The following is a 56,761-nucleotide window of genomic DNA, read 5'->3' as shown; positions in this document are numbered from 1 at the left end:
GGAGCAGGAGGACCTCGCGCTGCCTCGGCGTGAGGAATTCGATTGTGCGATGGCCCCGTTCGTCCTGGGTTCCCCGGATGACCTGAGAGACCTCTGCTTCCTCGGAAGAGGAAGGCCGACCCGCTATGGACGGGGGTACGTAAACAGCGCCGTTGAGGATCGAGCCAATTGCTTCGGCCAGTTCGCTCGCGCCGAGGCCCTTTGGCACATAGCCATTTATGCCCGCAGTGAGGGCAGACAGAATGTCCGTCCGGCGCGACGATGCCGAGACGACGACGACCTTTAGATCCGGGTGGATGTCACGCACGGCGGCAAGGCTGGCAGCACTTTGCATGCCCGGCATCGCCAAATCAAACAAGGCGAGCGAAATGTCCTCGCGCTCGCTGAGCCTTTCAATAGCTTCATCGAGCGACCCGCTTTCGAGAATCTCGGTGAACCGCAATTTGCTCTTCAAGATGAAGCCAAGCGCGATCCGGAAGAATTCATCATCATCGGCTATCAGTGCGACGCGTGAGGTATTCATTACGCTTTCCTCGCCGGTTGTCTGGCGCTTGCGGGCCATCAATTCGGCTCGCAGACCGGTCTGCAACTAACGATCGTCTCAGCGAATGCGTTCCCGTCATTACCAATCAATGCGCGGTAGTATCAAGATTGTGCCACACACGCCTGGAGACGTGTAGGGCTAAATGCTGCAGCTAGCTCTGGGGGCCGTTCGCAAGGTAAACACATGGTGCATCGCCGGTTTCGAGAGGGCAGTCGATCAATTTGGAGATTTCCGATGGAGGCACGGGACGCGAGAATATGTAACCCTGAACCTCATGAAATCCCTCCGCGTTCACGGCGGCCAACTGATCCTCCGTCTCAACCCCCTCGATCGTCGTCGTCATGCCCAGGCTGTGACCAAGACCCGCGACGGCTTTGACGATCGCGAGCGACTCTTTGCCGTGCGGAAGATCGCGGACGAAGGCTTGATCCACCTTGATTTTGTCGAAAGGGAAACTTCTCAGGTAACCGAGCGACGAATAGCCCGTCCCGAAGTCGTCCATCGCTATTTTCACACCGAGGCCGCGCAGCTCCTGGAGCAGTTGAATATTGTGTTCGCTCTCGTCCAGCAGGACCGATTCCGTGATCTCCAATTGCAAGCGCGCGGGGGTGAGGCGAGAAGCCGAGAGGGCATCGGCCACTGCCTTGACGAGGGTACGGTGCTTGAACTGGACCGGAGAGAGGTTGATGGCAATGCTGACATGCTCCGGCCATTGTGCGGCCTGGCGACAGGCCTGATCGAGAATCCACTCGCCGATCGGTACGATCAGCCCGGTTTCTTCAGCAATGGGGATGAACTCCGAGGGCGCAACCATCCCTCTTTCGGGATTGCGCCACCGCAAGAGCGCTTCGCATCCTGTTACGCGGCGCGATCTCAAGCTTATCAGCGGCTGATAATGCAGCTCGAATTCGTTCCTTTCCAGCGCGCCTCTGAGCGCAATCTTTACCTGCTGGTGCGCCTGCAACTGCGCATGCATGGCTACATCGAAGCGCTTGTAAGTGCCGCGCCCGCTGGACTTGGCATTGTAGAGGGCGATGTCCGCGGCCTTGATTAATTCATCCGCGGAAGTCCCGTCGTCCGGCGCAAAAGCAATGCCGACGCTCGCTCCGATTGTGGCACTGACGCCCTCTACTGTGAACGGCTCGCAAAGCGTGTCGATAATCCGCTGAGCGAGACGAACGGCGTCGTCGTAAGTCCCTTCCAGTGAATGTATGATGGCAAATTCATCACCTCCGAGGCGTGCCACGACGTCGGTGGGTCTTGCAGACTGGACGAGCCGCGCAGAAACCTGGCGCAACAAGGCGTCGCCGGCGGGATGCCCAAGCGTATCGTTGATCGCCTTGAACCCGTCGAGATCGAGGCACAGCACAGCCATGCGGCCGGCGGCACCTTTCTCACTGAGTGCCCGATCGAAGCATTCCCGGAAGAACATCCTGTTTGCCAATCCGGTCAGCATATCGTGCCTTGCCAAGTGGGCCATCTGCTTCTGTGCGAGTAACTTGTCCTCCTCTGCCTGGCGATGCTCCGTTATGTCTCGGCAGAAAATGGAAATGCCTTCTTGCGTGGGAGAGGCATTTGCTTCGATCCAGCGGTCGAGAGACGGCAAGTAATCCTCGAAGAAGGAACGGACACGGCGGTTCATGACCTCCTGGCAGCGTTTGGCAAAGTTCCCCCTTCCTTCCTGTGGAAACAGTTTCCAGAAGACTTTTCCCAAGGACTCGTCCCCGATCCGCAGGAGCCTCTTCGCGTTCTCGTTCAAATAGCGGATGCGCCATCGGGGATCGAGGAGCATGACGCTGTCCATGGTACTCTCGAGTACCGAGGAAAGCTGATCAGCCGCCGCTTCGGCCGTCCTTTGCGCGCGGCTGATTTCCTCGTTGGCGCGCTTCGCATCGGTGATGTCGCGCCAGATCGAAAGCATTCTGACCGTGTTTCCTTCGCGCCCGCTGATGGGAGCCGCAATCACGTCCATGCATCTTTCTTCGTCTTTGGCATCCCGTACAGTAATCTCGAATCGAGCAGTCTCGCCGGCTCTGACCTTTGCCCAGCCCTCTAGAACCTTTTGTGCATCGGCGTCCTTGCCGATAGCGTCCCATGTGGTTTTTGTGAGCGGCGCCCCTTCCGCCAGGCCGAAGATACGCCGGCCAGCCTTGTTCATGAGCAACGGTCGCCCTTCGAGATCGAGTACGCGTACACAGTCGGGGCTGCTGTCGAAGATGCTTCTGATAAAGGCTTGCGATTCCTGTTGAGCGAGCTCGGCGGCACGGCGTTCGGTGATGTCGAGAACCGAGCCGACATATCCCAGGAACGCTCCGTCGTCGGAAAAGCGGGGCTGACCGACATCTATCACCCACGCCCAGCTTCCATCGGCCCGCCGCAGTCGGTATTCGCTTCGCACGGGTGCCTTGCCCGCCGTCGCGCTGAAAAACGCTTCCTGCACTTTCTCCCGGTCATCGGGGTGGATTACATCCACCCAACCGAAACCGAGTGCCTCGGCTTCCGATTGTCCCGTAGTCTCCAGCCACAAACGGCTGAAAAAGCTCGTGTCGCCCGATGGATCGGCTACCCAGATCATCACCGGTGCGTCATCGGCTATTGCCCGGAAGCGCGCTTTGCTTTCACGCAACGCTTCGGTAGCGCGGCGCCTTTCATCGACATCCTCCAAGACACCGTACCAACGCACGATTTCTCCAGCGATATCGCGCTTGGCAATTGCCCGAGCGCGGAACCAGCGGTAATGACCGGTTGCGGTCAAGAGGCGATATTCGATATTAAGCGGATCGCCACCCAGGAGAGAGCGTTGCCATTGCTGGCGGACCATAGCGGCGTCTTTCGGGTGCACGGCTTTTGCCCAACCACTTCCGAGTGTTTCTTCTTCGCTCAATCCGGTGAACTCGGACCAACGCGGGCCGACGTCCAATATCGCTCCCGTCGGGTCTGCGGTCCAGGGAACTTGCGGATGAAGGTCGATGAGCGCCCGGTAATGTTCTTCCCTGGCCCGAAGCGTTTCTTCGGCCCTGCGCAGTACCGTAATGTCTTCAATCACCGCGAGCAGGAACTTACCCTCGCTCCGCCCGGCCGGTATGCACATGCAGCGCTTCTTGATCAGGAGCGTCCGCGTGGCGCCGTCCGCGGTGGTGGTCTGCTCTTCGACACGGTGCTCCTCGCCTGTCGAAAGCACGGCGCGGTCAATTGAGACGACCCTGTCGGCCTCCGCCGTGGGCAGAAAGTCGTGATCCGTGCGCCCGAGAAGCTCATCGCAGCGTCGGCCGAGGAGCTCGCACCCCGCGCTGTTCACGAAAACAAACCGCAGACGATCGTCCTTGACGATCACCGGTTCGGTGATGCCGTCCATCAGACACTGGAAGAAGTCATGAGACTTCTTGGATGAACGTTCTGGAAGCGGAGCGTTCATGTGACCGACTCTTTACTGATTGCGACAGGCCATCCCGCTGTGGTGGAGTCCCCGCATGGTTGTGCAACCTTCGTTAACTATTCTCGATCGCAAGTGGTTCCCAGAAGGCTGTCGTTATAGTTAACGAATTATGTATTCGGTCTGGGCGGTTCGCGATGACCCGGGGTATTCGACGGGCGGGCCGGAAGAGGTGCGATTATCTCACGCGGCTATTTCTCTCCCATGGCGACTATAAGTCGATCCAGTCTCATTGCATCGGGTCGACTCAATGGCTCCGCCACTTGGTGCCGGTATACTTGCTTGTCGGGAATGCTCCGCTACATGGGTAGGCATGGACATTGAGGAGAGCGCAGTCTCAGCGAATGGGGTTGGCCCATCCACACCGATGCAGCTTCAGTCACAGGATCCCTCCATCATGGCTGAAGTTGCGCGCCTTCTCGCGGGTCGCACGCGTGATATCCGCCTCAAAGGTGAGCTTCGCCGCCTATTCCAAGAGCGCTCCTGGCCGCGAACGGCCAAGGTCATTCGTGCCTGGATGACATGGGTGGCCTTGTTGGATGTGCTGACGTTGGGCCTCAACGCTATCCTGCTTCCAAAGGTGATCGTCCTGCCGATGCTCGCGCCCGCCTGCATCCTCCCGCCCGCCGCTCTCGCCACCGCCTTCGTCTGGCGAAAACCGCGAGCGATCGGGCTCCAGAGGGCCTCGATCATCGCCGGCCTGTTTTTCATCCTCCTGTCGGTTGCTCTGGTGGGCGTGAGCGCGGGTGGCGAGTTCCACGAAAGACACTTGAACATCATGCTGTTCGTGGCCATTACGGCCATTATCATCTTCAGCATTCCGCTGACCTGGACCGTAACGGTCGCCGCTATGGCGCTCGGTCTCTACCTTTTCTTTCAGTTGCTGAACCCAAGCTTGGAGACGGGAAGTGCCGTAGCTGCGGCGTTATTTTTTGCCAGCGGCATCATTGCTACTGTCGTTGCGCGACGCACCATGACGATCTTAGCGCAAAAGGGTTTTCTTCTTGAGCTGCGAGACCGCAGCCGTGTCGCAGAACTTGCCGACGCCAATGCTCGGCTGGAGCGCCTCGCGAGAACCGATCCCCTCACTGGAATCGCCAACCGACGCTGGATGATGGAAACGCTCAATCATCTCTGGAGCGCCGGTATGGATAGCCGCGGCTGCGCCATGCTGATGTGTGATATCGACGAGTTCAAAAAGCTGAATGACCATCTCGGGCATGCGGAGGGCGACCGCTGCCTCGTGAAGGTTGCCGGCATAATTCAAAGCAGCGTGAAACGAGATCGCGATCATGTGGCCCGTTACGGCGGTGAAGAGTTCCTCATCGTTCTTCCGGGTGTCGACGAGGGAGAGGCCATCTGCATGGCCGAACGGATCCGCAGGAGCGTCGAAGCCGCCTCTCTTCCGAACCCGGCGTCCCGCATCTCGCCCTACGTCACCCTCAGCATCGGTGTGGCGACTCAGTCGTCAGATGAGAAGATCGTTTCGCCGGAGCAGCTTCAGAACCAGGCTGATGCGGCACTTTATCTTGCCAAGCAAGCGGGTCGAAATCGAGTGGTCCTACACAATCCAGATCGGATTCGTCAGTGACCCAATGTGGAAGGCTCAACCGAACGGACTCCCGCTCAGTGACGAATCCGCGACTTTATACCGGGCTTGACCTGCTCGATGAGGGAATCGGTCGGGCGTTGATAGATGTCCTTGATGTGCATCAGCCGTCTCCCCCTGGTTGACGGCTAGAGACAATAGCTGCTGGAGCTGATGCCCCCGAAGGGCCGGAACGGCCACGAGGTAGCGATGGCTCGCTCCGCCGCGCGCAGATCACCTCGACGATCGAGGGGGCGGCTGCCGCGGCTACCCGCGCCCTATTTGACACCGGAAAGGGCAAAGACTTCGATCGGCTCGTCCAGTCCCCTCAAGGCGTAGGAACCGAGATCCTCCAGTTGCGCCGCGCATCCGGCCTTTTCGACGAAGGCTCTTGAAAGGAGAACCGGGCGCTTGAGTTCCTTGGTCAGGCTTTCGAGGCGGGAGGCGATGTTGACGGCCGGGCCGATGACGGTGAAATCGAGGCGCTTGCGCGAGCCGATATTGCCGTACATCACGTCGCCGACATGGACGCCGATGCCGTAGCCGAGCGGATCGTGACCTTTGAGCAGGTTCGCCTCGTTGAGCCTGGAAAGCGCGGCCTGCGCTTCGTCGATGGCTGCGAGCAGTTGGCCGCAGGCGCAAGGGTCGGTGAGCGGGAAGATCGCCAGCAATCCATCGCCCATGAATTTCAGAATCTCCCCGCCATGCCGCTCGATCGGCTCGGACATCGCGTCGAAATACTCGTTTAGGAGCTCGATGACGTCGTCGCGCGGCCAGAGGTCCGACAATTTCGTGAAGTCGCGCAGATCGCAGATCAGTATCGCCGCACCCACCGTTACGCCGCTGCCGCGGGTCGTCGCCCCCGCCAGAATCTGTTCGCTCGCATGCGGTCCGACATAGGTTTCGAGGAGAGTGCGGGCGAGACGGTTCTTCAGCCTGATCTCGCTGACGAGCGCCAGCGCGGGCATAATATCCGAAAAGAACGCGATGTCGTCGGCGTCGAAGCCGCCCGGCCTGTCGCTTGCAAAAGTGATCGCGTGGCGCTTGCCCAGCGTATGGTGGAGCGGCCAGATCATGTAGTCGGTGAGACCGTCAGCTCGCAGCTGATCGTAAAGCGGGTAATCCGGACCGTCGGCTGTCGGGTCGTCCAGGTGCCGGCGCACCTCGTCCGCGCCATTGTTGAATTCGCGCAAGGGGCTGTTCAGATATCGGGAGCTGTCTTCTTCACCATATTCGTAAGTATCGATCTCCGCTTCTGCTAGTCCTTTCCGCCACAGGATCCGTGCGCCAATCCACTGCGGATGGTGGATCCTGAAATGGAGGGTCGCGCGGGCGACGGGCACTCCCGCCTCCGACAATCTCCGGCACAGCTCCACGAAGATGTTGTCGATGAAGCGCTCTTCTCGCGTCTCGTTGATGAGCCAGTCGAGAACTTTCCGCCTTTGGGCGGGCCATAGTCCGCCGCCCTCGCGAGGGGAATCCAACCGCGCCTCAGGTAAGGTCTGCATTGCTATCTCCCTTTGGCCGGGTTTCCTCTCGGCTACCGATCAAAATGCTAATGATTGCTGCGCCGGCTCCGCCGGACCGAGGTGAACGCCTTCCAATTCGAGCATGCGCAGCTTCGTCGAGGCGCCGCCCGGTGCGGAAAAACCGCCGACCTTGCCGCCGGCCGCCAGCACGCGGTGACACGGGATGATCAGCGCGACCGGATTCTTTGCCATTGCCTGGCCAACATCGCGCGCTGCCTCCGGCCCGGCGCCGAGCACCTTGGCCAGGACGCCATAGGTCGTGGTGCCTCCCCAGGGGATCATTCGCGTCGCCGTGTAGATCTGCTTGAACAAGGCGTCTTGCTCTTCGAGATCGAGCTCGAAATCGGAAAAATCCGTCTCCTCGCCCTCGAAATAGCGCTTCACCGCGGCGACGGCTTCCGCCACCGCGAGCGGCGGCTCCTGTGGTTCGGCACCGGGGACTCGTCGCAGCAGAAGGCGCTCGGTCGCCTCAGCACTTTTCGTAGGCAATTGCAAGCGTGCGATACCGCGCTCGGTCCAGGCGATGCCGCAGAAGCCGGCCGCAGTTTCGAAGATCAGATACTGGTGTGCTGTCTGGCCCATCGCCGCAGCCTCCGGAGATTCACGTTTCCATGAAAATCGTGCGGCCGGGCTGCGAATTCAACCCGTTTCTTGGGGTTTAGCTACGCGTGTGTTCGACAGCTATCCCAGCGCCTGGGCGACCAGGGCATAGATAATGGGCGTTTCGCCGCCAGTTTCTTCAACCAACCAGGGTCGCCCGAGCGACATACTGGTCACCGTGTCATAGACCGGAAGCCCCGCCTGCGCGACAAATTCGGCGAATGCGCCGCTCTTCTGGCGGGTGTCGAGACGGAGGAAGGTCCCCGCATGATCGACGACGTGCGGTCTCGTCACCGCAATCGCGTCATCGTCGTTGGCGGCGACGAGCGGACCGATCAAATGGCCGCGCCCGAAGCGGCGACATAGCGAAAAGGCAACGATCCGCTCGCCGCGGACAAGCGCCACGCCTTTCGACACTTCGAGCAGGCGCGCCAGCACATGGGAACGGTCGGCACGGTAGGCGGCGCGATCGAGAGCGGCGATCTCATCGAGGTCGTCGCTCGTCAGCGCGCGCAATCTGGCTCCCGGGGGCAGTAAACCCTGCGGCGGTGCGACCGCCTCGCCGTTACATTGATAGACGGTTCGCTCGGCGACGAAGCCGAGCGACGCATAGAGTCGCCGCGCCAAGCGGGTCGCATTGAGGCCAATTGCCCGCGAGCTGGTCTGTGCCAGCACGTGGTTCATCATCCATTGTCCGGCACCGAGCATCTGCAGGCGCGGAGAGGTGATGACCATGCCGATATTGGTAAAATCCGGGGCGTAGTTGAACCACATCGCAGAGCCGAGAACCCGGCCGATCGCATCGCGCGCGACGATACCTTTGCCAAGCTCGAGGACGATCTGCCAATCCTCCGCCCTATGCGGCCAGCCAACGGACATGGACAAGGCATGGAGCGCGTCGAGATCTGCTTCGGCAATATCGGCAATGGTCAGTTCGAAGGAATCCAACCGTTTCGAATTGGTTCTTTCCATGTTTGTCCTGCCCCTCGGAGGCACCGGCTCGACATCTGCAATACGGGAACTCGGGCCGTCAGGGCGAGGTCCCGCTTCAGTTGTAGCCGTTTACGCGCAACACAAAACGCTTCAGATCAGTCGCAATTCGGAACTTTCCACCGAAGGCTCAGGTCATTCGGCAAGCAGTTCACTGCCCCGGCCCTATCCTGATGCGAGAAAGCGCCACGGCTTCGGCATCGGTGGCCGGGAGGCGCGCAGCCGGCATGTTGTGAGTGAAAATGAAAACATCGGAAGAGATCCTCGCCCGCCTCGTATCTTTTCCCTCCGTGGTCGGAACGGCGAACCACGAGATCGTCGAGTGGATTCGCGCCTACCTCATGGAGTTCGGAGCCAGGGTGAGCGTGCTACCAGGCCCGGAAGGCGATCGCTCGAATCTCTTTGCCACCATCGGCCCAGCCGAACGGCCGGGCATCATCCTGTCAGGACATATGGACGTGGTGCCCGCCGCCGAGCCGACCTGGACGAGCGACCCGTTCATCCAGCGGCGCGAAGGCGAGCGGCTCTATGGCCGTGGAACGAGCGACATGAAAGGCTTTCTGGCATGCGCTCTCGCCGCGCTGCCAGCAATCGCCTCCTCACCGCTTTCCCGGCCTCTTCACCTTGCCTTCTCCTATGACGAGGAAGCCGGCTGCCGCGGCGTTCCGCACCTCATTTCACACCTGCCGGATCTCTGTGCCAAGCCGGAGGGCTGCATCGTCGGGGAGCCGAGCGGCCTGCGCGCCATTCGTGCCCACAAGGGTAAAGCCGCTGCCCGAATCGAGCTCATCGGCCGCGCCGGCCACTCCTCGCGGCCCGACCTCGGGCTGAATGCCATCCATGCCATGGCGGAGATCGTTGCCGAGGCAGTTCGTTCGGCCGAAGCTTTGACCGAGGGCCCGTTCGACAACAATTTCGAGCCGCCCTACTCGTCGCTGCAGGTCGGCACCATTGCCGGTGGACAGGCGGTGAACATCATCCCCGACCGCTGCACGATCGAGCTCGAGGCGCGCGCCGTGGCCGGCGTCGATCCGGCCCGGCTTCTTGCCGGCATCGAGGCCAAACTCGAAGGTCTGACCGAACGGGGCTTCAAGATGCGCTGGGAAGTCTTGAGCGCCTATCCGGCGCTGTCTCTCAGGGACGATGCACCGCTTGCCGTTCTGTTGCGCGATCTGACCGGACAGGAGCCTCTCCCCGCCGTCAGCTACGGGACGGAAGCGGGTCTCTATCAGGCGGCCGGCATCGACGCGATCATCTGCGGCCCGGGGGACATCGCGCGTGCCCACAAGCCGGACGAGTATATCGAGATCGGCGAACTCGCGGCCTGCCGGAACATGATTGAGGCGCTCGGGCAAAGGCTGCGCGCCTAGCCACCGCTTATCCGGCAAGGCGGGAGCCGCCGATAAATCAGTGCCATATGCCGTGGCGCAGGCACGCTTCGGAGCATTCTACCGGCGCATCGAGACGACGATGGCCTTGAAACCAATGGGGAAGATTATGGCTTTTCTGTTCAATTCCGATGCCGAACGGGCAAAGATCTTTGGAGCCGAATTCGCCCGCGAGCTTCCCTCCCTTCCCTTCGTGGCAGACGCCGGCGGGGTCGATCCCGCCGCGGTCCGCTATCTGCTGACATGGACCGCGCCACCGGACCTCGAGCGCTACGTCAATCTCGAGGTTTTGTTTTCGATCGGCGCCGGCGTCGATCAGTTTGCCCTCGACCGCCTGCCGAAGAACGTCAAGCTCGTTCGGATGATCGAGGACGGCATCACCCGCATGATGCAGGAATATGTGACGCTCGCTGTCCTCGCACTGCATCGCGACCTTCCCGGCTATCTCGGCCAGCAGGGCGCCGGCGAATGGCGGATGCGGCCGGTCCGGCAGGCATCGGAGCGGCGGGTCGGTGTGCTCGGGCTCGGAAATCTCGGTCAGGCGGTATTGGACCGCCTCAGTCCCTTCGGCTTTCCGCTCTCGGGCTGGAGCCGGTCGCCGCGCGAGATCCCCGGGGTCGCCTGTCACCATGGCGAAGCCGCTCTCACCGACTTTCTTGCCACCCAGGACATCCTGATCTGCCTCTTGCCGCTCACTGTCGAGACGCGCGGCATTCTCAATGCTTCGCTCTTCTCGAAACTCCCGAGCGGCGCCGGCCTCGTGCATGTCGGGCGCGGACCGCAACTTGATACGGACGCGCTTGTCGCTGCACTGGACAACGACCAGCTTGTCGGCGCCGTCCTTGACGTCACCGATCCCGAACCGCTGCCGGCGGACCATCCTTTGTGGCGTCACCCTAAAGTGATCATCACTCCGCATATCGCCAGCGTCACTCAGCCGGAGACCGCGGCAAGAACCGTCATCGCCAATATTAGGCGCCATGAGGCCGGCCTCGACCTTATCGGCCTCGTCGACCGCGACCGAGGTTATTGAATCCATCACAACCCGAAAGCACAACCATGTCTCTTCTGAAGACCATCGACACTGACCCGCAATTCGAGCCGAAGCGGTCGAACCCGACGCCCGAGCGGCTGATTTCCGGCAATCCCTCGTTCAAGACCTGGGCCCAGGACGTCGCTCGCGACGGCATGATCAACACCGGAGTCTGGGAAGCAACACCGGGCGAGACCCGCTCGATCAAGGGCGGAACGTTCGAGTTCTGCCATATCCTCGAAGGCGTGGTCGAATTGACTGAAGAGGGCGGCGTCGCACCCGTCACCTATCGCGCCGGCGACAGCTTCGTGATGAAGCCCGGCTTCAAGGGTGTTTGGCGGACAATCGAGACCGTCCGCAAGATCTACTTGACCGTCGGCTGATGGTGACACTTCGGGATCTCCCGGTCTACGAGATGGAGCGGGACGGCTATAGGCTCAGCACCGACCGGAGCCGTCTCGATCTCGTTTACAGCTACCGGCGGGGGAATCCTATTGAGTCTGCGGCCACGACCGCGTCTTGTTCGAGCGTGCGCTCGAAAGCTCCTTCCCGGTGGCGATCTACGCGCCGGACGAAAGCCTCGCCACGTTTGCGCGGGTGGTGACTGACCTGTCGGTCTTCGCCTTTCTCCGCGACGTCTTCACCCTGCCCGCCCATCGCGGGCGGGGACACATCTGGCTTGCCGCGCCGACCCCCTGCGCAGCGAATTCCTTTGCGAAGTCCCGATGGTCGCGGTGATGCGCGCCGACGAACCGCTCGCGAGGAAACGCGAGAGCACGCCCGACGACCGCGACCGCAAAGCCCTCATCTCCTACGGCTCGCACGCCGAGATCGGCATGGCAGTCGACTCTGCCCTTGCGGACGCCGGTCGGCAGCGGAATGTCGCCGTACAGATCGCTTCCTCCGTCGGCGCCCGCGCCGCTGATGCGCAAGAGCCTCGGAATAGCGCTCGTCGACGGTCTCGTTGCCTGACGCGATCTCGAGGGACTGGTTGCCCGCCCGTTCCTTCCGCGCATCACGATGCAGGCGGTCGCAGCGACAAACGACGCTCGTCCCGCTTCCCGCTTCGTCCAGCCATTCCTCGCCTGCCTGAGGGCCGTTCTGGACGACCAAAGATTGCGCTGAAAGGCTCGCCCGAAACAGGATATTCCATCACCGTCTCGGCACAGTCGACCGAAACTGCCGGTGAGCAGCCGCTAGTCTTGCTCCGACGGCAAGGAGCAGCGATGACCCTCACTTTCAATCCAGATACGTTCGAACTCCCCTCCGGCCATTTCATCGGCGGCCGCTACGTGCCGGCGTCCGGCCGGCTCGCCATGCACCGCCCTTCCGATGGCGCCGCTTTCGCCGAGTGCCCCGTGGCGGGCGAAGACCTGGTCGATCGGGCAGTCGCGAACGCGAGACAGGCGCTCAAGGAGAGCGGCTGGTCGGGCCTGCGCCCGCGCGAACGGACCCGGGCTCTCTCCCGCTGGGCCGACCTCATCGAAGCGGAGGCGGAGACGCTTGCGCGCTTCGAAGCGGTCGCCTCCACCCGCCCCATCGGTCACCTCATTGAGGGCGATATCGCCATCACCGCAGAGCAGATCCGCTTCTTCGCCGAGTTTGCCGACAAGGAAGGCGGCGATCTGGTGCCGACCGATGACGACAATCTCGGCATGATCATGACCGAGCCCTATGGTGTCGTTGGCGCAATCACGCCCTGGAACTTCCCGGTCTCGATGGCAGGCTGGAAGCTCGGGCCGGCGCTTGCCGCCGGCAATGCGGTCGTGCTGAAACCATCCGAGATGACGCCTTTCTCGACGCTCTATCTCGCCGAGCTTGCGGTGCGCGCCGGCCTTCCAGCCGGGCTCGTCAATGTCGTGCTCGGCGATGGGCCTACGACGGGAAGCGCCATTACCGGTCATCCGGGCATCGGCAAGGTGAGCTTCACCGGTTCGACGTCCGCCGGGGCGGCGATCATGCAAAACGTCGCCCGCACGGGCATCAAGCCGATGACGCTCGAGCTCGGCGGAAAAAGCCCGCAGCTCGTCTTCGCGGATGCGGATCTCGACCGCGCGGCGCAAGCGATTGCCCGCAACATTCTCGCCAATGCCGGCCAGGCCTGCGTCGCCGGCTCTCGCGTAATTGTCGACCGTAAAGTCGCCGCTGCATTGACCGAAGCAATGGTCGCGCACATGCGCGCAATAATCCCCGGCCCGACCTGGGACGAGACCAGCCAATATTCGCCGATCATCTCCGAGCGCCAGATCGGCCGGATCGATTCGATTATCCAGTCATCGCTCGACGCTGGCGGCGAGTGCCTGATCGGCGGCAAGCGTCTCGACCGGGAGGGTTATTTCTATGCGCCGACGCTGATCGCCGGCGTCGACCAGTCCTCTCCGGCCGTGACCGAGGAAATCTTCGGCCCGGTGCTGACGCTGCAGACCTTCGACGACGAGGAGGAGGCTTTGGCGCTCGCAGACCATCCGACCTACGGCCTCGCCGCCGGCGTTTTCACCCGGGACCTGTCACGCGCCGTCCGGATGACGCGGCGGCTCGAGGCAGGAACCGTCTGGGTAAACCGCTACGGCCGCTCGCGCGACCACATTCTTCCGACCGGCGGTTACAAGAGTTCCGGCATCGGCAAGGATCTGGGTCGCGAGGCCTATCTCGCCAACCGCCGCAGCAAGAGCGTGCTGATCAACCTCTGAGTGATAAGGACGGACATGGAGACCTATTCGATCGCGCTGATCCCAGGAGACGGCATCGGCCAAGACGTGACGGCGGCCGCCTGGCAGGTGTTGGAGAAAGTCTCCGCACAGTCGAGCTTCGCGTTGAAGGCCACGACCTTTCCGTGGTCCTGTGCCTACTACAAAGAGACCGGAGCGATGATGCCGTCCGACGGAATCGCCACGCTGCGCGGTTTCGACGCCATCCTGCTCGGCGCGGTCGGCTGGCCGGCCGAGGTTCCCGACTCGGTTTCGCTGCACGGGCTGCTGCTGCCGATCCGCAAGGCCTTCGTGCAATATGCCAATATCCGTCCGCATCGCCTTCTTCCCGGCGTCGAAGGACCGCTGAAGGCGCGTGCCTTCGACATCCTCTGCATCCGCGAGAACACCGAGGGTGAATATTCAGGTGCCGGCGGCCGCGTCCATCAGGGCACGGCGGACGAAGTCGCCGTCGAGACGTCGATCTTCACCCGAACCGGCGTCGAGCGCATCCTCCGCTTCGGTTTCGAACAGGCCCGCGCCCGCCGTGGCAAGCTCGCCTCGGTGACAAAGTCGAACGCGCAGAAATACTCCATGGTCTTCTGGGACGAAATCACCGAACAGCTGGCCGCCGAGTATCCGGATGTCGCTGTTACCAGCTACCACATCGACGCGATGGCCGCCCGCATGGTCATGGCGCCGGAAAGCCTCGACGTCGTCGTCGCCTCCAATCTCTTCGGCGACATCCTGACCGACCTTGGTGCCGCCATTCAGGGTGGCCTCGGCTTTGCCGCCTCCGCCAACATCAATCCCGATCGCAGCGCTCCTTCGATGTTCGAACCGGTGCACGGATCGGCGCCGGACATCGCCCATCTCGACGTCGCCAACCCGATCGCGGCCATCTGGTCGGCCGCGATGATGCTCGAGCATCTCGGCGAGTCGGCCGCGGGGGAGCGGATCATGGCGGCAATCGCCGCCGCCACCTCTGCCGGGATCGGCATAGTGCCCGGCAGAGATAGGACGGAAACCATCACAGCCGCGGTTTTAGCCGCGCTCGATTGATCGTCAGAGGAACAACAATGCTGAAATTGAATGACAAGGATCTTTTCCGGCAATCGGGCCTGATCGACGGGGCGTGGGTCGGTGCTGCCTCCGGGAAGGTCGCCGAGGTGATCGACCCGGCGGCGCAAGCTGCCCTCGGCACCGTTCCGGACATGGGGACGGCGGAGACCCGTGCCGCCATCGATGCCGCCGCTGCCGCGTTCGGACCGTGGAAGAAGAAGACGCATGCCGAGCGCGCCGCTCTGCTCGAGCGCTGGCACGCGTTGATGGTCGAAAATCTCGAGGACCTGGCGCTGCTGTTGACGATGGAACAGGGCAAGCCGCTCGACGAAGCGCGCGGCGAGATCCGCTATGGCGCCGCCTTCGTCAAATGGTTCGCGGAGGAAGCCCGCCGCATCGGCGGCCATACCATCCCCTCGCCGACCGCGGATCGCCGCATCGTCGTGCTCAAGGAGGCGGTCGGCGTCTGCGCCATCGTCACGCCGTGGAACTTCCCGAATGCGATGATCACCCGCAAGGTCGCCCCGGCGCTCGCCGCCGGCTGCACCGTGGTCATCAAGCCCTCGGAATTCACGCCATTTTCGGCGCTCGCTCTCGGTGTGCTTGCCGAGCGCGCCGGCATCCCGGCAGGCGTCGTCAATATCGTCACTGGAATGCCGACAGAGATCGGCAACGAGTTCATGGCGAACGAGACGGTGCGCAAGATCTCCTTCACCGGCTCGACGCGGGTCGGCTCGTTGCTGATGCGCGGCGCCGCCGATAGCGTTAAGCGGCTCTCCCTCGAACTCGGCGGCAATGCCCCCTTCATCGTCTTTGACGACGCCGATCTCGATCTCGCGGTCGAGGGCGCGATCGCCTCCAAATTCCGCAACGGCGGCCAGACCTGCGTCTGCGCCAATCGTATCCTGGTGCAGGCGGGCGTTTACGACGCCTTCGCGGAGAAGCTCGGCGCCCGTGTCAACGCCATGAAGGTCGGCCCGGGAACGGAACCCGGCAACGCCATCGGCCCGATGATCAACGCTGCGGCCATCGAGAAGATCAACCGCCATGTCGAGGATGCGCTTGCCAAGGGCGCGAAGGTCGCGGCGCGCGGTAGATCGCTGCCGGAGGGGCGGCAATACACGGCTCCGCTGGTGCTCACCGGCGCCACCTCGGACATGCTGCTCGCCAGCGAAGAGACTTTCGGTCCCGTCGCCCCGCTCTTCCGTTTCGAGACCGAAGAAGAGGCCATCGCCATCGCCAACGGCACGCCCTTCGGGCTCGCCGCCTATTTCTACACCGAGAGCCTGAAGCGCTCCTGGCGCGTCGCCGAAGCGCTTGAATTCGGCATGGTCGGCCTCAATACAGGCGCCATTTCCACGGAAGTCGCGCCCTTCGGCGGCGTCAAGCAATCCGGCCTCGGCCGCGAGGGCGCCCAATGCGGCATCGAGGAATATCTCGAACTGAAAAGCTTCCACATCGGCGGGCTGAGCTAAGCACGCCAGACGCCAGTGGCCAGTGCGAAGGGTGACCATTCGGCTAAATCGTAGCGGATCGGCAGCGCGTCGGCCCGCCAAACGATCCGGCGCGGCTGGAAACGCCAGTAGCGTTCCGCGCCTTCCAGGGGCCCGTCCTCTGGTTGGCCGCACAAGAGCTCGGCCGCGCCAGTCATCTGGAGGAGGACACCCGTCGCAAAGTCCGGGAAGACAAGCCCGGCTCGCGGATTGACCACGATGTTGCCTAGCGTGTTGAAGAAACGGTTGCCGACGAAATCCGGGATTGTCAGCCAACCGTCTTCACCGACATGCACGAATGCAGCTCTGCCGCCGCGATGAGAGACATCCACTTGCCGCCCGCTCGACAGGTCGGCATAGGTGGCGACGAAAAATGTATCCGCTTGCCCGACAAGGGCGCCCGCAACATCGTCAAGCTCCGAGCTCACTCTGGGTGGCACGGACGGCGGCTGCGACGGATCGCGGATGAAGCGGACATGCCGGAGCTGAATATATTTGGGGCAGTTGCCGAAGCTCTGGGCGACGCTGATATCAAATCCCTTGGCGTGGCGGTTGAGAGTTCCGTTCAGCCGGTTGCGGCGGCGCGTGCCGAGATCGATACCGAGGAGGGCGATCGCGGCGCCATCGTTCATGCCCGACTCGGCGGGGTCCGCCGGTTCTCTGCCGAGCTCGACCGTGAGCCGATGGGCGTTGGGCGCATGGAGAAAGGCAGGACGGGCGGCCCTGAGTGTCGCCCAGATGTCGCCATCCTGGTCCACCGCCCCCAGCACCACCATCGGCAGCAGAGGATAAAACTCGCGGTGCTGGTCGATCAGATGGTCACGCATGACGCGGTGCCCGACCTCTTCCATGCGTGCCTCCACGCCCAGTTGCCGCTGGAGCGCCATCTCGCCCTCATGCCAGGGCGAGGCGGACAGGATGGGGCTCTCCATAACCTTGCCTCCTCAGGCCGCCAAACCCACCGGGGTCTTCTGGAAGTCGACAAAGCCCGGTAGCGCCTCAAGGCGCTCGAGCCAGGCGCGGATGTTCGAGTATCGCTGAAGATCAACGTCGCCTTCCGGCGCTCGTGCCACATAGCTGTAGAGCGCGACATCGGCGATGGTCGGCCGGTCGGCGGCAATCCAGCGCCTTCCCTCGAGCGCGGCCTCGATCAACGTCAGGATGGAATGGGAGCGAGGGATGACCTCTTCCGGCCGGTAGGGCGCCTTGAACACGTTGATGAGGCGCGCCTGCGCCGGACCGTGGGCGATCTGGCCCGCGGCGACCGACAGCCAGCGCTGGACAACGGCCGCGCCTTGGGGGTCTTCCGGAAGCCAATCCGTGCGCCCCATCTTCTTGGCGAGATAGACGAGAATGGCGTTCGAATCGCAGATGACCGTGCCGTCGTCATCGAGCACCGGGACCTGCCCGAACGGGTTGAGCTTCAGAAACTGCTCCTCCTTGTGCTTTTTCTCGGCCAGATCGACGAGCACGAGCTCATGCTCGAGACCGAGGAGCGAGAGAAAAAGCCGGGCACGATGAGCGTGGCCGGAGAGCGGATGATAGTAGAGTTGCATTCTTGCCTCCTGTAGAAGAAAGGAGATCACAGAATGATTATTAGACACAGAGTTGATAAGCTCGATCGAAAACACTAGACCATTTCACCAAGTGAAATAATTCCTGTGAGGGCAGGAACGCGATGGATCGCTGGCAGGCGATGCGCATCTTCGTGCAGGTGGTGGAAAGCGGCGGCTTCGCCCCTGCCGCCAAGGTGCTGCACATGAGCCCGCCATCCGTGACCCGGGCGATTGCAAAGCTCGAGGATCAGATCGGCACGCGGCTCCTGGTCCGCACGACCCGTTCTCTGAAGTTGACTGCTGCCGGCGAAGGCTATGTCGCCGATTGCCGGCGAATCCTCGTGGAGATTGCGGAGGCGGAGGCCAATGCCGCGGGCAGCTTTATTCACCCGGCGGGCGTGCTCACGGTTACCGCGCCTGCGCTTTTCGGGCGCATCCATGTACTCCCCGTCATCCTTGAATTTCTCAATTTCTACCCTGCCATGCAGGTGAAAACCGTTTTTGTCGACCGCGTGACCAATCTGGTCGAGGAGGGCCTGGATGTCGCGATCCGCATCGCGGCGCTCCCCGCCTCCGGCCTCATCGCGCGCCGCATCGGCTCGATCAGGCAAGTGCTTTGCGCGTCCCCGGGCTATTTCGAAAGCTTCGACGAGCCCGAGAGCCCTCAGGACCTCGCTCATCACCGCATCATCGGGCGCGATGGGCTCTTCGGTCATTCGGAATGGCTTTTCGGACGTGATAGCAGCATTCGCGTTCCGATCAGTCCGCGCCTCATCTGCAATACCAACGACTCGGCCATCGCCGCTGCGGTCGCTGGATGGGGATTGTCCCGGTTCCAATCATACCAGGTGGCGCCGGAGATAGAGGCGGGTCGCCTGAAGATCGTGCTGGCCGACTACGAGCGCGAGCCGGTGCCGATCCACATCGTGCATGCGGAAGGGCGCATGGTCTCGGCTCGCGTGCGCGCATTCGTCGATTTTGCGGCCGAACGCTTTCGCCGGAGCCCCGGAATGCATGCTGAGCTTGGGGAAGGCGGGTAAAAAACCGCGTCACTGTCCAGTGAGCTACTGAATCCTATCGAGCATCTTGTAATACATACCGACCAACGGCAGGAACCACGGTTTTCCGAAATGTCCGGGCACGGCCGGCCAGCCGAGATCCTTGACCGGATTGCGATCAGCCCTGCCGAGAATGGCATCGGCGATCAGCATCCCCATATGGGTCGACATCTGCGCCCCGTGACCCGAATAGCCCATGGCGTACCAGAGGCCGTCGGTGAAGCCCGCCCGCGGAAAACGATCCTTGGTCATGTCGACCAGGCCGCCCCAGCAGTAATCGATTTCGATCTTGGCGAGTTGCGGGAAAATCTCTGCGAGACTGGCGCGCAGGATAGCGCCGCTCTTTTCGTCCGAGGCCTGGTCCGATGTTGCCGAAAACCGCGCCCGGCCGCCGAAGATCAGGCGATTGTCGGGTGACAGCCGGAAATAGTTGCCGATGTTGAGAGAGGTCACGCAGGTGCGGTTGCCGGGCATGGTTGCGGCGATCTCGGCGTCGCTGAGCGCCCGGGTCGCGATGATGAAACTGCCGACTGGGACGATACGACGGCGGAAATAGCCGAAGGCGCCGGTCGTGTAGGCGCCGGTCGCCAGCAGCACGGTGTCCGCCGTCACGCGGCCGCGCGGCGTCGTCAATTCCTGCTTGCCGGACAACTGGCGCCGGCTCGTCACCGGCGTGTTCTCGGCGACGGTCGCCCCATGACGGACGGCCGCATCGGCCAGGCCGACCACGAAGCGGCCCATATGCATCATGGCGCTCTTTTTTGAGAGCATTGCGCCGTGGAACGAGGCCGAGCCGATCTCGCTCTTCAGGTCGTTTGCCGTCAGGAGCGCCGTGTCCGGATCGATCTCGCGGTTCACCACCTCGAAGTTCCGGGCGATCGCCTCGAAATGTGCCGGCTTCGAGGCAAGCTTCAGCTTGCCCGCCCGCCTGAAGCTGCAGTCGATCCCCTCCTCCGCCACGATGCGTTCGATCGTGTCGATGGACGCGTCAAAGGCGCGGTAGAGCGCCGCAGCCCGCTCCGGCCCGAGTTCCGCCTTGGCGGCGACGAAGCTGTGCGCGATGCCGTTGTTGAGATGACCCCCATTGCGGCCGGACGCGCCCGATCCGACCGCGTTCGCCTCCAGAACGATCACCTTCGCGCCGGCTTTTGCGAGCTGCCGTGCAGCCCCGAGGCCCGTGAAGCCTCCACCGATGACGGCGACGTCATAGTGGTTCTCGACCGGTGCGCGGCTGCCCATTTCAAATGGGCGAGCCGTGTCGTGCCAGTAGGACTTGAACTGCATGGCCATCTCCTGTCAGAGCCCGACGACGCCGGGCAGGCCGGAAATATCCTTGATTTCCGTATATCCATAGAAGGGATTTGCCGGCTCGTGGCCGCGGTTGACCCAGACCTTGTTCTTGATGCCGAGATCGTGCGCCGACATCAGGTCGTAGCGGAACGAGGAGGAGCAGTGGAGAATGTCCTCCGGGCCGCAGCCCAGCATGTCGAACATATATTCGAAGGCCTTGAAGCGCGGCTTGTAGGCCTGCGCCTGTTCGGCCGTGTAGACCGCATGGAAGGGCGCGCCCAGCTTCTCGACATTCGACATGATCTGCGAATTCATCGCGTTCGACAGGATGACCAGCGGTATCTCCTTGGCGACTTTGGCAAGTCCGGCCGGCACGTCCGCATGCGGGCCCCAGGTCGGCACGCGCCCATAGACCACACGGGCGGCTTCGTCGCGGAATTTTATGCCGTTGCGCTTGCAGGTGCGTTCCAGCGAATTGTGCACCACTTCCGCATAGGGCTTCCAGTCGCCCATGATCTCGTCGAGACGATAGGCAGCAAAATTCTTGATGAACTCGGCCATGCGCGGTTCATCGAGCTGCTCACCGTAAAGGTCGCGCGCCGCTTCCGCCATCTGGAAATTGGTCAGAGTGCCGTAGCAGTCGAAGGTGATGTATTTCGGACGGAAGTTCGCCATGCGCATTCTCCTCTTCAATGACGTGACCCGGGTTTATCCGAAAAGGATCATAGGCGTGTCCCGTCCGCCGGCTTGCGCGATTTGGGCGCCGATCGAAGCAGATTGTACCGTATCCGCGGGCGGCTTTGGCAGATGGTTGTGTGCACTGCCCGCAGCGCTCGGGCTTGTTCCCACGCTCGAGACCCTTTTGCCGCCGCCCTGCCGGCATAAGATGCGGCGACCCGCTCACGTAAAGGTATAAGATACCGCCGCCGGCACCGCCTTCGGATGATCTGCCGGTCGGCCTTCCTTGAAACTTGCTGGAGGAAATCAAGGACCCTTCCATGCAGTTAAGTCAGATCGAACTTACGACCTTCGCCCCGGAGCATCTGGAGAGCGCCGTGCGCCTCTCCCGCCAGGCGGGCTGGCCGCACCGGCTGGAGGACTGGCAGATGGCGCTGGCGCTGAGTGAGGGCGTCGTCGCGCTCGAGGCCGGCCAGGTCGTCGGAACCACGCTGGCGACAGCCTATGGAAACGACTGCGTTACGATAAACATGGTGATCGTCGACGAGGCGATGCGCGGCCGTGGCCTGGGTCGCAGTCTAATGGATGCCGCCTTGCGGATCGCCGGCGACCGGCCGCTCCGGCTCGTGGCGACGGCGGAGGGTCAGCCGCTCTATGAAAAGCTCGGCTTCCGCGAGACCGGCACCGTGCTGCAGCACCAAGGTATCGCACGAGACTTGGCCGCGCCCTCGGAAACGGCGGCGGCGACCGCGCACGACATTGCCGCGATCGCCGCTCTTGACCGCATCGCTTTCGGGGCCGATCGCCGGGATCTGATCGCCTATCTCGCCACGGTCGGCGAGTTCGCCGTCATCCGCCGCAACGGCCGCATTGCCGGTTTCGCCGCCCTGCGCGCCTTCGGCCGTGGCGATGTCATCGGGCCCGTCGTTGCCGCAAATGTCGATGACGCCAAGGCGCTCGTCGTCCATTTCATTGCAATGCGAAGCGGACAATTCGTCCGGGTCGATACCACCGCCGAGACCGGGCTCTCCCCGTGGCTTTCTCACCAGGGGCTCGCCCATGTCGGCGGCGGCATCGCCATGGAAAGGCCGCTCCTTCCCCACGCCGCCGATCGCGCCGCCACCACCTTTGCCCTCGCCAATCAGGCGCTCGGCTGATCTGGAGATCTCGATGTACAGCAACTCCCTTATCGAACTCGACCGCGCCCATCTGGTCCACCCGGTGGCCTCCTATCGCAGCCACGAGCGCGCCGGGGTCCGCGTCCTCAGTTCCGCCCGGGGCGCAACCGTGACCGACGCCTCCGGGCACACGATGATTGACGGTTTCGCCGGGCTCTGGTGCGTCAATGCCGGCTACGGCCATGACAGCATCGTCGAGGCGGCGGCCCGGCAGATGCGCGAGCTACCCTATGCCACCGGCTATTTCGGGCTCGGCTCCGAACCGGCGATCCGGCTCGCCGCCGAATTGGCGGAACGGGCACCGGGCGACCTCAACCACGTCTATTTCACGCTCGGCGGATCGGACGCCGTCGACAGCACCATCCGCTTCATCCGCTACTATTACCATGCGCAGGGACGGCCGCAGAAGGACCAGTTCATCTCGGTCGAGCAGGGCTATCATGGCTCCTCGACCGTGGGTGCCGGCCTGACGGCGCTGCCCGCCTTCCACGCTGGGTTCGGGGTACCGTTCGACTGGCAGCACAAGATTCCATCGCACTACGCCTACCGCAACCCCGCCGGAAGCGAGCCGGCCGCGATCATCACCGCCTCGGTCGCGGCGCTGCGCGCCAAGGTCGAGGAACTCGGCGCCGACCGGGTGGCTGCCTTCTACGTCGAGCCGATCCAGGGCTCGGGTGGTGTGCTCGTGCCGCCACCGGGATGGATGAAGTCGATGGGGGACCTCTGCCGGGAGCTCGACGTCCTGTTCGTCGCCGACGAGGTCATCACCGGCTTCGGACGCACCGGTCCACTGTTTGCGTGTACCGATGAAGACATCGTTCCCGACCTGATGACGACCGCCAAGGGGCTCACATCGGGCTACGTGCCGATGGGCGCCGTCTTCCTCTCGGACAGGGTCTACGACACGATCGCCGACGGCGCCGGCGCGTCGGCGATCGGTCACGGCTACACCTATTCCGCCCATCCGGTCAGCGCCGCAGTCGGTCTGGAAGTGCTCCGGCTCTACGAGAGCGGGCTTTTGGAAAACGGCCGCAAGGCCGGCGAGCGGCTGATGGCGGGCTTGCGCGGCCTCGGCGATCATCCGCTGGTCGGCGATGTCCGCGGACGCGGCATGCTGGCAGCGATCGAGCTGGTCGTCGACAAGGAACGCAAGACGCCTTTGCCGGCCGCTGCCGATCCGGCGCGCCGTATATTCGACCGCGCCTGGGACAACGGCCTGATTATCCGCGCCTTCGGCAACGGCGTTCTCGGCTATGCCCCGCCTCTCTGCTGCACAGAGGCGGAAATCGATGCCATCGTCGAGCGGACACGGATGACGCTTGACGAAACTTTAGAGGACCCAGATGTCCGCGCGGCACTCGCCTGAAGCGGCGTTCTTCCCGGTCCGCGGGCGGGCATCTCCGGCGGATCGGCAGTTGGAACGGCGAAATACCGGTTTATCCTGATATTCGCAATTTTGTGCCGCCATCCTTCTCCCATTCAGAGAATCCGGCGAGCCGATACTGCCAAACTGGGTGAGCTAAGGGTGCGAGAATGCCGGGAAAGCAGGGGTTTAGCCCCCTGTGTCAAGCGCCAGCGGCCCATTGAAGACAGCATTTTCTTCTGCAAGCCAAGCGCGAATGACTTTCGTCGCGCTCAATCGAGGAAAAAGACTTGCCAAAGACCTTCGCGGATTTCAAATATCTCACCTTCGACGTGGTCGGCACGCTGATCGATTTCGAGGGCGGCATCAAGGAGTGCCTGGCCGGCATCGCCAAGGAGGCGGGTGTCGCGGTCGATGGCGAAGAGGCGCTGAAGGTCTACCGCGCCGCGCGCTATTCTCCCGACGCCGACCTCTTCCCCGACGACTTGGTGCGCGTGTATCTGGCGATCGCACCGGAGCTCGGGCTTCCCGTCGAAGCAAAATATGGCGAAAGGCTGCGCGATTCCGCGAAAGACTGGAAAGGCTTTGCCGACAGCGCCGAGGCGCTCGCCCGGCTTGCCAAGCGCTACCGCCTGGTCGCCATGACCAACGCCCGGCGCTGGGCTTTCGAGCATTTCTCCCGGGAACTCGGCAATCCCTTCTACGCCGCCTTCACCGCCGACGACACCGGTACCGAAAAACCGGATCCGGCCTTCTTCGAAAAAGTCTTCGCCTTCGTCGCTTCTGAAGGCAATTCGAAGGACGACATCCTGCACGTCGCCCAGAGCCAGTATCACGACATCGGTATTTCGCGGAAACTCGGGCTGACCAATTGCTGGATCGAGCGGCGCCACGCCCAGAAGGGCTATGGCGGCACGATCGAGCCCGCCGAGTTCACCAAGCCCGATTTCCACTTCACCTCCATGGCGGGGCTTGCCGACGCCGTGGAGCAAAGCAAGGCCGCCTGAACGGGAGGCGGATCATTCCAACCGAACCCCGCGCGATAAGACGGGGCGATCAAGTAACCACCACGAAAGGGGAACGCTATGAACGACAAGATCATGAACTGGACCAAGCGAGACGACGCAGTCGTCGAAAGCGCCATTCGCCGCGGCGCCACCCGCCGCGAGCTCCTGCAGATGCTGCTTGCCGGCGGCGTGGCAATGTCGGCCGGCGGCCTCGTGCTCGGCCGGGCCGGGAATGCTGTTGCCGCAACGCCGGTGACCGGCGGTACGCTTAGAGCTGCCGGCTGGTCGGCCTCCACCGCCGATACGCTCGACCCGGCTAAAGCCTCGCTCTCCACCGACTATGTGCGCTGCTGCTCCTTCTACAATCGCCTCACCTTCCTCGATAAGAGCGGCACGCCGCAGATGGAGCTTGCCGACGCGATCGAGTCCAAGGACGCAAAGACCTGGACCGTCAAGCTGAAGAGCGGCGTCACCTTCCATGACGGCAAGCCGCTGACCGCAGAAGACGTGATCTTCTCGCTGAAACGCCATCTCGATCCGTCGGTCGGTTCAAAGGTCGCCAAGATCGCCGCGCAGATGACCGGCTTCAAGGCGGTCGACAAGCAGACGGTCGAGATCACCCTCGCCGATCCGAATGCGGACCTGCCGACCATCCTATCGATGCACCACTTCATGATCGTTGCCGACGGCACGACGGACTTCTCCAAGGGCAACGGCACCGGCGCTTTCGTCAGGGAAGTCTTCGAGCCCGGCGTGCGCTCCGTCGGCATCAAGAACAAGAATTACTGGAAATCCGGCCCGAACGTCGATTCCTTCGAGTATTTCGCGATCAGCGATGACAGTTCCCGCGTCAACGCACTGCTTTCCGGCGATATCCACCTCGCCGCCTCGATCAACCCGCGTTCCATGCGCCTTGTCGAGAGCCAGGGTGACGGCTTCGTTCTGTCGAAGACGACCTCCGGCAACTACACCAACCTCAACATGCGCATGGACATGGAGCCCGGCAGCAAGCGCGACTTCATCGAAGGCATGAAGTACCTCGTCAACCGCGAGCAGATCGTCAAGTCGGCGTTGCGGGGCCTGGGTGAAGTCGGCAACGACCAGCCGGTTTCCCCGGCCAACTTCTACCGCAATGCCGAGCTGAAGCCGCGGGCCTTCGATCCGGAGAAGGCGAAGTTCCATTTCGAGAAAGCCGGCGTGCTCGGCCAGTCGATCCCGGTGGTCGCCTCCGATGCGGCGACATCCTCGATCGACATGGCGATGATCATCCAGGCCTCCGCTGCCGAGATCGGATTGAAGCTCGACGTCCAGCGCGTTCCGGCAGACGGTTACTGGGACAACTACTGGCTGAAGGCGCCGGTCCACTTCGGCAATATCAACCCGCGCCCGACGCCTGACATCCTGTTTTCGCTGCTCTATACTTCGGAAGCCCCGTGGAACGAGAGCCAGTACAAGTCCGCGAAGTTCGACAAGATGCTGATCGAGGCGCGCGGTTCGCTCGATCAGGAGAAGCGCAAGGAAATCTATAACGAGATGCAGGTGATGGTCGCCAACGAAGCCGGCACCATCATTCCGGCCTACATCTCCAACGTCGACGCTACCACCGCCAAGCTCAAGGGCCTGGAAGCCAATCCGCTTGGCGGCCAGATGGGCTATGCCTTCGCGGAGTATGTCTGGCTCGAAGCCTGATGAAGCGATGGTCCCGGGGGCTGCTGTCGGTTCCTCTGCAAGGAAACCGACAGCCGCCTCCGGACCGGTTTTTCGCTTCGTTTAATGTGGGTTCGAATGCCGAAAGGAAGCGCGCGTGAACAACCGTGTCCTATCGCTTGTGCTGAGCAGGCTGCTCATCGCCATGATCACGCTGGTGATCGTCTCCTTCGCCGTCTTCTTCGCGACGACGCTCTTGCCGGGAGATACGGCGACGATCCTGCTCGGCCAGGCCGCCACACCGGAGGCCGTCGAAGGCTTGCGCAAGGCCATGCATCTCGACGAGCCGGCGCTCTTCCGGTTCCTGCGCTGGATCGTTGGGCTCGTGCAAGGCGACCTCGGAACCTCCTATGCCAACGAAATGCCGGTCGCCGATCTGATCGCCGGGCGCTTCATCAATACGCTGAAGCTTGCCGGGGTCACCGCGCTCTTCTCCGTGCCGATTGCGCTGACGCTCGGGATCAGCGCGGCGATGTTGCGGGGCTCGCTCTACGACCGCGCCGTCACGGTGCTGACGATCGGCGTCATCTCCGTACCGGAATTCATGATAGCGACCTCCGCCGTGCTGATCTTCGCCGTCTATCTGAAATGGCTTCCCGCACTCTCCTTCGCCAATGAGGTCCACGGCCTGGCCGACATGCTGCGCATCTACGCCATGCCGGTGATCACCCTCACCTTCGTCATCTCCGCCCAGATGATCCGCATGACTCGCGCGGCGGTGATCGAGACACTCAACACGCCTTATGTGGAGATGGCGCTCCTCAAGGGCGCCTCCCGCCCGCGGATCGTGCTTCGCCACGCCCTTCCGAATGCGCTGGGGCCGATCGTCAATGCGGTTGCGCTTTCGCTTTCCTATCTGCTCGGCGGCGTCATCATCGTCGAGACGATCTTCAACTATCCCGGCATCGCGAAGCTGATGGTCGACGCCGTGGCGACCCGCGACCTGCCGCTGATCCAGAGCTGCGCGATGATCTTCTGCCTCGGCTACCTGTTGCTGATCACGACGGCCGACATCATCGCCATCCTTTCCAATCCGAGGCTTCGATGACAATGACCCATTCGAGCACTTCGACCACTTCTACCCGGACACCCGGAACCCGGCTCGGCTATCGGTTCAACATCGTCGGGGTCATCGGTCTCGCGATCATCCTTTGCTGGGCACTTGTCGCGGTCTTCGCGCCGCTGATCATCCCCTACCCGGTCGGTGAGATCGTCGACCTCGATTACTTCGGGCCGATGAGCCGCGACTTCTGGTTCGGTTCCGATTATCTCGGCCGCGACATGCTTTCGCGAATCCTGATGGGCGCCCGCTACACGGTCGGCATCTCGCTTGCGGCAGTGACGATCGCGTGTTTCTCCGGCGTGGTGCTCGGCATGATCGCAGCGGTCGCCGGCGGCTGGCTCGACACGATCCTGAGCCGCTTGCTCGACGCGCTCAACTCGATACCGAGTAAGCTCTTCGGCCTCGTCGTCGTCGCCGCCGTCGGCTCCTCCATTCCGGTGCTGATCCTGACGCTTTCGGTGATCTATATTCCCGGCGCATACCGCTTTGCACGGGCGCTCGCCGTCAACATCAATGCGATGGACTTCATCACCGTTGCCCGCATCCGCGGTGAAAGCACCCTCTATCTGATCCGCTCGGAAATCCTTCCGAACATCGCCGGGCCGGTGCTCGCCGATCTCGGCATTCGCTTCGTCTTCATCGTGCTCCTGCTCTCCGGCCTCTCCTTCCTCGGCCTCGGCGTCCAACCGCCCTATGCCGACTGGGGCGCATTGGTGCGCGAGAATATCGGCGGCCTGCCTTTCGGCGCGCCGGCGGTCATCTTTCCCTCGCTTGCGATCGCCAGCCTGACGATCAGCGTCAATCTGCTGATCGACAACCTGCCGCAGAAAATCCGGGACCGCGCATAATGGCAAATCTCGTCGAAATCCGAGACCTGAAGGTCGAGGCCACCACCGATTCCGGGCGCCGGGTGGAGATCATCAAGGGCATCAGCCTGGACATTGCCGATGGCGAGATCGTCGCGCTGATCGGCGAGAGCGGCTCCGGCAAGACGACGATCGCCCTGACGCTGATGGGGTATGCCCGGCCCGGTTGCCGCATTTCCGGCGGCAGCGTTTCCGTCGCCGGCAAGAACATGGTCGCGCTCAGCGAAAAGGAGCGCGCCCGTGTCCGCGGCACCGAAGTTGCCTATGTGCCGCAATCGGCCGCTGCCGCTTTCAATCCGGCCGCCACCATCATGGACCAGGTGATCGAGATCACCCGCATTCATCATCTGATGTCGCCCGATGAGGCGCGCGCCAAGGCGGTCGATCTCTTCCGGGCACTGTCGCTACCCGAACCGGAGACGATCGGCGCCCGCTATCCGCATCAGGTCTCCGGCGGCCAGTTGCAGCGTCTCTCCGCCGCCATGGCCCTTATCGGCGGCCCCAAGCTGGTGATCTTTGACGAACCGACCACTGCGCTCGACGTGACGACCCAGATCGAGGTGCTGCGCGCCTTCAAGTCCGTCATGAAGGCCGGCGGCATTTCCGGCGTCTACGTCTCCCACGACCTCGCCGTGGTCGCCCAGATCGCCGATCGCATCGTCGTGCTGAAGGGCGGCGAAATGCAGGAGACCGGCACCACCGAAGAGATTCTCAAGGATGCGAAGCACCCTTATACGCGCGAGCTGCTCGACGCCTTCGAGCCGAAGCCGCGAGGCGCGGCCGGTCCCGCCGAGCCTCAACCGGCGCCGCTTCTGAAGATCGACACATTGGTCGCCGGTTACGGACCGCGCCAGGCGGACGGGCTGCCGCTGGTGCGGGCGGTTCAGCATGTGTCTCTCCAGGTGGAGAAGGGCCGCAATCTCGGCATCATCGGTGAATCCGGCTGCGGCAAGTCGACCCTTGCCCGCGCCATTGCCGGCATCCTGCCGGCGGTCGCCGGCAACATCGCCTTCGAGGGGCGCGACCTCGGCCGCAGTGCCCGCGAACGCTCGCGCGAACAGTTGCGCGAGATGCAGATCGTCTTCCAGTATGCCGATACGGCGCTCAACCCGGCAAAATCGGTCGAGGACATCCTAGACCGGCCGCTCGCCTTCTATCACGGCATGGACCGAAGGGCGTGCAGCACCCGGATCGACGAATTGCTCGACATGGTGCGCCTGCCGCGCAACCTGCGCCACCGCCGGCCATCGGAGCTCTCCGGCGGCCAGAAGCAGCGCGTCAACTTCGCCCGGGCGCTCGCCGCCGAACCGAAGCTCATCCTTTGCGACGAGATCACCTCGGCGCTCGACACCGTCGTCGCCGCCGCGATCATCGATCTCCTCAAGGAATTGCAGCGCGAGCTCGGCCTTTCCTACATGTTCATCAGTCACGACCTGTCGACCGTCCAGGCGATCTGCGACGAGGTCATCGTGATGTATGCCGGCGAGAAGGTCGAACAGCTTGCCTCGTCCGACCTCGCGAACGGAGCGACGCACCCCTATTCCAAGCTGCTCTTCGCCTCCGTGCCGAAGCTCGACACCGGGTGGCTCGACGGTCTCGACCAGCGACCGGAGAAACTTGGCGCCTTCAGCAAGACCGGCTGAGGGCTGACTATCAGGCCGGATGCCACATCCGCCTGAAGGTCATAATCGCGTCGAGCACCTCGTTTGCGAATGTCTTTTGAAGAACGGCCAAACTTCACGGTAGTGGTGTGCCTGGCCGGCGCGCCTCAATATCTCGGCGAAACGCCATCAAGGCCTTAGCCGCAGTCGCTCGTGCATCCCTAGGATAATCGTTGAAAAGCGCGACAACGGTTGCTCCGCTGGGGGCGCGAAGCGCGAGAGTAAACACCCTCTTAGCTCCCAAAAAAGAGCCCCAATGGCCGGTCGCCTCGTCGATTATCGCGACTCCCAGTCCATAATATACGGTTGGATCTTCAAGGAGGGCGCGTGATGCCACTTGGGCAGTCATTGGGGGGCGGGAAAAAAAGCGGAAACAGTCTGCGGCTGTTCCCGCCCAACCCCCGAATCCACCGAAAAGTCGGTTTTCAAGTTTCAGTTCGGCGCCAGCCGGATCTAGTACTGCTTTTCGGACGTACGTCTCATAATCAGAGCCGGGGCGGGTAGAAATAATTAACTCGAGCCAGCAGTAGCCGATGTTGGAATAGACGTAACGCTCTCCAGGTGCAAAACCAAGAGAATAGCTCATCTCCTCGAGCGCCACTGGAGAGCAATCATCGCCAGTGAGTCCGAAATTGGCCGGACTCATCCAGCCTCCGCTATGCTGAAGTAGGTGCCTGACGGTAATATCCGCGTAGCGCTGGTCTCGCGCTGTTCGCGCGATGGGCACTAGGTCGACGAGCCGGTCGTCGAGGGAAAATGCCCCCTGGTCGATCAGCCGCATCACAGCCGCCGCTGTAATCGGCTTCGATAAGCTGGCCAAGGAAAATGTCTCATTGGGCAGCATTTCCCGACCGTCAGTCTTCCAGCCGAAGGCACTGATCTGCGGGATTTCACCTTCGTAACCGATTGCCACGACCGAGCCGGCGATACCATTCCGCTCCATCACGTGTTTGACGACGTCGTGAATGGTTGGAGATTTTGACCAGAAGTATGCATCCGCAATCCGAGGCCAGAGCGCGGAATAGAAAACGGCCAGAGCAAAGCCTAAGACAGTGGCTGTTAGCCGCCGCAGCCAGAGCCCACGGCCAGATACTCCGGTGGCAGTGGCTCTGTGGTCCAATAGCTCAGCCATCGCGTTCGCCTGTTGGATGAAGGTAGAGGCTGAGTGGCCTGACTGAAAGAATTCTTCCGCGCAGCCGCGCGAGCACGCCGTGCTTCGCGATCCACGCGGCGTAGGCTGCATAGACGGGATCCTGCATGAGATGCCGCTCTTCCGTTTTCGCGCGCAGGAAATAGAAAACGTTGACGCCGATCAGCATGAGGCTATGTGACGCGGCAGCGAACCAGCCCTCGATGGAAAGGAACGGCACGGCGGTGAGCCACCAGAACAGGCTTTTGGCGATGTAATCAGGATGTTTCGTGAAACGGTAGGGCCCATTCGTGATGATGCCGCGGTGTGTGAGATTCGACCACCGGAGGCCGTATATAACGGTCGCCCACATCCAGAGCCCGTAAGCCGCCACCACCATGAGGCCCCAGGGCGCGGCAAGCCAGACGACGTCACCGAACCAGTGATGCCATTCGAGCCCATCCTTGTAGGGAAAGAGCGGGTGCAGAATCAGCGCATTGAAGGGCGCGTAGCAAATCAGGCAGACGACCCAGCCAAGCGGCACATTGTTGGGGGATCGAATGTGCGTGTCGAGCAGCCTCATCGTCAGAGCGTAACCGCAAACGGCGACGAGGAGAGTGATCAATATAGCAACATTCGCCAGCCATGAGACGACAGCGATAAGGTTCCATTCGAGCGTGCTAGTCAGGAATCGGGAAATGAATATCGCGAGAGATCCGAACATCTGGGGCAGGAAAAAGCCCTTAATGACCCAGCCAAGTACGAAGTCGCGAATTTTCAACCAATCCCGGCCTCGGAATCTCAGGAGCAGGGCGGAGCCGAACTCAAAATATCCATCCCGAGGCTCAATTATAACCCGGTCGACCAGTGCGATGTAAATTGCGCTGGTGAGAAGAAGCAGCGGCAAGGCCAGAAGTGCTCCGATGGCGAACAACTGATACAGATCAAAAACCCCCGGCGGCAGCGACGCGTAAACGATGCCAAGCATCGCGTAAATGCCGCACATTCCGATCAGCTTGACCGCAACCCTTGAGGTATCGAATGCGCGCTTATGAAAAAGTGACCAGTCGAGGCCTGTCGACGGGCGGCAATGCACCCTCGTAACGATCAGGTCATACAGGATGATCGGCAAGACATACGAGGCGAGGGCCACTGCCATTGTGGCAGGGGCCGACGCACCAACCAGTCGCGCGATTGCAAAAGTGAGAATCAATGACGTGAAGCCGATTGCGATGCCGCGAGCGTCATTTGCCGTCCTCGGCCGCCCATCCGCGTGGATCCGCATTTTCATTTATAGTCCCCCTCCAATGTTTTCTGAAAACTATGTATGATTGAATGTCATATAGTACACAATTTACGAGTGTTATGAAAACCTAAGGTCCTCCCCCTGCAAATCGCTGACGCAAAACCGGCCAGTGCGCGACTTCCATCTGGAAGGATTAGACAAGCGAGATCGGAGCATTGTTGTCTGGGTCCCCCTCATCCGCCTGCCGTTCCCCGCGAAAGGTGGGGAGAAGGGACACGCGGCCTTCCTCATGCCCCAGCTGGCCGCAAGACCATCACCGCCAGCGCGGCGGCGACCATGATGACGCCGTAGGGGATCTTGCGCGTCGTGCGAATCTCCTCCAGTCGCATCACCACGGAAAAGTGCGCCAGCTGCAGCGGCATCGGCAATTTGAGGATCAACAGTGCCGCGATGCCGCCGATCAGCAGGAAGATTGCGAAGGGCAGCATTCCGTGCCAGCCCACGAAGAACCCGATCGGCAGAAAAAGCTTGGCGTCGCCGGCGCCGAAGAGCTTGAACGACCAGAGGCCGAAGCCAAGGGCGAAGAGCAGCAGGCCGGCTCCGACATCGCCGGCAATGCCGGACGAGGAGAAGAGTGCCGCGCCCACATCTTCGGCCATTAACAGCTGCAGGGCAGCATGCAGCGCGTAGATGGCGGTAAGGGCCAGTACGATCGAATTCGGTATTTTCCAGAGCCGGAAATCGCTCCAGGCGGCATAAAGTAAAAGTAATACTGTTGCCACGATCAAAATGTTGATTTCACCAATCATCTTTACTCGTACTCCGTACGCGGTCTAAATTGATTATGCCAAGAAAACTCTACAAGATTCCTAATCCAAACGGGTTACGTGACGGTCGTTTTATAATTCCAATAGCATCAATTCTATACCATGTTTCGCTTTCTAGGCATGAATATTTATTTGTTATCTTAACCATAAGCAACGCCAGATGAAAACTGCTAAATAAAATGATTGACGATCTAGAGATTAACAGTTTATTAATCAACGCAGTCGGAGAGATGGTCTCAACGGCGACGCGGCCCGGGGAATTTTGCGGCGCGTGGAGTATATTTGAAAGGATTTTCTCGATGAAAGCTTTTGTGGCTAAAGTATCCGCTTTCGCGCGGGAAGAAGACGGCGTTGCGCTAACTGAGTATCTTATTCTCCTCGCCTTGCTCGTTGGCGGCGTGATCGCGGCAGTGACCGCCGCAGGTACAAACCTGAGCGCCGCTTGGACGAGTTGGGGATCGTGGTGGACTGATTCAGTATCGGCTCCGACCGCCGGCGGCACGACGACGACCACCACGGGCGGGACGACAACGACTGGCGGCTAATCTGCGGTGACGCATACGGAGAGGGGTTTTGTTACCCCTCTCCATTATTTAAGATATTATTAAAGTATATTTTGATCATGTATGGAGTGTCGGCGATGCGTTATTCGACGGTCACCAGTCTTGCTGTCGCCATTTTACTTGCTTCTGCGGCGGTCTTCGGGACGCGTACTTACCTCGCGGAGCAACAGGCCCGGCTTGCTGCCGCCAATTCCAAAAAGGCTCCCGAAAAAACGCTCGTGGTTGCCGCCAAGCCCATGCGCTTCGGCGATCGAGTTTATCCGGACAACCTGAAAACTATCCCTTGGCCGACGGGTGAACAGCCGCAAGGCTCGTTTCAGACAATTGAGGCTGTCATCGGGAACAAGGACGAGCCCCGCTATGCCATGGAGGCGATCGATCCCGGCGAGCCGGTGCTCTCTTCGAAGATTACGGGTACCGGCGAGCGTGCAACGCTTTCGGCAGCGCTCGACCAGGGGATGAAGGCCGTCTCCATTCGGGTCAACGACGTGCTCGGCGTCGCCGGGTTCGTGCGGCCCGCGGATCGTGTCGATGTCCTACTGACCCGAGTCGTTCGGCAACAGAACAACAGTGAACAGACTTACGTCGACGTGCTGCTGCAGGGCGTGAAAGTCCTAGCGGTCGACCAGACTGCGGATGAGCGCAAGGATGAGCCTTCCATCGTAAAAACTGTGACCTTCGAGGTGACGACCGACGAGGCTCAGCGCCTGACGCTCGGCGCGAGCATCGGCACTCTGTCGCTCACGCTGCGCAACATCGCTTCGTCCAACGTCGAACAGACCCGGCCGATCACGGTCGCCGACCTCGGCGGCGGCTTGATCTCCGCCGACCTCGCGAAGGCTTCCGATGACGGGCGATTCGCGACGATCGAGGATCTCGTCCGCAAGGTCGGCGACGAGCTCGGCAACCGGATCGACTCAGTCGAAAGTAAGATGAAACAGCCCGTTAATGAAAAACAGGTACAGATTGCAGAACGAAAGGCAGAACCACTCTTGCCGGTAGAGCCGAAATGGGCGACGGTTGGCGTCTGGAACTCGACGAAGCGCGAAGAGCACCGAGTCGGTATGGTCCAGTGAGGGTGCGGCAATGCCCGCAGGCGCTGTGGCTGAACGAGGAGCGGAGGCAGAGGCGGGAAATGTTGAGGGGAATGAGGAACAGGGCGGCAAGAGCCGGAAGCCTGGTGACGGTAGCCGCGGCGCTAATTGCCTATGGTGGTTGGGGACCGGGCCTAGTTGGCCCCGCCGATGCTCAGGAAAAATTCATCAGCCTGACCGGCTCGGTCCAACAGGTGACGATCGCGCCAAACGATACCGTAACGATCAGGACCGGCAAGGCCTTTGGCGACCTGGTGATCGGCAGCGCCGAGATGATCGACGTGGTGCCACTTTCCGATCAATCGCTTTTCATCCGTGGGAAGCAGACGGGCGCGACGAACATCTCCGTCTATGACGACAATAAGGCGCTTGTCGGCGTGATCGATATTCGCGTCGCCGCCGATTTCAGCGAAGTGGCATCTGCGATCCGGTCCACCGCACCTTCAGCACGGGTTCGGGTGTTCAATTCCAATGATCGCATCCGATTGACCGGCACGGTCCGGGACGCCGTCGAGCTGCAGCGGGTTATCGAGATCGCCCAATCCTATTCCGAAACCCCGGTGCTGAACCAGTTGCGTGTCGCCGACTCGCAGCAGGTGATGCTGGAGGTTCGGGTTATCGAGGCATCGCGCCAGACCGGCCGCGACCTCGGCATCGGCTGGTCCGGCCAAGGCAGGAACGGCATCGGCAAGGCGACAACCAGTCAAGGTATTACTGTAGATGATGATGGCAATCTTGCCCGAACGTTGGGAGACGCCGCGGGTGCCGCAACCGGCATGCAGCCCTTCGGACAGTTGATTGCCAAGGTGCTGGAAATTTCCGGCGGCCAGATCGACATTGTCATCAATGCACTGGAGCAAAAGGGCTTAGTGCGCCGGCTGGCGCAGCCGAACCTGATCGCCATGAGTGGCGAGACGGCAAGCTTCCATGCCGGCGGCGAGGTGCCGATCCAGTCAACGGTCGCGAACGGTGCGACGCTTGCGACCGAGACCGACTATCGGCCTTTCGGCGTGCGGCTCACCTTCTCGCCCGTGGTGCTCGATGGCGGCCTGATCAGTCTCAAAATCGAGCCCGAAGTTTCAGAAATCGATACCTCGATCAACGTCAACGGCAACCCCGGCTTCATCTCGCGCGCGGCAAGCACGACGGTTGCACTGCGTGACGGCCAGAGTTTTGCGATGGCGGGCCTGCTTCAATCGGTCAATGCCAAGGACGTTCAGCAATTGCCATGGCTGGGACAGGTTCCGGTGATCGGAGCCCTGTTTCGCTCGACGAGTTTCCTGAAAAGGGAGTCGGACCTCGTCATCGTCGTTACCCCGCATATCGTGCGGCCGTCGACGCCAGGCGAAGACCTCTACAGCCCGCTCGAACAGACGCGTTCGTCAAACGACGTCGAGCTCTTCGCGCTCGGTATTCTCGAGGTGGACAAGGACATGCTGCGCCGCTTCCGCAATGGCGAAGGTGTCAAAGGGCCGTACGGCCATCGTCTCGATCTCGACGTGGGAGGCGCAGTTGTCCTTTCCAAGAAGTAAGCGCGCTCTCCTGGTTCTTGCCGCCGCGGGTCTTCTCTCGGGCTGCGCCGACTACTTGAACCACCGCGACACGATCACCTTCGGGGCTGGAAATTCGGTGGAGGCCAACAAGGGCATCCATATCCAGGATCCTTTCCCGCGGGCGGCGTACAACACGCATATCGCCAGCGACGGCAAGGTCATCCACCGTGCCATCCGCACCTATCAGGGCGGCGGACAGACGAGTGCGCCAGCGCCTTCGGCGGTGATCCTGCCGGTGGCCACGCCGCCGAATGGAACGGGCGGAGCGACGTCGCCGTAACGACGGGCTGAACTGAAGAACGGCGACCGGGCAGGGATGTGAATAGAAATACTGGAATGATAATCTTGGGTCGCACGATCCAAGATTATAAGTAAGGCGATCCGATACTCTAATAGATTTCGATAGTTGAGACGCGGGATGCGAGCGAATTGCCGCTCATCCAAAGTCCCGTTCTCTTTTTTTAAGCACGTCGTTGTCCCAAGTGCGCTGCGTGACTTGGGCGACGAGTCAGAGTCTCGGCGGAAAACCGCCGCGATCCGAGGGGCATGCCAATGTTGTTGCGTAAGGCTATTAAACGCTTCTGGGACGATCATCGTGGTTACGTCATCGCCTTGACGCTGATTTCCATGCCGCTCCTGCTCGGCTTTTCACTCCTCGTTATAGATGTAGGACGCACAGGCAACCTTCACACCGATCTTCAAAATGCGGTCGATGCCATGGCACTCGCTGGCGCCCGCGAGCTCGACGGACGCGACGACGCGATTAGCCGCGCCGACGCGGCAATCGAGGCGCTTGCCAACAGTGCCGCCTTCGGCGGCGGCGGCACCGGCATGTCGCTCGGCTCCCACGTTACCGTCACTTATGATGCGGGGAACGATGTCGGAAGTACGGTGACGGTCACCTATCTCAAGGAAATTCCGGCCGACGACGACGACGAGATCACCAATGCAATGGTGGCCGCAGATGCGAACGAGGCGTCCTACGCCTGGGTCGTCGCCAAACCACAGGCGATGACGACGATCTTCCCCATCCCGGTCGGCTTCAACCGTGACACGGTCAATGTTTCTGCCGATGCGGTCGCGGTTTACCGCTCCAGTGCCTGTGACGTGACGCCCATCTATATCTGCAATCCTTTTGAGGCGGCCGGTAATTCCACTGAGGCCGGAAACCAGGCAGCAGCGGATGCCCTTCACGAGAATTTTGCCGCGGGTAATCTCTACGGTCGCCAGATCGAGCTTCACAGCACCTCGTCATCTTCACCCGGACCCGGCAATTTCGGCTTCCTGGCGACCTATGGCAACGGCGCGAGCGTGCTTGCCGAAGCGCTGGCCACCGGTTCGCCCGGCGTCTGCTACAAGCAGGACGCCTTGGAAACGAAAACGGGGGCGATGGCCGGACCGGTCGAGGCGGGGCTGAACACGCGATTCGGTATGTATTCGGGGTCGTTCGGGAATGCGCGCGACGACGCCCGCTACCGGCCGGCCCGCAACGTGCGCTCGGCACAGAATCAAACCGGCGGCGCCAACAAGATCTGCGGCGAATACAACCCCCTCATGAGCGGAAGCACCGTCGGCGACGTAACCAAGGCCGTGCCGCTCGGTTATGGCGCGTCGATGTCCTCGCTGGCCGGCGGCAAGATCAGCAGCGGCAACGACTGGCAGTACAACAGCTATTGGAACGTCGCTCAGGGAACCTCCGCTCCTTCCGTCAGCACGATCCTTAGCAATCATTCGAGCTACCCGTCGCCGACCGGCTCTCCGTCGCAGCCTTCAGCCTATGACGTCTATCGCTACGAGCTGAACAACTCCGCCCTGCTCAACCACGCTTCCGTCAGCGGCGAGACTGGCGCGCCTCGAACCGGCGGTCAGTGCTACACCGGGCCCGATCTTTCGAACTACACGGATGGCGACTATGGCGACCGGCGCGAGATTTTCGCCGCCATCGTAAATTGCGGCTATGAGAACGCCGTCGGACACCTGAACGGCCACAAGGAAACCCAGGCCGTCGCCTTTGCCCGCATGTTCCTGACGAAGCCAGCGATCAAGGACGGTGGCGAGCGCTACCTTTCGCTGGAAATGATCGACATCACGGGCAAGGGCGGACGCGGCACGCTCGATGAATTCCTGCGCGAAGAAGCGGAGCTGGTCCGATGAACGGGTTCAAGAACTTCCTCGGCCGTCGACGCTGTTTCGCTTTCTGGTTGAATTCGGAAGGCGCGGTGCTCGCCGAGGCTCTTATCGCGGTGCCTTTCATCACGATCTTTGCCGCGGGCATTCTCGAATTCGGCAATATCTTCTGGGAGCGAATGCAGATCGATGCCGGTCTGCGAGATGCCGGGCGCTATCTCTCGCGCTGCCGGCCGACGTCACCGACATATACCTCGACCTGCTCGGAGGCGACCGCGAAACTGATTGCATTCTACGGCACGCAGAGCCCCGCCGCGGATGCGGCGCTGCGGGTGCCCGGCTGGGGACCCACGCTTGCCGACATCACCGTCAATGCGGTCGGCGTCGATGGCACGTTTACCGTAGAGACGGCACATCTTTATGAGGCTTCGCCCATCTTCGGCTGGCTCGGCATCGACAACATCACCATCAGCGCCTCGCATGAAGAGAGGTATATGGGATGGTAGGCTGTCGTTTCCTTACTCGTTTACGCCAGGACGAAAGCGGCATCGCGCTTTCCGAAGCACTAATCACGTTTCCGATCGTGCTCCTGGTCTTTGCAGCCTTCGTCGAGTTCGGTTTTGCCATGTCGCAATGGAACCAGACGGTGAAGGCGCTGCAATTTGGCGCGAGACTCGCGGCCGTCTCCGACCCGCTGACCAGCGACTTTGACACGGCGTTTCCGACTGAGGCCGCCAATCCGCTGAACAATGGCGCTGCGACGCCGAACGACGCGACCGTGTCGTCGACTTGCGGTCCCGACCTTGCCAACTGCACCGCGGAACTCAGCCGGATCGTGCTTGGCAGCGACGGTGCATGCGGCGTGGCAGGTGATGCCCGCCCGGGTATCTGCGACATAAACTGGCGCATTCAGCCGGAAAACCTGGTGGTCACCTATCAGCGTTCCGGGCTCGGTTATTGGGGTCGGCCGGAGGGGCCGGTGCTCACCATGCGGCTCGAGGTTCGCGACGTGACCTTTGAACTCCCGGTCCTCGGTGCCCTGCTGGGGTTAAACGACGTCACCATACCAGCGCATCCGGTGACGATCACCACCGAAGACCTGCAAACATGCTCGACGTGCTAAACCCTTGACAATGCGAGGTAAAGCTAGATGACCGCCCATATGAACTTCGTAGCGACCACAAAGATCCTAGTCCTTTCAGACGACGCGGCGGCCGCAAGCTTCATGCTCGATACCTTCGGGTCGCTTTCGCGTTACGACGTACGCCACATGGCGCTGAAAGCACTTGTGGAGAAGGGCCGGATCGACCCGACGCAGTTCGACATGATCGTGCTCGACGTCGACAATGGCGAGGTCCTGCAGCAGCCGGAGCTGTTCTCCTTCCGTACCAACAACCGCAACATTCCGCTCGTCGTCGTCTCCGAGGAACTGGCCAACGATCGTATGCGGCTTCTGTTCCGACTGAACGGCAATGACTGGCTGAAGAAGCCGCTGGAACGCCGCGCCTTGATCGACATGATCTCGACGCACGCGCCGACGGCGGGGGCGAATGAAAGCCGCGTGCACGCCGTGGTTTCGGCGGTCGGCGGGGCGGGCGCCAGCGTGATCGCCTCGTCGCTAGCGCATGTCCTCGCACAGCCAAGGAAGAATTCCGCGCCGCGGGTCAATCTGTTCGACCTCGATTTTTCGTCCGGGTCGCTCGGCCACTATCTCAACCTTGTCAATGACTATGACCTCATGCCGGTCATCGCCAATCCTTCGCGCGTCGATCTCGAATTCATAGACCTGGTCCGCAAGCGCCATGCCGGCGGCTTTTCGCTGCTGTCGTTCAAGCAGCCCTCCGTCCTTGGATCGCCGAAAGGAGCGGAACTGGTGCTCCGCATGCTGGATGTCGCGGCCTTCGAGAGCGATCAGACTGTCATAGATGTGCCTTACTACTACACGCCGTGGAAAGATGACGTGCTCGGATCGGTCAACAGCGTCACGATCGTCACGGAAATGACGATCCCGGCGCTCCACCAGGCCAAGGATCTGTTCCTCAATCTCGCGCGGCTGCGCGGCAGCTCCGATTCGATCTTCGTCGTCATCAACAAATATCGCAGCAAGCTCTTCAGCCTGGGGGTACGCCGCCAGCAGGTCGACAAGGTTTTCAAGGATACGCGAGCCCATCTCATTGACGATGACTGGGACACGCTGAGCGAGGCACTCAACCGCGGCGTGCTACCGTTCGAAGTGAATGGTCGTTCGCGCTTCTGCCGAGGCGTCGGGAAGCTCGGAGTGCTCGTCCGATGAAGGCATGCGCGGAGCACAGCAGCATGCCAGGACGGCATGGCAAGCGGGGCGCATCGCGACCCGCCGCATGGGCGATTTGCACGATGTTGATTCTCGGCCTTGTCGGCCTCGCGGATGGAGCAGAGGCAAGTAATCGAGTGCCACGGGATCTCGGACCGAGCACGGCAACCATTGTGACCGCAGAGCACAGCTACCCGCCTGGCACGATCGTCGTCCTCAGCGACAAGCGGACGCTCGATCTCGTCCTCTCGGGCAATCGCGCTCTCCGCTACAAGATCGGTGTCGGTCGCGACGGCTTCCGCTGGAGCGGTGTGGTCAAGGTCGGCCGCAAAACGGAATGGCCCGACTGGCGACCACCGGCCGAGATGAAGGCGCGGGTGCCGGGGCTTCCCGAACTCGTCCCAGCAGGTCCCTTCAACCCCATGGGCGCGCGGGGAATCTATCTCTTCCGCGGAAATGCCGACACGCTCTATCGCATCCATGGCACGAACGAGCAGTCGACGGTGGGAGAATTTGCGTCCTCCGGCTGTTTCAGGATGAGCAATGCCGACGTCATCGACCTCTACAAGCGCGTGAAGGTCGGGGCCACGGTGGTCGTAAAGTAGTTGTAAGGAGTAAGGCTGATGGCGAACGGGTTCATAGGACGCTTTTACAAGCAGCCGCCGCAGGACAATGCGGAGCTTAGGCAGATTGCCGAGATTGCCGCCAATGCAGGGGCAGTCGCTGCCATGCCGAAAGAAGCGGGTACCGAATCTGCGGCAGAGCAGGCTCCGCCCGGCCTCGACATGGTGGCGGAGAGGGTCAACCTGCACCGCCACCTCCTGGACCAGATCAATCTCGGCATTCTTGACACGCTCGACAATGATGAGATCGCCGCCGAGATCCGGCCACTCGTGAAGGACTATATCCGCCGCAACAATTCGCCGCTGAACGCCAAGGAGATCAACGACCTCGTCCGCGACATTACCGACGAGATGCTCGGTCTCGGTCCGATCGAACCGCTGCTGGCGGACGAGACCATCGCCGATATCCTCATCAACGGCCACAATAGCGTCTATGTGGAGCGTCGCGGGCAGCTCGAGAGCACGGCCGTCCGCTTCAAGGACGAGGATCACCTGCTACGGGTGATCAACAAGATCGTCTCCGCTGTCGGCCGCCGGGTCGACGAGTCGACCCCGATGGTCGACGCCCGCCTCAAGGACGGCTCACGCGTCAACGTCGCGATCCGGCCGATCTCGGTCGACGGACCGCTCGTATCGATTCGTAAATTTACGCGCAAGCCGCTGACGCTGGAGCGCCTCGTCGAATACGGTGCCATGGCGGACGAGATGCGCATCCTCTTGAGCGCAGCGGTCAAGGGTAGGGTATCGATGATCATCTCGGGCGGTACGGGCTCGGGCAAAACGACTTTGCTCAATGCGCTTTCCTCGCAGATCTCGGAGAAGGAACGGCTGATCACCATCGAGGATGCGGCGGAACTGCAACTCCAGCAGCCGCATGTCGGACGAATGGAAACGAGGCCGCCCACGCTCGACGGCCGCAACGAGATTCGCCAGCGCGAACTCCTGAAGAACGCGCTGCGCATGCGACCGGACCGCATCATCGTCGGCGAAGTGCGCGGCGAAGAGGCCTTTGACATGCTGCAGGCGATGAACACCGGCCACGAGGGGTCGATGACCACCATCCACGCCAATACGCCGCGTGATGCGGTCAGCCGCCTGGAACAGATGGTCGGCATGGCCGGCATGCCGATGTCGCAGCTCAGCGTCCGTTCTCAGATCGCCTCGGCGATCACAATCATCGTCCAGGTCCAGCGTCTGAGCGATGGCAGCCGCAAAGTCGTTTCGGTCTCAGAGATCACCGGCATGGAAGGCGAAGTCGTCCAGATGCAGGAGATCATGCGGTTCAAGAAGACCGGCAGCGATGAAAAAGGCCGCATTCACGGTGAGTTCCGCGCGACCGGCCTGCGTCCGCGTTTCGTCGAGGAATTCGCCGAACTCGGCATCATCGTCCCCGCAGCGATCTTCGAACCCGGCAAACCTCTCCAAACGGGGCTTGGCAAGTCATGACCCTCATCCTCCTCTATGCCGCCGTGTTCGTCGCAGCGCTGGTCGCTGCAGAAGCGCTGCTGCGCACTTACTTCCGAAGCTCGGAACGCCACAAGGCGGTGAACCATCGCCTCAGCCTGCTCGAGGGGAGTGAGAACCACCGCGAGACCTACCGCGAAATGCTCAAGCAGCGCGGCATCGATGGGGACTGGCGGTCACTTCCGCTGATGCAGCGGCTGAGGCAGTACTATGTGCAATCCGGCCTGAAATTCGATGCCAAGCGGTTTGCCCTCTACGGCGCTGCGGGCGCTGTCGGAGCCTGGCTGGCCATTAGGTTTTTCGTCCCGAGCAACCTTGTCCGGATACCGATGTTTCTCGCCGTTTGCCTGCTCGTTCCGACGCTCGTCGTCTGGCGGGCGCGTGCCAAGCGCATCCGCAAATTCGCCGAGAAGCTTCCCGAGGCGCTTGACGTCGCGAACCGGAGCCTTGCGGCGGGGCATCCGCTGCCGGCGGCCATCACGCTCGTGGCGCGCGAGATGCCGGACCCTATCGGCACCGAGTTCGGCCTTTTGTCGGATGAGCTGACCTATGGTGTCACCCTTGACGACGCGCTCATGAACCTCAACGATCGCGTCGGCGTCGAAGACCTCAACCTCCTTGCTATCTCGCTCAGCGTGCAGGCCGGGACCGGCGGCAACCTCGTCGAAATCCTACATAATCTCTCAAAGACCCTGCGCGACCGGTTCATGCTGAAGGCGAAAGTTAAGGCAATCTCCGCGGAGGGGCGCATCACCGCGATCTTCATGTCGATCTATCCTTTCCTGCTCTACGGCATGATCCGGACGCTGTCGCCGACCTATTTCGACCCCCTCTGGAACAGCGGTTACGGCACCATCATCGTATCGGCGCTCCTGGTCGTGATGGCGATCGGCAACGTCATTCTCTATAAAATGGTCCACTTTGAGTATTGAGGCGCCGCCATGTGGAACGAGTACGGCATTTACCTCATCGTCTTCTTTTCGGTCCTGATCTTTTCTGCGGCCGCATCGGAAGTCGTTTTCCGTCGGCGCGAGGTGGGCGTCCGCCTCTCGGAAGCTGGTCCGAAGGCACAAGGTGACGAGTTTCATGTGAGCGACGGCGCCATTGCCGACCTCGGCGAGGCCGAGAACCGGCTGATCCGTCGATACTTCGAGATCACGCGGCGGGATAGCAACGTTAACTCCACGCAGAACCGGCTCATTCGCGCCGGCTATTTCAGCGCCAACGCCGTCACCACGTTCCAGGCGATCCGCGCGATCGTCTGCATCGGCGTGATGGTCCTGACCGTCTGGGCGTTCAATCGCTTCTTCCCCGAGACGTCGTGGCTGATGACCTTGGTTATCGCGATGTTCGCGGCTGGCACAACCTTCATTCTCGTGAATATCTACATCGACCGACGCGGTGACGCGAAGGAACGCGAATATCGTCGTCTCTTTCCCGATTTCATGGACATGCTGATCGTTTGCCTCGATGCCGGAATGAGCCTTGAAGCGGCGGCAAACCGCGTCGCGCGGGAGTTCGTCAGCAAAAGGCAGGACTTCGGCCTGCATCTTTCGATCATGATGCTTGAGGTGCGCGGCGGTCGGCGGTTGCGCGAGGCGCTTGCTAACCTTGCGGCGCGGCTCAGGATCGACGAGGCCCGCGCGCTTGCGGTCCTCTTCCGTCAGTCGGAGGAACTCGGCACGAGCGTCACCCAGACGCTGCGGGTCTACAGTAAGGAAATGCGCGACCTGCGTATCGTGCGGGCCGAGGAAAAGGCCAACGCGCTGCCGATCAAGATGCTGCTGCCGCTCGGCGCCTTCCTGTTTCCGGTGAGCCTCGTCATCGTGCTCGTACCCATCGTCATCCGTGTCATCAGCCTCATCGTAGGCCTGACCCCCGGCGGTTAAAGAAAAGCGAGGTTTCCATGTATTCGCTCGATCAAATCCATGAAGATATCGCTCCGGCTCTCGATCCCCGCATGCCGCTGGCGCCGATGAGCGTGGGAGAATCAGGGCTCGAATTCTCCTTTCTGCTGCGACTCGCGGCAAAATGCGCGACCGAGCAAGACACGGTGACGCCTTCACATCTGGCGGAGCGGATGAAGCTTCCGAAAGCCGTCATCAATGTTCTGATCAAGGAGCTCACAAAGCTCGCTTACGTCGAGGCGCGCGGGCTCGCCGGAGAGGACGTCAGGTCCGACATCCGCTACGCGCTTTCCACGAAGGGCATGGATTATGCGCACACGGCTATCCGGCAGTCCTCCTATGTGGGGCCGGCGCCGGTCTCACTCGACGCCTTCTGCCGCCAACTCGGCCTGCAGTCCATCGATCACGAGCGCGTGACGCAGGATGGCCTCGTCGCGAGCCTCGAGGGGCTCGTGCTATCGCCGTCTCTGATCGAGAAGCTCGGCCCGGCAATGAATTCGGGGCAATCCATTCTGCTTTACGGCCCGCCCGGCAACGGCAAGACCAGTATCGCCGAGCGCACCTCGCGCCTGTTCCGACAGACGATCTGGGTGCCCTATGCCATCGAGGTCGGTGGCTACGTCATTAGCTTCTACGACGAAGCGGTTCATCAGCCGGCACCCGGGACGCCCTATCCGAAGGCCGATCAGCGTTGGGTCGAATGCCGGCGGCCGGTGATCAAGACCGGCGGCGAACTGACGCTCGACCTCCTCGACCTAGCCTATAGCGAAGGCTCGACCGTCTATGAGGCGCCGCTGCACCTCAAGGCCTCGGGCGGCGTCTTCATCATCGACGACTTCGGGCGCCAGCAGGTGATGCCTCAGGCGCTCATCAACCGCTGGATCGTGCCACTCGAGCGCGGCTACGACTTCCTGACCCTGCATACGGGGAAGAAGTTCAAAGTCCCCTTCGACGAACTCGTTGTCTTTTCGACAAATATTGCCCCGAAAGAGCTTTCCGACGAGGCTGGATTGCGGCGGCTGAAATACAAAATATTCGTCAACAATCCTTCGAGAGACGAATATATCCGGATATTCGAGGCCTATGCGCGAGGCGTGGCGGTAGAAATGTCTGTAGCGGACCTGGAACTGTTCTACGATCGTAAATACGGTGGCGAATCACTAGGCTCCTGCTACCATCCCAAGTATCTTCTGGACTTCGTAGGATCCTATTGCGAGTTCAACGGGTTCCGGAAGGTGGCTTCGCTGGAGATGCTGGAACGGGCTTGGGAAGGGGTCTTCACCGCGGACTAGCCGTTGGACGGCGTGTGGCTGGTAAGGGTCACATGGAGTATGAGGCGGGGCGTTGTGTCGGCAACATCGCCCCTGAGTGTGTCGGGAATTAGTTTGAGGGCCACGGCCTGGTTTGCGGCGGAGTGAGGTGATGGTCAAAATGGCGAATATCGAGGTCGAACCCGACGCGCGGCGCGAACGGACGCAGGACGAGCCGAAAAGAAATCGGGCCGCGCCATTCATCGCCCTGGCATTGGTATTTCTGCCGCTGAACGCCGGTATCCTGCTCTACACAGCCAAGAACGCAGCCGACCTCCGAGAAAGCCGCGAAGTTCTCGCAGGCGTCAAGCGCTCCCTCGACGGACTGAAGCTGCAGCACGAAAAGCAGGGCCGCAACATCGCCAGTGGCGCAAAGGCCGATGAGTTGGCGATCGTTCGGCAGCGATTGGAGAACCTGCAGAAGGCAGTCGCCGAGCTGGACGACGGGATCCGCTCCGGTCTGCCGAGTTCCGGCGGTTCTGTTATCCTGAGCGCCCCCGGCAAGGAGGTGACGCAGCGCCTGGCGCCTTCGTTGAGTGCCGCCGCCGCGGACCCGGAAGCCCAGGATGGCGGCCTGCCCTCCGTCGGCGACGAGGGCGTTTCCGTCTCTAACTTGCCGCGCTACGAAAGATCGGTTTCGCCGGAAGGCAAGTTGATCCTGCGGAAGGTGCGGTAGCAGTAGCCATAATCGTTCAGCCGGGCCAACACGACGACGCTCGTGCTGGCGAGACGCGTGGACGCAATAGCGAGATGTGACCCTCGCCAGACTTGTCGTTCACAGGTCTCTTGGTAGGAGCTCCGGGGCGGCGCGTCGGTCAACTATTACCGCTGCGCGTACTTCACGCTGTTCTTCATCAGCTCTAGGTTTCGCGCAGTCGTCTCGTTGCCGGGATCGAGTTCGTAGGCCTTTAAGAAATAACTGCGCGCCCTGGGAAGGTCGCCGCGCAGAAGATGGGAATAGCCGCGATTGTTGTAATAGACCGGGCTGCTGCCGATCATCTTGGCCAGCTGCTGGTAGGCCCGATCCGACGTGTCGAATCGCCCGATCATGTCAGCAGAGGCGGCGAAGCCAAGCCAAGCAGCAGGGTCCTGCGGAAATACAGCAACCGCACGTTTGTAGATGGCGTAGGACTTGCCGTAGTTTTTTTCCTTGAACTGCAGTTTGCCGGTCGGGATCAGTTCATCGTTTTTGTAGAAGGCGACGGCCGAATCGTCCTCGAGAGTTTTGGCGCTATCTCCGAACGCCGCAACGTCGTCGAAAGCAGCCGATTGGCATCCACTCAGGACGAGTGCGGCCAACAGCAACGGCGAAAGGCGACCAAGTCGTGACTGAATTTGAGCTATCAATATTCATCCCCTAAACACTGGGCGATCCTAGACTCGCGTTGTCTCGCGTTCACGTAAAATCCTATGCGATAGATTCTAACAAATAAAGAATTCGCGCCAGAGTCGCCATAGAGACACATACCTCCAATCACGATTGCGCCCCCTGAGGGGAAGCTTGCATCTAAGCCGGTTCGTTGCCGTCGGCCAAGCCGGAAGCGATTACCCGAGGCAGGAGCGAGTTGAAGAGACGAGCATCCGTGGAACTGCCGCTTGGCCACGTGCGTTTCGCAGACCCCGAGCAAACAGCTTTCCTCAGCGCCGATTAGCTCAGGTGAGAGGCGGGGAAACGCCAGTGAAGCTTGCTTACCCCTGCAACTGCGATGACTTCCCGAGAAGGCGCATTTTGATTCTTCCGGTAATGCCTGGGAGTGCAACCGACCGTATCAGCTCCTTAAGCGGAGTCTGCATCCACGATGCGCCGTGAAGCGCCCTTTATGAGTGGACGGCCGCCCGGGCGGCATCGTGGAAAGAAACGAGTTTCTCGCGTCTGTCGTCCCAAAGGACCAGCCTGATGCATTGCAAGCTTTCCCAAAGCGTAATGCGGCCGATATGCGCGAGCTGTGGGTGGTCGCGCAGAACTTCCGGCAGTCTGTAGTAAGGGATCCTGCTCGACAGGTGATGGACGTGATGAATGCCGATATTGCCGGTCAGCCATCGCAGCACCAGCGGCAGGTCGTAGTGGGAGGCTCCGTGTAGGGCTGCCTGGGGAAAGTGCCAATCCTCGCCGGCCGACCAGTGAGTATCTTCAAACTGGTGCTGCACATAGAAGAGCCAGATGCCGGCGGCGCCCGACAGCAGCACGATCGGCAGGTGGATCAGGAGGAACGGCAGGAGTCCGATCGCCCAAGCCATCAAGGCGGCACACACCACGATCGCGACATTCGTCGTCATTGTCGAGACCCAGGGCAGCGCCCCTGCGTTCATCATCCCGACCGGCAGGCGCTGCTTGAGGAGAAAGAGCCATGCAGGGCCGAAGCCGAACATTACCAGCGGGTGCCGGTACAGGCGATAGCCGAGGCGCTTCATGGGCGCAAGTGCACGGTATTCCGAGATAGTGAGCGTGGTGATGTCGCCGACACCCCGCTCGTCCAGATTGCCGGCCGAGGCGTGATGAGCGGCATGCGCCCGGCGCCAATAATCGTAGGGTGTCAGAGTAAGCACGCCGATGACACGCCCTGTCCAATCGTCGAGGCCGCGACGAGCGAAGAACGAGCCGTGGCCGCAATCGTGTTGGATCATGAAGAGCCGCAGGAGGAAGGCTGCGGCCGGGATGATTGCGATCAACCCGTACCAGAAGCTGTGAGCGAGGGAAAAATAAGCGATGGCCCAGAAGCCGGCAAACGGAACGGCGGTGACTAGAAGCTCCAGGACGCTGCGCCCAATGCGGGGCTGACGGTATTTCGCAAGGGTCTTCAACCATGCTCCGGCATTGTCTTCAGCAAGGGATGCCGGTGGACGGGCATGTGCATTCATCAAACTGGTCCGTATTTCCTCGCCTCACACGTCATCCGCAAGGCCCTGCGGCTTGCGGTTGAGTTTCAGGCACAGTGGTTGAGAAGGGTCAGGCCTGACGAGCCTTGCGTGCCGCATAACGGCGATCGCGCTCGGCTTTGCGCGCAGCTTCGCCGGCCACGACGCGTGCAACGCGATCGGCGACTTCAGCCTGCCGGGCTTCGGCTTCTTTCCTCGCCTCGATTTCGGCGGCCGCAGCCGCTGCTGCGGCTTCCGCCAGCAGGCGCTCGTTTTCGGCTGTCTTCAATGCTTCGCGTTCGGCCCGACGGGCTTCGCGTGCGGCCGCCACCGCTTCGCGGGCGGCAAGCCGCTCCTGCATCTCGGGATCAGTCGCCTTGGGGGCGGAGGCGAATTTTGCCAGAAGCTGACGCTTGGCCTCGGCTGCAGCAGTGCGGCGTTCGGCAAAGCCATTGGCGTTGAGGTGTCTCAATAGATATTTCCCTAATTCTCGTGGTCACGCGCTCTTCGGAAAGGGGACGCGGGTGTTGTGCCGGCAGATGGAGCCTTAGAACAGAAAAAAGGCCAGACATCCGCCTGGCCTTTTCGAACCTTTTGCCGCCATGCCAGTACATCCGTGGTCATCAGCGGCCAAAAGCTTTAGGCAGCGCGGAGCTGGCCTGCGGACATTTTGCCCGACTTTTTGTCTCGCTCGAGCTCGAAGCCGAGTTTCTGGCCTTCGACGATCGAATTCATTCCTGCACGCTCGACAGCCGAGATGTGAACGAACACATCAGCGCTGCCGTCGTCAGGCTGGATGAAGCCGAAGCCTTTGGTGGCATTGAACCATTTAACTGTGCCAGTGGTCATGACGAACCCTTTCTTAGCAACATTGATCATCGCTGAGCGACGCACAGCGGGTTTTCGACTTTTGAGAGGGAAGTTCGTCAAGAGGCGCAAGGCGCAGCAAAAACAAATATCGGCAAACAAAGTATCGATGTTATCTCACTACAGCACTTTGATAGCGCCGTCCACTTTTTGTTTTGAAATTCCCTCACGGCTACCTTTGGTAGCTCTCCGCTGATGAGTCGCCCACCCTCCCCGATCTGCGTTCCGAAACCGGTTCAAAGGTCCTGTCGTCCCCGCCGCGGCAAAGGATATGCTTCGGCTTCGTAGAGCTCCCGCATCTGCTGACCGTTGAAGCGTGCCTCCTCGACCTCCAAAACGGAGCCGCGAAGCATCGAGGCCGGCATGTCCTCGATCGCAAAGCGAAGTGCTTCAGCGACCGAATCAAACCGCCTGTAGCGAAGCCGGCTCGTTCTTCTCACGGTCTTGCAGGGATACAGTCCTGCGCCGGCACTGTAATCAAATATCGCCATGGGTGTGCTCCTTGGGCAAAGAGAGTGTAGCGGAAGCGTCATACGCCTCTCGAGGCGCTGTTGCCGTTCAGCAGGCCCGCGCTCGCGCATCCGGGCGCGTGTCTTCTGCAGTTGGGAGCATTATCCTTCGGGCGCTGCGTGCCGGAAAGGGCGTCTATGTCCAACGCTATGGGTTGCGGCAGAAGCGGCATGCCAGACGCCTCTGCCCCAATGGAAGCTATTTCTGCTTCTTGCCGAGGCTGAGCCCGCTGTTCGCGAACTTGACCTGGGTGCCCTGTGCAGCGGCCACCGGTGCCTTCGTCTTGTCTTTCTTTGGCTTTCGAACTTCGCGATTGCTTCTTGCCTGGCCTTTAGCCATCTGGTTCTCCTGATTTTCCGTTGGTTGTCGGCAGCAGCTTTCATGCTGCGGCATCGCCGTATGTTGCCCCACTCAGCAAGGACGCAATGTTCCCCGATCTAGGCAGGAAAGGCTGGCGCGCGGCGCTGCCAAACTGAATCGCTTGATGCGCAGTGCGGCCGCTGGCTCGGCTTTGCGAATTTGCTGAAGCCGAACGTTTTCGCCGTATCCAAATCCGCTGACGCTGACGAGGTTACGAGCGGTAGTGTGAAAGTGGAGGTCGGAAGACATGCTGTCCTCCTTTCGTTGGGGCCAGGACACCGAGGCCCCGAAGCAGCAGCGCCCTGAAAATGGCTGCTGAAGCAGACAGCATGCTCTCTTTAAGGGTCATAGGCAATCGAGCATCGCCATCAATCCGAGCTCGCCCACTGATTCTAGTCACAAACAGATGCAGTCGGTTATTGCGACGATTTCCTGTTCTGCGCGAGGTCGTCGATCTGAATCCCTTGAGGCTGCCAAGACTGACGGACGGTGCACGGCCGCGCTTCTTGCACTCAGAGAAAAAGTGAGTCGCCGTAGCGCGCACCACCCATCAGGACGGCCTGGTCCACGTAATACACGCGCTAGTGCGGAAAGAGGCTGGTCAGCGGCATGTGCGATTTGACGATCGGCGATTTCAGCACGACGTAGCTGAAATACTTGTCGATGCCGACATCCATATCGATCAATCGTTCCATGATCGTCTGATATTCGACGATGCCGCCGGTGACGAACTTCAAGAGATAGTCATAACCACCGGAAACCAGGTGGCACTCCACGACCGAATCGACTTTTTCGACGGCCGCGAGAAAACGGGCGAAATCGATCTGGCGATGGTTCTTGAGCGTGACCTCGGTGAACACCGTCAGGGTCTGCCCGAGCTTGGCGATATTGATCTGCGCCGAATAGCCGACGATAAACCCCTCCGCCTGCAATTTCTTCACCCGCATCAAACAGGGGCTCGGCGACAGATTGACGAGTTCGGCGAGCTCGACATTGGTGATCCGGCCGTTCTTCTGCAGTTCGTAGAGGATCTTGATGTCGATCCGGTCGAGTTTCATCGGCGCTCTCCAATTCGCGGGCAGACGGCACGGCAGCCATCACCGCCGGTCAGCATTTTATGCGGCCTCGGCTTGCTGGCAAGCCGAAATCAGAGGCGCCATGCTCTGATAAGCTTATGGAAATTTCCCCAGAATAAATCTCCGCCTGATGCCAGTCGAACCGAAGAATATGCCGTGAACGGGCGAAGTGCGGCAGTCTCCGGATCGTCCAGGCGCTAGAATGCCGGCGGATAGATTGGAGACCGTCGATGCCCGCCCCGCTTCTTCACATCGAAACGACGCCCGCCCTGCCGGCAAGCGCGGACGCCGTCGTCATCGGCGGCGGCATTGTCGGCGTTTTCGCGGCCTATCATCTGGCACGGCGCGGCCTTTCGGTCGCCCTCTTGGAAAAGGGTCGGATCGGCGCCGAGCAATCAAGTCGCAACTGGGGCTGGTGCCGCCAGCAGAACCGGGACGCCCGCGAACTGCCGATGGCGACGAAGAGTCTGTCCCTCTGGGAGAGTTTCGCCGAGCAATCCGGCGAGGACACCGGCTTTCGGCGCTGCGGCCTGCTCTATCTCAGCAATGACGAAAGCGAGCTGGCCGGCTGGACGCGCTGGGGCGAATTCGCCCGCAGCGTCGGGGTAACGACTCACATGTTGGATGGGACGCAGGCGAGCGAACGCGGTGCGGCGACCGGACGCCGCTGGAAGGGCGGCGTCTTTTCGCCGACCGACGGCACCGCCGATCCATCGCGGGCCGCGCCGGCGGTCGCCCGCGCCGTCATGAAGCTCGGCGGAACCGTACACCAGATGTGCGCTGCCCGCGGCATCGAACTCGAGGCGGGGCGCGTGAGCGGCGTCGTCACCGAGGCCGGCACGATCCGCACCCCCATCGTGGTGCTTTCCGGCGGCGCCTGGGCCTCCTCGTTCTGCCGGCAGCTCGGCATCCGCTTTCCGCAGGCCTCGATACGCGCGTCGATCCTCTCGGTCGCACCCGGCGCAGAGGGCCTGCCGGCGGCACTGCACACGGCCGCCGTCTCGGCAACGCGGCGTGGCGATGGCGGCTATACGCTGGCGATCAGCGGCCGCGCCCGGGTGGATCCGACGCCGCAGCAGCTGCGCTTTGCCCGGCAATTCGTGCCCATGTTCGCGCGGCGCTGGCGGAGCCTTGCTCCCGGCGGGATCGAAGGCTGGAAGTCCGGCCACGAAACGCTTCAGCGCTGGCGGCTCGATAGACCGACGCCGATGGAGTTCAACCGCATCCTCGACCCTCGCCCCGACCAGGCGCAGATACGGCTGACTTTGGAGCGGGCCCGGGTTCTCCTGCCCGCACTTGAGAAGCAGCCGGTCAGCGCCGCCTGGGCGGGCTATATCGACAGCACCCCGGACGGGGTCCCGGCGATCGGCGAGGTCGGCTCCCTGCCCGGCCTGGTGCTTGCCGCCGGCTTCAGCGGCCATGGCTTCGGCATCGGTCCCGGCGCCGGGCACCTCATCGCGGATCTCGTGACGGGTGAGCCACCGATCGTCGATCCGAAACCCTACCACCCCGATCGGCTGAACGGCTCGGCCTGGGGCAAGGTCGCCGATTTCTGACATGGCGCCTACTGCATGTTTCCGATTTAGGGATAGAACATGCAGCAAATCAAAGTGCTACAGCGACCTTGGTGGGTCTGAAAAGACGCACGGCGCTGTAGACGGCATGTGGCAGAGATAGGTCACATGCCATTGGCCCGCGAGCAGGCGCGCAGGTGGAGATGTGCGATTTCTGCGCGCACACTTCGCCGCTACCACGTCCCTCGCGTCCGAAGATGCAGGGCGCCGCAGCGGCGAAGTGCCTCCCCCGCTTTGCGTCCTCAGCTCTTTAAAGAACGTTTGCTAGCCCACGTCATTGCCGGCGCAGCGGACGACCCGCCGCACATGCCCTCTCCGCGGCCCGCAACGCGGGCCGCCACCGGAGCCGTAGTCGTGCAAACGTCGCTCGCCTTAGCCGAAGAACACCTGGCGCAAGCGAGCAAACAGTCCCGGCTGATTCTCGACAAGCATCGCGCGAATGTGACGTGCCGCCGTCGACGCACTTACGGTGGCGCCGAAATGGCAATAGCAGATGACCTTGTGCAATTGCTCGTCACTCAGTTCGAAGAAACGCTTCGCTTCGCCGTAGCTGTCGTTATCCATTCCAGCCGTCCGAAGGACCGGGTCCTCGAATGCAACGGAGATCGGCGTGCCGTCGCCGCGCATCGTCGCGCGTACATGCGCCGGCTGATACTCGGTCTCGTGCAACGTCGAAAGCCGCCTGTGCGGGTTGCGTTCCAGGAGTTCCGCCCAGCGCTCTAGACGCTCGCTGCGCGACAAGGCCCGGCGCGGAAGGTCCTGTTTGACCTCGGCGACGCTTTGCAGTTCTTCGATTGCATGGTGCTTCATTGTGACCTCCTAATCACCTTAGTTGGTCCCCCATTCCACCTCATACGCCTGATAAAACTGACTCCAACCGGGCGGGAAGTCCAATCACGAAAATGCCCGCGAACACTTAACCGGCGAGAACAGGCAGAATCGGCGCTAACCGCGGTCGCATGGCGCCCCGCTCAAGCGAGACAGCCGGCGTCCCGCGCGCGCCGGCCGTTGTCGCGATACCGTCTCAATCCTCGCGGAATGCGTGGCGCATCTGGTCGGTGAGCGGCTTCGCCAGATAGGAGATGACCGTGCGATCGGCGATCTTGATGAACACCTCGGCGGGCATGCCGGGATAGAGAGACAGCCCCTTGAGCTTGGCAAGGCTCTCCGGCTTCGGGCGAATGCGCAGCGGATAGTAGCTGGCGCCGGTCCGCTCGTCGTTTACGAGGTCCGGAGCGACAGTCACCACCTCCGCCTCGACCTCCGGCGTCGTGCGCTGATTGAAGGCGCTGAAGCGAATCTCGACCGGCTGGCCGATCCGGATCTGGTCGATATCGTGGGTCGCCACCCGCGCCTCGACCGTGAGATCGTCGGCCTCCGGTACCACGAGCATCAGCGTCTCGCCGGGATTGACGACGCCGTTCACGGTGTGCACGGCCAGCTGATAGACGCGGCCCGGCAGAGGCGCGGTGATGTCGAGCCGCCGCAACTGGTCGGTGGCGGCCGTGCGCCGCTCCTCATACTCGGCGATCTTCGCCTCGACGTCGGTCAGTTCCTTGGAGATCTCCGTGCGCCGATCCTCGTCCAATTGCAGGACCTGCAGGTCGACTTCGCTCGACTTGCCGCGCGCCTGGGCACGCGAGGCAATATGCCGTCCGCGATCGCCTTCGAGTTCCGCCCGCTGCCGCTTCAGGGTCGTCACGCGCTGCATCGGCACCAGGCCCTGGCCATAGAGCAAGTCGACGCCGGTCAGTTCCTCGGCGATTAGCGTCAAAGCATCTTCGATTGCCTTCAGCTGCACGGTCAAGCCTTCGATCTCATCGGCCAATTGCGCCTTGCGCGATTGAAGCTGCCCCTTCATTCCGAGCAGCGCCGTGCGGCGGCTGGCGAAGAGTTTCTGTTCGCCGTCGACGAGTTTGGTCGCCGCCGCACCGGAGATCAAGTTCGCGAGGTCCTTGTCGATCTCGAACGACGCTGCGCCGATCCGCTCCGCCTGCAGCCGCGCGCGGCGCGCATAAAGCTGCGCCAGCGTGCTGTCGACGATCGCAAGGTTCGCACGCACCGTGGTGCCGTCGAGACGGATCAGGACCTGGCCGGCTTCGACCCGGTCGCCTTCCTTGACCTTGAGTTCGCCGACGATGCCGCCGGTCAGATGCTGGACCTTCTTGACATTGTCGTCGACGACGACCACGCCGCCGGCGACGATCGCGCTCGACAGCTCCGTCGTCGCCGCCCAACCGCCGACGCCGGCGACGAGGGCGAGCGCGAGGACCGAGACCCCCATCATGTGACGCTTGAGCGAGCGGCGCGCAGCTGAGATCTTTTGCGTGCTGCCGCTCATTGCTTTGCCTCCTGGCCTTCCGAGACGATCTTCAACGGCGACGGGCGTTCCGCCTGTTGCGGCCTTAAGACCTTGCCGAGCACGTCCTCTTTCGGGCCGAAAGCCTGCATGCGCCCCTCGTTCATCATCAGGACGACATCGGTGCTCGCAAGCGCGCTTGGCCGATGGGCGATGACCACCACGATGCCGCCGCGATGACGCACATTCATGATTGCCTCGCTGAGCGCCTGCTCGCCCTCCGCATCGAGGTTCGAATTCGGCTCGTCGAGGACCACCAGGAAGGGATCGCCATAGAGCGCCCGGGCGAGCGCGATGCGCTGGCGCTGACCCGCCGACAGGGCTGTGCCGCCCTCCCCGATCTCGGTATCGAAACCATTTGGAAGCCGCAAGATCAGGTCATGGACTCGCGCCGCCTTGGCTGCCGCGACGATCGCTTCCGACGTCGCATCCGCGGCGAAGCGGCAGATATTCTGCGCTACAGTTCCAGCGAAAAGCTCCACGTCCTGCGGCAGGTAGCCGATATGCTGCCCGAGCGCGTCGCTGTCCCATTGGTCGAGTGCTGCCCCGTCGAGGCGCACCGAACCGCGATAGGCCGGCCACACGCCGATGAGGGCGCGCGCCAGCGACGACTTGCCGGAACCGCTCGGCCCGATAACGCCGAGCGCGCTGCCGGCGCGGACCGTGAAACTGATATCCGTGAAGATCAGCCGTTGCGCCGCCGCAGGTCCGCTCCCCAAGGCCTCGACGCTCAAGCGCTCGTGTGGGTTCGGCAGCGCCAGCGGCGTTTCGGCCTCGGGCAATGCCTTCAGCAGGTCCTTCAGGCGCTGCCAGCTCTGTCGCGCCTGAACGAGGCCGCGCCAGTTGCCGATGGCGAGCTCCACCGGTGCAAGCGCCCGGGCGGTCAGGATCGAGCCGGCGATGATGATGCCGGGCGACGCCTGGCCCTCGATCACCAGGACCGCGCCTGCGGCCAGCACGCCCGACTGTAGCGCCATGCGGAAGACCTTGGACAGCGCGCCATAGCCGTTGCCGATGTCGGATGTGCGCCTGTTCTGTTCCCGGAATTCCGCGTTGCGACGCTCCCAAATCTCGCTGAGCCGGCCTGTCATGCCCATCGCCTGGACGACCTCGGCATTGCGCTGCGAGGCTTGGGCGAAAGCGTTGCGGAGGCCGCCCGCCTCGGACGCCTTCCTGGCAGGGGCCTGGGTGCCGCGGTTGGTGAGATAGGTGAGAAGCGTCAGGACCAGGCCGCCGCCGATCGCCACGA

Annotated in this window: 53 protein-coding genes and 1 pseudogene (2 of these 54 running past the window's edge); 32 read left to right on the top strand and 22 right to left on the bottom strand. The window is 61.8% G+C overall.

The genetic code is table 11. From position 1 onward, the window contains the following. Together CO676_RS17230 and CO676_RS17225 are read right to left on the bottom strand one after the other, a co-directional pair. Positions 1-523, bottom strand: partial view of a response regulator transcription factor gene (locus CO676_RS17230; protein WP_097522060.1) — the 5' portion only. Its footprint begins 167 nt before the window's first position; the window shows 523 of its 690 coding nt (coding positions 1-523); it begins with the start codon at positions 521-523; its stop codon lies off the left edge, out of view. Between the two features lie 172 nt (positions 524-695). Then, entirely contained in the window at positions 696-3,959 is a 3,264-nt protein-coding gene (locus CO676_RS17225; protein WP_097521971.1) for a PAS domain S-box protein, read from the bottom strand. 331 nt (positions 3,960-4,290) lie between these two features. Between CO676_RS17225 and CO676_RS17220 the strand changes: the two genes are divergently transcribed. After that, positions 4,291-5,568, top strand: coding sequence for a GGDEF domain-containing protein (locus CO676_RS17220; RefSeq protein WP_179875526.1), 1,278 nt, complete (start codon positions 4,291-4,293; stop codon positions 5,566-5,568). A gap of 275 nt (positions 5,569-5,843) precedes the next feature. On the opposite strand, the gene CO676_RS17215 is transcribed toward CO676_RS17220, so the two are convergent. The 3 genes from CO676_RS17215 to CO676_RS17205 form a co-directional block, all read right to left on the bottom strand. Then, positions 5,844-7,073, bottom strand: a complete 1,230-nt coding sequence (locus tag CO676_RS17215; protein WP_097521970.1) for an adenylate/guanylate cyclase domain-containing protein — start codon at positions 7,071-7,073, stop codon at positions 5,844-5,846. 39 nt (positions 7,074-7,112) lie between these two features. Continuing rightward, entirely contained in the window at positions 7,113-7,676 is a 564-nt protein-coding gene (locus CO676_RS17210) for a methylated-DNA--[protein]-cysteine S-methyltransferase (RefSeq protein WP_097521969.1), read from the bottom strand. A gap of 99 nt (positions 7,677-7,775) precedes the next feature. Beyond that, a complete protein-coding gene (locus CO676_RS17205; RefSeq protein ID WP_097521968.1) occupies positions 7,776-8,666 on the bottom strand; it encodes a GNAT family N-acetyltransferase in 891 nt (296 codons plus the stop codon). A 260-nt stretch (positions 8,667-8,926) separates the two neighbouring features. On the opposite strand from CO676_RS17205, the gene argE reads away from it, so the two are divergent. The 8 genes and pseudogenes from argE to CO676_RS17165 all read left to right on the top strand — a co-directional run bounded on the left by argE (position 8,927) and on the right by CO676_RS17165 (position 16,329). Then, entirely contained in the window at positions 8,927-10,054 is a 1,128-nt protein-coding gene (argE, locus tag CO676_RS17200; protein ID WP_179875515.1) for an acetylornithine deacetylase, read from the top strand. A 127-nt stretch (positions 10,055-10,181) separates the two neighbouring features. Beyond that, positions 10,182-11,105, top strand: coding sequence for a glyoxylate/hydroxypyruvate reductase A (locus CO676_RS17195; protein WP_097522058.1), 924 nt, complete (start codon positions 10,182-10,184; stop codon positions 11,103-11,105). Positions 11,106-11,131: 26 nt separating this feature from the next. Next, on the top strand, positions 11,132-11,488 hold the full coding sequence (locus CO676_RS17190; protein ID WP_097521966.1) for a cupin domain-containing protein: 357 nt from the start codon (positions 11,132-11,134) through the stop codon (positions 11,486-11,488). A gap of 136 nt (positions 11,489-11,624) precedes the next feature. Further along, on the top strand, positions 11,625-11,843 hold the full coding sequence (locus tag CO676_RS36100; protein ID WP_245424338.1) for a hypothetical protein: 219 nt from the start codon (positions 11,625-11,627) through the stop codon (positions 11,841-11,843). After that, positions 11,831-11,965 (top strand): annotated as a pseudogene (locus CO676_RS36095) (LysR family transcriptional regulator); the annotation flags it as partial. The gene CO676_RS36100 and the pseudogene CO676_RS36095, both read left to right, overlap by 13 nt. Positions 11,966-12,331: 366 nt before the next feature. Then, complete coding sequence (locus CO676_RS17175) at positions 12,332-13,795, top strand: aldehyde dehydrogenase family protein (RefSeq protein WP_097521965.1); 1,464 nt, start codon at positions 12,332-12,334, stop codon at positions 13,793-13,795. A gap of 15 nt (positions 13,796-13,810) precedes the next feature. After that, on the top strand, positions 13,811-14,854 hold the full coding sequence (locus CO676_RS17170) for a tartrate dehydrogenase (protein WP_097521964.1): 1,044 nt from the start codon (positions 13,811-13,813) through the stop codon (positions 14,852-14,854). A 17-nt stretch (positions 14,855-14,871) separates the two neighbouring features. After that, the gene (locus CO676_RS17165) at positions 14,872-16,329 is read left to right on the top strand and encodes an NAD-dependent succinate-semialdehyde dehydrogenase (protein ID WP_179875514.1); all 1,458 of its coding nucleotides are present in this window, start codon (positions 14,872-14,874) and stop codon (positions 16,327-16,329) included. Here CO676_RS17165 and CO676_RS17160 read toward each other — a convergent pair. Beyond that, complete coding sequence (locus CO676_RS17160; RefSeq protein WP_097521963.1) at positions 16,326-17,279, bottom strand: pyridoxamine 5'-phosphate oxidase family protein; 954 nt, start codon at positions 17,277-17,279, stop codon at positions 16,326-16,328. The genes CO676_RS17165 and CO676_RS17160 overlap by 4 nt on opposite strands. A gap of 12 nt (positions 17,280-17,291) precedes the next feature. Next, positions 17,292-17,903, bottom strand: a complete 612-nt coding sequence (locus CO676_RS17155) for a glutathione S-transferase (protein ID WP_097521962.1) — start codon at positions 17,901-17,903, stop codon at positions 17,292-17,294. A gap of 122 nt (positions 17,904-18,025) precedes the next feature. On the opposite strand from CO676_RS17155, the gene CO676_RS17150 reads away from it, so the two are divergent. Then, positions 18,026-18,943, top strand: coding sequence for a LysR family transcriptional regulator (locus CO676_RS17150; protein WP_097521961.1), 918 nt, complete (start codon positions 18,026-18,028; stop codon positions 18,941-18,943). A 24-nt stretch (positions 18,944-18,967) separates the two neighbouring features. Here the strand turns inward: CO676_RS17150 and CO676_RS17145 are convergent, their stop codons facing one another. Both CO676_RS17145 and CO676_RS17140 read right to left on the bottom strand, forming a co-directional pair. Beyond that, entirely contained in the window at positions 18,968-20,245 is a 1,278-nt protein-coding gene (locus CO676_RS17145; RefSeq protein ID WP_097521960.1) for an FAD-binding oxidoreductase, read from the bottom strand. A gap of 12 nt (positions 20,246-20,257) precedes the next feature. Beyond that, complete coding sequence (locus tag CO676_RS17140) at positions 20,258-20,926, bottom strand: haloacid dehalogenase type II (RefSeq protein WP_097521959.1); 669 nt, start codon at positions 20,924-20,926, stop codon at positions 20,258-20,260. Positions 20,927-21,249: 323 nt separating this feature from the next. Here CO676_RS17140 and CO676_RS17135 point away from each other — a divergent pair, with 323 nt between their 5' ends. The 7 genes from CO676_RS17135 to CO676_RS17105 all read left to right on the top strand — a co-directional run bounded on the left by CO676_RS17135 (position 21,250) and on the right by CO676_RS17105 (position 29,756). After that, positions 21,250-22,086, top strand: a complete 837-nt coding sequence (locus CO676_RS17135; RefSeq protein ID WP_097521958.1) for a GNAT family N-acetyltransferase — start codon at positions 21,250-21,252, stop codon at positions 22,084-22,086. 13 nt (positions 22,087-22,099) lie between these two features. Next, positions 22,100-23,473 carry an aspartate aminotransferase family protein gene (locus tag CO676_RS17130; RefSeq protein WP_097521957.1) on the top strand — a complete coding sequence of 458 codons (1,374 nt, stop codon included), beginning with the start codon at positions 22,100-22,102 and terminating at the stop codon, positions 23,471-23,473. A gap of 287 nt (positions 23,474-23,760) precedes the next feature. Next, positions 23,761-24,477, top strand: a complete 717-nt coding sequence (locus tag CO676_RS17125) for an HAD-IA family hydrolase (protein ID WP_097521956.1) — start codon at positions 23,761-23,763, stop codon at positions 24,475-24,477. Positions 24,478-24,555: 78 nt separating this feature from the next. Continuing rightward, the gene (locus CO676_RS17120) at positions 24,556-26,166 is read left to right on the top strand and encodes an ABC transporter substrate-binding protein (RefSeq protein ID WP_097521955.1); all 1,611 of its coding nucleotides are present in this window, start codon (positions 24,556-24,558) and stop codon (positions 26,164-26,166) included. A 115-nt stretch (positions 26,167-26,281) separates the two neighbouring features. Next, positions 26,282-27,232: an ABC transporter permease gene (locus CO676_RS17115; RefSeq protein ID WP_014763719.1), complete on the top strand. Its 951-nt coding sequence runs from the start codon at positions 26,282-26,284 to the stop codon at positions 27,230-27,232. Positions 27,233-27,234: 2 nt separating this feature from the next. Then, positions 27,235-28,095 (top strand): ABC transporter permease, encoded by an 861-nt coding sequence (locus CO676_RS17110; protein ID WP_041414231.1) that lies wholly within the window; start codon positions 27,235-27,237, stop codon positions 28,093-28,095. After that, on the top strand, positions 28,095-29,756 hold the full coding sequence (locus CO676_RS17105) for an ABC transporter ATP-binding protein (RefSeq protein WP_097521954.1): 1,662 nt from the start codon (positions 28,095-28,097) through the stop codon (positions 29,754-29,756). The genes CO676_RS17110 and CO676_RS17105 overlap by 1 nt, the downstream gene beginning before the upstream one ends. Before the next feature lie 94 nt (positions 29,757-29,850). On the opposite strand, the gene CO676_RS17100 is transcribed toward CO676_RS17105, so the two are convergent. The 3 genes from CO676_RS17100 to CO676_RS17090 all read right to left on the bottom strand — a co-directional run bounded on the left by CO676_RS17100 (position 29,851) and on the right by CO676_RS17090 (position 32,958). Further along, positions 29,851-30,906, bottom strand: a complete 1,056-nt coding sequence (locus CO676_RS17100) for a serine hydrolase domain-containing protein (protein WP_179875513.1) — start codon at positions 30,904-30,906, stop codon at positions 29,851-29,853. Beyond that, positions 30,899-32,194, bottom strand: coding sequence for an isoprenylcysteine carboxylmethyltransferase family protein (locus tag CO676_RS17095; RefSeq protein WP_097521952.1), 1,296 nt, complete (start codon positions 32,192-32,194; stop codon positions 30,899-30,901). Before CO676_RS17095 ends, CO676_RS17100 begins: the two co-directional genes overlap by 8 nt. 242 nt (positions 32,195-32,436) lie before the next feature. Further along, the gene (locus CO676_RS17090) at positions 32,437-32,958 is read right to left on the bottom strand and encodes a prepilin peptidase (protein WP_097521951.1); all 522 of its coding nucleotides are present in this window, start codon (positions 32,956-32,958) and stop codon (positions 32,437-32,439) included. Positions 32,959-33,275: 317 nt separating this feature from the next. Between CO676_RS17090 and CO676_RS17085 the strand changes: the two genes are divergently transcribed. The 14 genes from CO676_RS17085 (at position 33,276) to CO676_RS17020 (ending at position 46,586) form a co-directional block, all read left to right on the top strand. After that, positions 33,276-33,521 carry a hypothetical protein gene (locus CO676_RS17085; protein WP_097522056.1) on the top strand — a complete coding sequence of 82 codons (246 nt, stop codon included), beginning with the start codon at positions 33,276-33,278 and terminating at the stop codon, positions 33,519-33,521. A gap of 95 nt (positions 33,522-33,616) precedes the next feature. Further along, positions 33,617-34,615 carry a Flp pilus assembly protein CpaB gene (gene cpaB / locus CO676_RS17080; RefSeq protein ID WP_179875512.1) on the top strand — a complete coding sequence of 333 codons (999 nt, stop codon included), beginning with the start codon at positions 33,617-33,619 and terminating at the stop codon, positions 34,613-34,615. 59 nt (positions 34,616-34,674) lie between these two features. Beyond that, positions 34,675-36,165, top strand: a complete 1,491-nt coding sequence (locus CO676_RS17075; RefSeq protein WP_097521949.1) for a type II and III secretion system protein family protein — start codon at positions 34,675-34,677, stop codon at positions 36,163-36,165. Further along, the gene (locus CO676_RS17070) at positions 36,146-36,466 is read left to right on the top strand and encodes a pilus assembly protein (protein WP_097521948.1); all 321 of its coding nucleotides are present in this window, start codon (positions 36,146-36,148) and stop codon (positions 36,464-36,466) included. The genes CO676_RS17075 and CO676_RS17070 overlap by 20 nt, the downstream gene beginning before the upstream one ends. 272 nt (positions 36,467-36,738) lie before the next feature. Further along, on the top strand, positions 36,739-38,340 hold the full coding sequence (locus CO676_RS17065) for a TadE/TadG family type IV pilus assembly protein (protein ID WP_097521947.1): 1,602 nt from the start codon (positions 36,739-36,741) through the stop codon (positions 38,338-38,340). Then, on the top strand, positions 38,337-38,819 hold the full coding sequence (locus tag CO676_RS17060; protein WP_097521946.1) for a TadE/TadG family type IV pilus assembly protein: 483 nt from the start codon (positions 38,337-38,339) through the stop codon (positions 38,817-38,819). The genes CO676_RS17065 and CO676_RS17060 overlap by 4 nt, the downstream gene beginning before the upstream one ends. Further along, positions 38,813-39,436, top strand: coding sequence for a TadE/TadG family type IV pilus assembly protein (locus CO676_RS17055; protein WP_097521945.1), 624 nt, complete (start codon positions 38,813-38,815; stop codon positions 39,434-39,436). Before CO676_RS17060 ends, CO676_RS17055 begins: the two co-directional genes overlap by 7 nt. 27 nt (positions 39,437-39,463) lie before the next feature. Beyond that, a complete protein-coding gene (locus tag CO676_RS17050) occupies positions 39,464-40,606 on the top strand; it encodes a pilus assembly protein (RefSeq protein WP_097521944.1) in 1,143 nt (380 codons plus the stop codon). An 83-nt stretch (positions 40,607-40,689) separates the two neighbouring features. Beyond that, on the top strand, positions 40,690-41,211 hold the full coding sequence (locus tag CO676_RS17045) for a L,D-transpeptidase (RefSeq protein WP_245424337.1): 522 nt from the start codon (positions 40,690-40,692) through the stop codon (positions 41,209-41,211). Between the two features lie 18 nt (positions 41,212-41,229). Next, positions 41,230-42,675 carry a CpaF family protein gene (locus tag CO676_RS17040; protein ID WP_097521943.1) on the top strand — a complete coding sequence of 482 codons (1,446 nt, stop codon included), beginning with the start codon at positions 41,230-41,232 and terminating at the stop codon, positions 42,673-42,675. Continuing rightward, entirely contained in the window at positions 42,672-43,625 is a 954-nt protein-coding gene (locus tag CO676_RS17035) for a type II secretion system F family protein (RefSeq protein WP_097521942.1), read from the top strand. The genes CO676_RS17040 and CO676_RS17035 overlap by 4 nt, the downstream gene beginning before the upstream one ends. Positions 43,626-43,634: 9 nt before the next feature. Further along, positions 43,635-44,582, top strand: coding sequence for a type II secretion system F family protein (locus tag CO676_RS17030; protein WP_097521941.1), 948 nt, complete (start codon positions 43,635-43,637; stop codon positions 44,580-44,582). Between the two features lie 17 nt (positions 44,583-44,599). Next, positions 44,600-45,892, top strand: coding sequence for an AAA family ATPase (locus tag CO676_RS17025; RefSeq protein ID WP_097521940.1), 1,293 nt, complete (start codon positions 44,600-44,602; stop codon positions 45,890-45,892). 130 nt (positions 45,893-46,022) lie between these two features. Beyond that, entirely contained in the window at positions 46,023-46,586 is a 564-nt protein-coding gene (locus CO676_RS17020; RefSeq protein WP_245424336.1) for a hypothetical protein, read from the top strand. Between the two features lie 146 nt (positions 46,587-46,732). Here CO676_RS17020 and CO676_RS17015 read toward each other — a convergent pair whose 3' ends face one another. The 7 genes from CO676_RS17015 to CO676_RS16990 form a co-directional block, all read right to left on the bottom strand. Further along, complete coding sequence (locus tag CO676_RS17015; RefSeq protein WP_179875525.1) at positions 46,733-47,254, bottom strand: tetratricopeptide repeat protein; 522 nt, start codon at positions 47,252-47,254, stop codon at positions 46,733-46,735. A gap of 474 nt (positions 47,255-47,728) precedes the next feature. Continuing rightward, positions 47,729-48,769 carry a fatty acid desaturase gene (locus CO676_RS17010; protein WP_097521938.1) on the bottom strand — a complete coding sequence of 347 codons (1,041 nt, stop codon included), beginning with the start codon at positions 48,767-48,769 and terminating at the stop codon, positions 47,729-47,731. 88 nt (positions 48,770-48,857) lie between these two features. Then, on the bottom strand, positions 48,858-49,238 hold the full coding sequence (locus tag CO676_RS17005; protein WP_097521937.1) for a DUF6481 family protein: 381 nt from the start codon (positions 49,236-49,238) through the stop codon (positions 48,858-48,860). A 167-nt stretch (positions 49,239-49,405) separates the two neighbouring features. Then, positions 49,406-49,615: a cold-shock protein gene (locus tag CO676_RS17000; RefSeq protein WP_014763699.1), complete on the bottom strand. Its 210-nt coding sequence runs from the start codon at positions 49,613-49,615 to the stop codon at positions 49,406-49,408. A gap of 254 nt (positions 49,616-49,869) precedes the next feature. Next, positions 49,870-50,124: a hypothetical protein gene (locus tag CO676_RS16995; RefSeq protein ID WP_097521936.1), complete on the bottom strand. Its 255-nt coding sequence runs from the start codon at positions 50,122-50,124 to the stop codon at positions 49,870-49,872. A gap of 217 nt (positions 50,125-50,341) precedes the next feature. Next, a complete protein-coding gene (locus CO676_RS34580) occupies positions 50,342-50,536 on the bottom strand; it encodes a hypothetical protein (protein ID WP_144340143.1) in 195 nt (64 codons plus the stop codon). A gap of 548 nt (positions 50,537-51,084) precedes the next feature. Then, a complete protein-coding gene (locus CO676_RS16990) occupies positions 51,085-51,561 on the bottom strand; it encodes an Lrp/AsnC family transcriptional regulator (protein ID WP_014763696.1) in 477 nt (158 codons plus the stop codon). Positions 51,562-51,809: 248 nt separating this feature from the next. Here CO676_RS16990 and CO676_RS16985 point away from each other — a divergent pair, with 248 nt between their 5' ends. Continuing rightward, complete coding sequence (locus CO676_RS16985; RefSeq protein ID WP_097521935.1) at positions 51,810-53,135, top strand: FAD-binding oxidoreductase; 1,326 nt, start codon at positions 51,810-51,812, stop codon at positions 53,133-53,135. 390 nt (positions 53,136-53,525) lie between these two features. Here CO676_RS16985 and CO676_RS16980 read toward each other — a convergent pair whose 3' ends face one another. The 3 genes from CO676_RS16980 to CO676_RS16970 form a co-directional block, all read right to left on the bottom strand. After that, a complete protein-coding gene (locus CO676_RS16980; protein ID WP_014763694.1) occupies positions 53,526-53,963 on the bottom strand; it encodes a hypothetical protein in 438 nt (145 codons plus the stop codon). A gap of 214 nt (positions 53,964-54,177) precedes the next feature. Further along, entirely contained in the window at positions 54,178-55,494 is a 1,317-nt protein-coding gene (locus CO676_RS16975; protein ID WP_097521934.1) for an HlyD family type I secretion periplasmic adaptor subunit, read from the bottom strand. Beyond that, positions 55,491-56,761, bottom strand: the 3' portion of a protein-coding gene (locus tag CO676_RS16970; protein WP_097521933.1) for a type I secretion system permease/ATPase. It continues 490 nt past the right edge of the window; only the last 1,271 of its 1,761 coding nucleotides appear in the window; its start codon lies beyond the right edge, outside the window; the stop codon is at positions 55,491-55,493. The genes CO676_RS16975 and CO676_RS16970 overlap by 4 nt, the downstream gene beginning before the upstream one ends.

The sequence above is a fragment of the Sinorhizobium sp. BJ1 genome, assembly GCF_002531555.1.
Classification (GTDB): domain Bacteria; phylum Pseudomonadota; class Alphaproteobacteria; order Rhizobiales; family Rhizobiaceae; genus Sinorhizobium; species Sinorhizobium fredii_B.
Note: the sequence above shows the minus strand (reverse complement) of the source record. Positions and strands in the feature narration are given on the sequence as shown.

Coding starts and splice junctions, on each gene's coding strand:
- CO676_RS17225 (WP_097521971.1), bottom strand. CDS start 3,959: ATGAACGCTCCGCTTCCAGAACGTTCATCCAAGAAGTCTCATGACTTC.
- CO676_RS17220 (WP_179875526.1), top strand. CDS start 4,291: ATGGACATTGAGGAGAGCGCAGTCTCAGCGAATGGGGTTGGCCCATCC.
- CO676_RS17215 (WP_097521970.1), bottom strand. CDS start 7,073: ATGCAGACCTTACCTGAGGCGCGGTTGGATTCCCCTCGCGAGGGCGGC.
- CO676_RS17210 (WP_097521969.1), bottom strand. CDS start 7,676: ATGGGCCAGACAGCACACCAGTATCTGATCTTCGAAACTGCGGCCGGC.
- CO676_RS17205 (WP_097521968.1), bottom strand. CDS start 8,666: ATGGAAAGAACCAATTCGAAACGGTTGGATTCCTTCGAACTGACCATT.
- argE (WP_179875515.1), top strand. CDS start 8,927: ATGAAAACATCGGAAGAGATCCTCGCCCGCCTCGTATCTTTTCCCTCC.
- CO676_RS17195 (WP_097522058.1), top strand. CDS start 10,182: ATGGCTTTTCTGTTCAATTCCGATGCCGAACGGGCAAAGATCTTTGGA.
- CO676_RS17190 (WP_097521966.1), top strand. CDS start 11,132: ATGTCTCTTCTGAAGACCATCGACACTGACCCGCAATTCGAGCCGAAG.
- CO676_RS17175 (WP_097521965.1), top strand. CDS start 12,332: ATGACCCTCACTTTCAATCCAGATACGTTCGAACTCCCCTCCGGCCAT.
- CO676_RS17170 (WP_097521964.1), top strand. CDS start 13,811: ATGGAGACCTATTCGATCGCGCTGATCCCAGGAGACGGCATCGGCCAA.
- CO676_RS17165 (WP_179875514.1), top strand. CDS start 14,872: ATGCTGAAATTGAATGACAAGGATCTTTTCCGGCAATCGGGCCTGATC.
- CO676_RS17160 (WP_097521963.1), bottom strand. CDS start 17,279: ATGGAGAGCCCCATCCTGTCCGCCTCGCCCTGGCATGAGGGCGAGATG.
- CO676_RS17155 (WP_097521962.1), bottom strand. CDS start 17,903: ATGCAACTCTACTATCATCCGCTCTCCGGCCACGCTCATCGTGCCCGG.
- CO676_RS17150 (WP_097521961.1), top strand. CDS start 18,026: ATGGATCGCTGGCAGGCGATGCGCATCTTCGTGCAGGTGGTGGAAAGC.
- CO676_RS17145 (WP_097521960.1), bottom strand. CDS start 20,245: ATGCAGTTCAAGTCCTACTGGCACGACACGGCTCGCCCATTTGAAATG.
- CO676_RS17140 (WP_097521959.1), bottom strand. CDS start 20,926: ATGGCGAACTTCCGTCCGAAATACATCACCTTCGACTGCTACGGCACT.
- CO676_RS17135 (WP_097521958.1), top strand. CDS start 21,250: ATGCAGTTAAGTCAGATCGAACTTACGACCTTCGCCCCGGAGCATCTG.
- CO676_RS17130 (WP_097521957.1), top strand. CDS start 22,100: ATGTACAGCAACTCCCTTATCGAACTCGACCGCGCCCATCTGGTCCAC.
- CO676_RS17120 (WP_097521955.1), top strand. CDS start 24,556: ATGAACGACAAGATCATGAACTGGACCAAGCGAGACGACGCAGTCGTC.
- CO676_RS17110 (WP_041414231.1), top strand. CDS start 27,235: ATGACCCATTCGAGCACTTCGACCACTTCTACCCGGACACCCGGAACC.
- CO676_RS17105 (WP_097521954.1), top strand. CDS start 28,095: ATGGCAAATCTCGTCGAAATCCGAGACCTGAAGGTCGAGGCCACCACC.
- CO676_RS17100 (WP_179875513.1), bottom strand. CDS start 30,906: ATGGCTGAGCTATTGGACCACAGAGCCACTGCCACCGGAGTATCTGGC.
- CO676_RS17095 (WP_097521952.1), bottom strand. CDS start 32,194: ATGAAAATGCGGATCCACGCGGATGGGCGGCCGAGGACGGCAAATGAC.
- CO676_RS17090 (WP_097521951.1), bottom strand. CDS start 32,958: ATGATTGGTGAAATCAACATTTTGATCGTGGCAACAGTATTACTTTTA.
- CO676_RS17085 (WP_097522056.1), top strand. CDS start 33,276: ATGAAAGCTTTTGTGGCTAAAGTATCCGCTTTCGCGCGGGAAGAAGAC.
- cpaB (WP_179875512.1), top strand. CDS start 33,617: ATGCGTTATTCGACGGTCACCAGTCTTGCTGTCGCCATTTTACTTGCT.
- CO676_RS17075 (WP_097521949.1), top strand. CDS start 34,675: ATGTTGAGGGGAATGAGGAACAGGGCGGCAAGAGCCGGAAGCCTGGTG.
- CO676_RS17065 (WP_097521947.1), top strand. CDS start 36,739: ATGTTGTTGCGTAAGGCTATTAAACGCTTCTGGGACGATCATCGTGGT.
- CO676_RS17060 (WP_097521946.1), top strand. CDS start 38,337: ATGAACGGGTTCAAGAACTTCCTCGGCCGTCGACGCTGTTTCGCTTTC.
- CO676_RS17055 (WP_097521945.1), top strand. CDS start 38,813: ATGGTAGGCTGTCGTTTCCTTACTCGTTTACGCCAGGACGAAAGCGGC.
- CO676_RS17050 (WP_097521944.1), top strand. CDS start 39,464: ATGACCGCCCATATGAACTTCGTAGCGACCACAAAGATCCTAGTCCTT.
- CO676_RS17045 (WP_245424337.1), top strand. CDS start 40,690: ATGTTGATTCTCGGCCTTGTCGGCCTCGCGGATGGAGCAGAGGCAAGT.
- CO676_RS17040 (WP_097521943.1), top strand. CDS start 41,230: ATGGCGAACGGGTTCATAGGACGCTTTTACAAGCAGCCGCCGCAGGAC.
- CO676_RS17035 (WP_097521942.1), top strand. CDS start 42,672: ATGACCCTCATCCTCCTCTATGCCGCCGTGTTCGTCGCAGCGCTGGTC.
- CO676_RS17030 (WP_097521941.1), top strand. CDS start 43,635: ATGTGGAACGAGTACGGCATTTACCTCATCGTCTTCTTTTCGGTCCTG.
- CO676_RS17025 (WP_097521940.1), top strand. CDS start 44,600: ATGTATTCGCTCGATCAAATCCATGAAGATATCGCTCCGGCTCTCGAT.
- CO676_RS17020 (WP_245424336.1), top strand. CDS start 46,023: ATGGTCAAAATGGCGAATATCGAGGTCGAACCCGACGCGCGGCGCGAA.
- CO676_RS17010 (WP_097521938.1), bottom strand. CDS start 48,769: ATGAATGCACATGCCCGTCCACCGGCATCCCTTGCTGAAGACAATGCC.
- CO676_RS17000 (WP_014763699.1), bottom strand. CDS start 49,615: ATGACCACTGGCACAGTTAAATGGTTCAATGCCACCAAAGGCTTCGGC.
- CO676_RS16995 (WP_097521936.1), bottom strand. CDS start 50,124: ATGGCGATATTTGATTACAGTGCCGGCGCAGGACTGTATCCCTGCAAG.
- CO676_RS34580 (WP_144340143.1), bottom strand. CDS start 50,536: ATGCCGCAGCATGAAAGCTGCTGCCGACAACCAACGGAAAATCAGGAG.
- CO676_RS16990 (WP_014763696.1), bottom strand. CDS start 51,561: ATGAAACTCGACCGGATCGACATCAAGATCCTCTACGAACTGCAGAAG.
- CO676_RS16985 (WP_097521935.1), top strand. CDS start 51,810: ATGCCCGCCCCGCTTCTTCACATCGAAACGACGCCCGCCCTGCCGGCA.
- CO676_RS16980 (WP_014763694.1), bottom strand. CDS start 53,963: ATGAAGCACCATGCAATCGAAGAACTGCAAAGCGTCGCCGAGGTCAAA.
- CO676_RS16975 (WP_097521934.1), bottom strand. CDS start 55,494: ATGAGCGGCAGCACGCAAAAGATCTCAGCTGCGCGCCGCTCGCTCAAG.